Origin of the sequence: Kitasatospora sp. NPDC052868, assembly GCF_044547105.1 — a bacterium.
In the GTDB taxonomy this organism is placed as follows: domain Bacteria; phylum Actinomycetota; class Actinomycetes; order Streptomycetales; family Streptomycetaceae; genus Kitasatospora.
Genome location: NZ_JBITZW010000001.1, coordinates 57,297 through 113,269, shown reverse-complemented (window position 1 = coordinate 113,269; position 55,973 = coordinate 57,297). Strand labels below are relative to the sequence as shown.

Genomic DNA, 55,973 nt, shown 5'->3' with positions numbered 1-55,973 from the left:
GTTCGGCGGCCCTTTCGGGCAGGCGCCGGGGAGACCTGCGCGCCCATTCGTGTGCTGCGAAGTGACGCACCGCCTTCTGGCGGGTATCGTCCTCTCGCTGCCTCGCATCGTCGCGTCGTCGTCACGTCGTCCGTAACGCCGTCGATCACGTCCCGGCCCGGTGCTCGGCCAGCCACCCACGACGCATCTTGCCTTCACCTGGCCGCCTGCTTCCCTTCGCGCTCTCGTTTCCTCTTCGGCCATTTCGCGGACGCACACTGTCCCCTCGCTCATCCCGCCGGACCGGTCCGTGGACCCGTGTCCGTTCCGGCACCGCGTGCCCGCCTCCGGGCCGCCGCCCCCGCCCCGTGCACCGGACCTCCGGCCTGCACGGGTACCCGGCGGCGGAGTCCGGGCGGGGCGAACGTCCAGAGCCGCCCACGCCGCAACCCCGGCGCGGAAGGCATCCTCCGACCGCCGAAGGACCGAAGGTTCCGTGCCCGTACCTGTCATCCTCACCGGCCGCACCGTGCGGCTGGAGCCCCTCGCCGCGCACCACGCCGAGGCCCTTGCCGAGGCCGGCGCCGAGGACCGTACGACCTACGCCTTCACCCCCGTCCCGCACGGCCTGGAAGCGGCCCGCGACTACATCGCGCGCGCCCTTGCCGACCAGGCCGCGGGCCGGTCGCTGCCGTTCGCGACGGTGAGTGCCGCCGACGGCCGGGTGGTCGGCTCCACCCGGTTCCTGGAACTCGACTACTGGCAGGGTCCGGTGGTCTGGCCGCCGGTGCCCGGGGTGCCGTTCGGCGATCCGGCCACCGCGGTGCCGGACGCCGCCGAGATCGGCAACACCTGGCTCTCCCCGCGCGCCCAGGGCACCGGCATCAACACCGAGGCCAAGCTGCTGATGCTGCGGTACGCCTTCGAGGAGTGGGGGGTGCAGCGGATCTCGCTGCGCGCCGACGCCCGCAACCTGCGCTCCCGGGCCGCCATCGAGCGCCTCGGCGCGACCTCCGAGGGCGTCCGCCGGGCGCACTCGCGGGGCCTGGACGGGGTGGTGCGCTCCACCGCGTTCTACTCGATCCTCGACGCGGAGTGGCCCGCCGTGCGGGACATCATCGAGCTTCGGATCGCCGCCGCCACCTCGCCGAGCGCCCCGGACCGGGCGATCAACCAGGAGTGCCTTAGACACGGCGGCGGCCAGCTGATCACGGCCTGAGGGCCGCTCCCGCCCCACCGGTGGCGGCGGATCCCGGGGCCGTGGCGAGGTCGGGCGGAGGTCGGCCCCGGCCCGCCGCGCCTCCCGGCGACTCGTCAACATCCTTGTCGACCGTCCCCCGACGGGCGGTGTTTCGCATACATCCGACCCGGGTGGGCACTACCGGGACATGACCCGTCCCGCTCGTGCCGACCGGATCGACCCGCTGCTGCTGCTCGGCGCCGACCAGCAGCACATCACCACCCGCGCGCAGCTGCACCAGCTCGGTGTGCCGTCCGGCACGATCGCCCACCGGCTGCGACCGGGCGGGCCCTGGCAGCAGGTGCTGCCCCGGGTGATCCACCTGCAGAACGGCCGGCTGACCGCCCATCAGCGGCTGCGCGCGGCCCTGGCCTACGCGGCCCCCAAGGGCCGGGCGGCACGGGCCGGGGAGGTGCTGCTGACCGGGGTGGCGGTGCTGGCCGACGCCGGACTGCCGAGTGCGGGGCACCCGGCCGACCTGGCGGAGGTCGACGTGCTGATCCCCGGCGCCCGCCGGGTCGCCGACCGGGCCTTCGTCCGGATCCACCGGGCCGCCGGCCCGATGCCGGCCGGCTTCGAGCGGGACGACGGGCTGTGGAGCACCACGGTCGCCCGGGCGCTGGCCGACCTGGCGCCCCGGGGGAACGGGCAGCGCCGGTTCCGGGCGCTGTGCGCGGAGGCGGTACAGCGGCGGCACTGCGAACTCGGCGAGCTGATGGAGCAGTTGCTCGCCCGGCCGGGCGCCCTCGCACTGCCCCCGGTCGCCCGGGTGGTGGAGGAGCTGGCGGCCGGGGTGCGGTCGGTGGTCGAGGGCGAGGCCCGCGAGCTGGTGCGCGAGTCCGGCCTGCCCGAGCCGCTGTGGAACCCGGTCCTGCACCTGGACGGCCGCTTCCTCGCCGTCCCGGACGCCTACTGGCCGCACGCCTGCGTGGCGCTGGAGATCGACTCGCGGGCCTGGCACCTGCGCCCGGCCGACCACGAGAACGGCCTCGCCCGGGCCAACCGCCTCACCGCCGCCGGGCTCCCGGTGGTCCGCACCACCCCGACCCAGCTGCGCCGCGATCCGGCCCCCGTGCTGCACGAGCTGCGCACCCTCCTCGCCACCGGCCCGCACGGCCCGCACGCCCGCCTCACCTGGCGCCGCGCCCGGTGAGCGAGCGGGGCCGGGCGCGCGGGACCGGACTCTCAGCAGCGCGGGTCGATCTCCTGGAACGAGGCGTAGTGGTCGGCCGTCCAGTACTGCTCGCCGGAGGTGCCGGTGACCACGCGGCGGGTGCCGCGGTCGTTCGAGCCGGGGGTGACGACGGTGTACTCGTGGTAGTAGCCGGCGGCCTTGCGCGGGAGGCGGTTCTCGCGGTTCTCGAAGACGATGCCGTCCGAGCGGTACGGGTACGGGCCGCCCCTGGCGATCAGGCCGAGGGTGTCGAGGGCCTGGCCGGGCAGGCCGGTGCGGCAGACGTCGGCCAGCGCGGGGTCGGTGGGCACCCAGAGGGCGGCGCCGGTCGGCGGGGAGGGCTTCGGGGCACCGGACTTCGGGGCGCTGGGCTTCGGCACCGCGGAGCCGGCGGTGGCGGCGGAGCCGGCGGTGGCGGCGGAGGCCGTAGGAGCGGACGAGGCGGCGGCCCCGGGGTGGCTCGATCCGTTGTCGGAGAGCAGGTACCCGGCCGCCGCGGCGAGTGCGCAGAGCAGGACGGCCACAACGGCGTAGAGGCGGTTTCTGCTGGTCATGGGCCCAGCTTGGCAGCCGCCCGGGGTGCGGCCCGGCAACCGCGCGGGTGGTCGTCGCCACACCCGGCCGCGTGCGGACATGCGTCCGGGGCGGGGACGGACGCCATTGTCCGTCCCCGCCCCGGCTGCGTTACGTACGCCGGTTCTCCTGCGCCGAGCTCCGGTGTACGCCCTCCCGGTGGGAGGGGTGCGGTCAGCGATGGGACCGCGCTGGGGCGGGCCCTCCCGGCCGATGCCTGGCCGGGAGGGCTGCCGCCGTCAGCGCGAGTCGCTGCCCGCCGTCTCGATGGCGGCGCGGCCTGCCTCCAGGCGCGCCACCGGGATCCGGAAGGGGGAGCAGGAGACGTAGTCCAGCCCCACCTCGTGGAAGAAGTGCACCGACTCCGGGTCGCCGCCGTGCTCGCCGCAGACGCCGAGCTTGAGGTCGGGGCGGGTGGCCCGGCCGGCCTCGACGGCGTGCTTGACCAGCGCGCCGACGCCGTCCCGGTCGATGGTCTCGAACGGGGAGACCCCGAAGATGCCCTTCTCCAGGTAGGCCGTGAAGAAGGAGGCCTCCACGTCGTCCCGGGAGAAGCCCCAGACCGTCTGGGTGAGGTCGTTGGTGCCGAAGGAGAAGAACTCGGCGGCCTCGGCGATCTGGCCCGCCGTCACGGCGGCACGCGGCAGCTCGATCATGGTGCCGAGCTTGATGTCCAGCTGGACGCCGGTGGACTGGGCGACCTCGGCGAGCACCCGCTCGCACTCGTCGCGGACCAGCTCCAGCTCCTGGACGGTGCCGACCAGCGGGATCATCACCTCGGGGCGCGGGTCCCCGCCGGCCAGCCGGCGCTCGGCGGCGGCCTCGGCGATGGCGCGGACCTGCATGCCGAACAGGCCGGGGATGACCAGGCCGAGGCGCACCCCGCGCAGACCCAGCATCGGGTTCTGCTCGTGCAGCTTGTGCACGGCCTGGAGCAGCCGCAGGTCGTTCTCGTTCGGGTCCTTGCGGGCCTCGGCGAGGGCGACGCGCACCGACAGCTCGGTGATGTCGGGCAGGAACTCGTGCAGCGGCGGGTCGAGCAGGCGCACCGTCACCGGCAGCCCGTCCATCGCCTGGAAGAGCTCCAGGAAGTCGCCCTTCTGCAGCGGCAGCAGGGTGGACAGGGCGAGCTCCCGGTCCTTGTCGTTGTCCGCCAGGATGAGGTGCTCGACCTCCTTGCGGCGCTCCTCGCCGAGGAACATGTGCTCGGTGCGGCACAGGCCGATGCCCTGGGCGCCGTAGCGGCGGGCGCGCCCGCCGTCCTCGGCGTTGTCCGCGTTGGCGCGCACCGCGAGCCGGCGGCGGACGTCGGCGTGCGACATCAGCCGGTGCACGGCCTGGACCAGACCGCCCTGGACGTCGGCGCCCGCGTGCAGGGTGCCCTCGAAGTACTCGACCACCGGGGACGGCAGGACGGGTACCTCGCCCAGGTAGACCTTGCCGGTGGCGCCGTCGATCGAGACGACGTCGCCCTCCTCCAGCACCAGGCCGTCGGAGGTGGTCATCCGGCGGCGCTTGGTGTCGACCTCCAGCTCCTCGGCACCGCAGACACAGGTCTTGCCCATGCCGCGGGCGACCACGGCGGCGTGCGAGGTCTTGCCGCCGCGCGAGGTGAGGATGCCCTCGGCGGCGATCATGCCGTCCAGGTCGTCCGGGTTGGTCTCGCGGCGGACCAGGATGACCTTCTCGCCGGAGCGCGACCACTTCACCGCGGTGTAGGAGTCGAAGACGATCTTGCCGATCGCGGCGCCGGGCGAGGCCGCCAGGCCCCAGGCGATCTGCTTGGAGGTGGAGTCCGGGGCGAAGCGCGGGAACATCAGCTGCGAGAGCTGGCCGCCGGTGACCCGCATCAGGGCCTCGTCCAGGTCGATCAGACCCTGGTCGACCAGCTGCACGGCGATCCGGAAGGCGGCGGCGGCGGTGCGCTTGCCGATCCGGGTCTGGAGCATCCAGAGCTTGCCGCGCTCGATGGTGAACTCGATGTCGCAGAGGTCGCGGTAGTGGTTCTCGAGCTTCAGCATGATCGCCATCAGCTCGTCGTACGACTTCTTGTCGAGCTGCTCGAGGTCGGCGAGCTGCAGGGTGTTGCGGATGCCGGCGACGACGTCCTCGCCCTGGGCGTTGGACAGGTAGTCGCCGTAGACGCCGACGGCACCGGTGGAGGGGTCGCGGGTGAAGGCGACACCGGTGCCGGAGTCCTCGCCGAGGTTGCCGAACACCATGGTGCAGACGTTGACCGCCGTGCCCAGGTCGTTCGGGATGCGCTCCTGGCGGCGGTACAGGCGGGCCCGGTCGCCGTTCCAGGAGTGGAAGACGGCGTGGACGGCGAGGTCCATCTGCTCGCGCGGGTCCTGCGGGAAGTCCCGGCCGGTCTCGCGCTGGACGATGCCCTTGAACACCTCGACCAGTTCCCGGAGGTCGGAAGCGTCCAGGTCCAGGTCGTTGGTGGTGCCCTTGGCGTGCTTGGCCTCGTCCAGGGCCTCCTCGAACAGCTCGCCGTCGACGCCCAGCACGGTCTTGCCGAACATCTGGACCAGGCGGCGGTAGGAGTCCCAGGCGAAGCGCTCGTTGCCGGACTGGGCGACCAGACCGGTCACCGAGACGTCCGAGAGGCCGATGTTCAGGACGGTGTCCATCATGCCGGGCATGGAGAACTTGGCACCGGAGCGCACGGACACCAGGAGCGGGTTGTCCGCCTGGCCGAGCTTCTTGCCCATCTCCTGCTCAAGGGCTTCCAGGTGGGCGCTGATCTCCTTGTGCAGCGAGGCGGGCTCGCTACCGGTCTCCAGGAAGACCTTGCAGGCCTCGGTGGTGATGGTGAACCCCGGAGGGACGGGGAGGCCCAGGTTGGTCATCTCGGCCAGGTTCGCGCCCTTGCCGCCAAGAAGATCCTTGAGGTCCTTGTTTCCTTCGGTGAAGGAGTAAACAAACTTCTGCTGGGACGGCACGGGTCGGTCTCCTCGCACACGGTTGCCCTGACGCCGGAGAACATACCCATTTCGAAGGCACTTCCGCGCCGCCAATAGGGCGTACGCCCCCCGTACCCGGCGGTAACCCGACAGATCTAATGCACGTAAAGGCGTTCACCTCTGTTGGTGAAATCGTCCGGATGACGCTAGCTAGTGTTCAACTCTTGAACGCAGGGAAACTGGAAGATCACATAAGAGGGACGGAGGGTAGCGGTCGTGCGCCCGCCGTGTTGCCCCGGCTTGATTTCCTGCACCCGGACCGGCCGATCCGCACCGATCCCCTTCGGGAAGCGATTCACCGCCGACCTGTCCATTTCGTCCTCTGAACGGGCGTCAGTCGCCAGCGTATGTGGCAAGAGTCACCAGCGCATCCCAGCGGCTGAACGTAGGCCGTCTCGGCCAATCGTCGCACTGCGTCCAGAAATGTGCTCGTTCCGTGACATCTCCGCGCCGAAAAGGAGCCCTCTTGTCCAGATGGGACAAGAGGGCTGGGACGGGGTGGCAACCGACCCCGCGCGGGCATTTTTGCCGCTACGGACAGATCATCCGCCAGAGGTGTCCGATTCGGCGTCAGAGCTCGGCAGGGCGCAGTCATACGGATCGTCCAACCAGCCCTCGGGCAGAACCACCCGGTTGTTGCCCGCGGTCCGCCCGCGCGGGCCGTCCGCGCCCGCCGGCCAGAGCTGGGACTGCTCCACCAGGGACAGGGTTTCGGCCAGTTCGGCCAACGAGGAGGAGTTGGCCAGCCGGACCCGGAGCTCGGAGCCGACCGAGAAGCCCTTGGTGTACCAGGCGACGTGCTTGCGGAAGTCGACCACGCCGCGCACCTCGTCCCCCATCCACTCGCCGAGCAGCTGCGCGTGGCGCACCATCGCCCGGGCGACGTCGGCGAAGCTCGGGCGGGCGTGGTCGACCTCGCCCTCGAAGATCGCGACCAGGTCCTTGAACAGCCACGGCCGGCCCAGGCAGCCGCGACCGACCACCACGCCGTCGCAGCCGGTCTCGCGCATCATCCGCACGGCGTCCTCCGCCGACCAGATGTCACCGTTGCCGAGCACCGGGATGTGCGCCGGGACGGACTCGCGGAGCCGGGCGATCGCCGACCAGTCGGCGGTGCCGCCGTAGTGCTGGGCGGCGGTGCGGCCGTGCAGGGCGATCGCGGACACGCCCTCCTCGGCGCCGATCCGGCCGGCGTCCAGATAGGTGAGGTGGTCGTCGTCGATGCCCTTGCGCATCTTCATGGTGACCGGGAGGTCCCCCGCGTTGGCCACGGCCTCGCGCAGGATCTCGCGCAGCAGGTTGCGCTTGTACGGCAGCGCCGAGCCGCCGCCCTTGCGGGTCACCTTCGGGACGGGGCAGCCGAAGTTGAGGTCGATGTGGTCGGCCAGGCCCTCGTCCGCGATCATCCGGGCGGCTTTGCCGACGGTCACCGGGTCCACCCCGTACAGCTGGATCGAGCGGGGCTTCTCGCTCGGGTCGAACCTGATCAGCTGCATGGTCTTGGCGTTGCGCTCGACCAGGGCCCGGGTCGTGATCATCTCGCTCACGTACAGGCCCTTGCCGCCGCTCTGCTCGCGGCACAGGGTGCGGAAGGGCGCGTTGGTGATGCCGGCCATCGGTGCCAGCACGACGGGCGGCCACACCTGCATCGGGCCGATGTTCAGCGGCGCGAACCCGGCGCTGGACGCGGTGGTGGTCGCGGTGGTGGTCGCGGTGCCGGTCGCGGTGGTGGCGGGCGTGGCTGTCATGCGCGGCTGACCTCGGGAACGGGGGCGGGGGACTCTCCATTGTCCCCCACCCGGCGCAGGGCCCCGATCGCCCGGCCCGGCCGCACTGCCGCGGCCGCTCGGGCCCCGACCGCTCAGTCGTCCGCCGCGCTGACGACCACCGACCCGGAGCCGGCCGAGAGGCGGACGGTGTTCGCGCTGGTCGGGTCGACCAGGTCGGTGTCGATGTGGCGGTTGCCCGAGCCGTTGTCCCCGAAGAAGGAGCCGGCGGCCCCGGTGAAGTTGTACTTCGTCTGCGCGGGGAGGACGAGCGACAGCGCACCGGAGGTGACGCCGATGTCCACCGCCTTCGGCTGCTGCGCGAAGGTCAGCCGGACCTCGCCCGAGGTGGTGCCCACCTCCACCCGGGAGGAGGTCAGGCCCGCGCCCCGCACCTCTCCGGAGGTGGTGCGCACCGACACCTGCCCGGAGAGGTCGGCCAGCTCGACCGCCCCGGAGGTGGCCTCCAGCCGGACGTCACCGCTCAGGCCCCGGACGGCGACGCTGCCCGAGGAGCCCTTGCCCGTCACCGAGGCCGCCGCCGGCACCTCCAGGTCGAAGGACGCGCCGCAGCCGAAGTCCGCGACCGGCAGCACCTGGTTGCAGCGCATCCGGACGATCAGCAGGTCGCCCTCGAACACGGTCGAGACGACCGGCCTGCGCACCGTCCAGTCCAGGTCCTGGCGGACCAGCACCCGCCCGTCCCGGCCCGGCCTGATCCGGACCGCCGCGCTGCCGGTGTCCAGCTGCACCCTGGTCACCCCGACGTGGTACGTCCTCGAGGACACCGCCTTCTGCTGCACCACCACCGCCCAGGTCTGTACGGCGCCGAAGGACACCGCGACCACCAGGGCGAGCGTCCCGGTGATCCGCCACGCACGAGCCCCCCGCACCGCTACCCGACCTCCAGGAACCGCAGCACCGCCAGCACCCGGCGGTGGCTGTCGTCGGCCGGCGGCAGGTCGAGCTTGGTGAAGATGGAGTTGATGTGCTTGGCCACCGCGCTGTCGCTGACCACCAGGGCGGCGGCGATCGCGGCGTTGGAGCGGCCCTCGGCCATCAGGCCGAGCACGTCCCGCTCGCGCGGGGTCAGCTTCTCCAGCGGGTCCCGGTGGCGGCGGACCAGCAACTGGGCGACCACCTCCGGGTCCAGCGCGGTGCCGCCCTCGGCGACCCGCTGCAGGGCGTCCACGAAGTCGTCCACGTTGGCCACCCGCTGCTTGAGCAGGTAGCCGACGCCGCTGGTGTTGGTGGCCAGCAGGTCGGCGGCGTAGCGCTCCTCGACGTACTGGGAGAGCAGCAGCACCGCCACCTCCGGCCATTGCCGGCGGATCAGCAGCGCGGCCCGGACCCCCTCGTCGGTGTAGCCGGGCGGCATCCGGACGTCCGCGACCACGACCTTCGGCCGGTGCTCCTCGACGGCGGCGAGCAGCTCCTCGGCGTCGCCGACCGCGGCGACCACCTCGAAGCCCACCGCCTCCAGGACCTTGACCAGTCCTACCCTGAGCAGGACCGAGTCCTCGGCGATCACAGCGCGCACGGCAACTCCACGGTGATGGTGGTGGGCCCCCCGAGGGGGCTGAGAACGGACAGCGTGCCGTCGACCGAGGCGGCGCGCTTGCGCAGGCCGGTCAGCCCGGTGCCCCGGGCCGGGTCCGCGCCTCCCCTGCCGTCGTCGCTGATCACCAGGCTCAGCCGGCCGCCGGCCGTCCGCACCGAGAGGACGACCCGGGAGGCCCCGGCGTGCTTGGCGACGTTGGTCAGCGCCTCGGAGACGGTGAAGTAGGCGACCGCCTCGACGGTCGGGGCGATCGGCTCGACGAGATGGACGTCCAGGCGCACCGGCAGCGGGGAGCGGGCGGCGATCCCGGACAGCGCCGCGTCCAGGCCGCGGTCCTCCAGGACGGCCGGGTGCAGGCCGCGGACCAGGTCGCGCAGCTCGTCGATGGCGGCCTGGGCCTCCTCGTGCGCGTCCGCGATCACCTGCCGGGCCTCGGGCGAGAGGTCCTTGAGGGTGCGCCGGGCCAGGCCCAGGTTCATCGCGAGCGAGGTGAGCCGCTGCTGCGCGCCGTCGTGCAGGTCGCGCTCGATCCGGCGGCGCTCGGCGTCGACGGCGTCGACCAGGCCGGCCCGGCTCTCGGCGATCTCCTCGACCCGGCGCTCCAGGGCCTCCGTGCGGCCCGGGCCGAGCAGCCGGCGGGCCGCGCCCTCCTCCAGCCCGGCCAGCAGGGCCGCCGCCCAGGGTGCGGCGAACAGCAGCAGGGCGCCGACGAGGGTGAGCGGGATGTCCAGCACCAGCCACAGCTCACGCACCGGGCTGGAGTGCGGCATCGTCCAGGCCCAGCCGAACACGGTGGACATCACCAGGCCCGCGCCCCACGCGTAGAGCACCACCACCGCGCCGGCCGCGAGCAGCGGGGCGACCACCAGGTGGTAGGCGACCATCCGCCAGTTCACGCCCGTGCGCAGCCTGGTCAGCAGGCCGGCCGGGATGTCGGTGGACCGCAGCAGCGGCGGCACCTCGACCCCGCGCAGGGCGCGCAGCCGGCCGCGCTGGGCCATCGTCAGCAGGCGCAGGCCGAGCAGGACCAGGCCGAGCAGCGGGAGGAGGGCCTTGGAGGTGACGAGGGCCGTCCAGACCGGCAGGGCCATCGGGATGCCGGCGGCTATGAAGCGGGTGTCGCGCCAGGCGCCGGCCGACCACGGCGGCCGCTCGGCGCTCCTGGCGAGCGCGCGGCGCAGCGTGGTGGAGGGCATGACCGACAGCGTAGAGCGCGGTGATCGACCACCACCATGAAGGGGTGTGCAGGCCGGGGGTGTAGCTGGGTACACCCCCGAATCGGTGCGGCGCACTACCGACACCGGCCGCTCCGGACGGAAGTCTTGACGGTATGACGAGCACCGCATCGCACTCCGCCACCCCGCCGCCCGGCGGGCCCGGCTCGCCGCGGCTCCCCGCGAGCACGGGCGGCGACGACCTACTGCCGGTCGGCCCGTGCGGGCCGTGGTCGGTGCGCACCGTGCGGGCGGGCCGCAGCCGGGCGGCGATGGAGGTGTACGAGTACGGCGAACTGGTCGACGTCCTGGTCGCCGCCCGGCTGACCCCGCAGGTTCTGCGCGGCGCCCGGCGCGGTGCCGTCGGCGGCGGGCGGGCGCAGGCGTACGCGCTGGCCTGGGGCCGGCTGCCGCAGGACGGTCGGCCGCCGGTCGTGGGCTTCACCGCCGGGCGGTTGCGCCGGCTCGGCTGGTCGGCCGGCGCCACCGGGGCCGAAGTCCTCACGGTGGCCGGGGAGTTCTGGCTGGCCTGGGCGGAGGGCCCGTTCGACGGCGTCCGGGTGGAGCACCCGGGCGGGTGCGAGCGGCAGTCGCTCGGGCGGCTGCGGCGGCCGTCCGGCCGGGCGGTCGGGTCGGCCTCCGAGGTGCTGGGGGGCGCCGCGTGAGCACCGCCGTCCTCGCGGTCCGACCGGGCGCCTTCGCGCCGACCGCCCCCGCTCCTCTCGCCCGCCCCCTCACCCGCGCTCTCAGCCGCGCCCAGCGGGTGCCCGCGCTGGCCGCGCTGGCGCTGCTGCCCTGGCTGGCGGTGCTGGCCGTCTGCCACGAGACCGCCTGGGTCGTCCTGGACCTGTTCGAACTGGCCGCCCTGCTCTGGCTGGACGCGCTGCTGCGCCGCCGCAGCCCGGCCGTGCACCTCCCCGCCGCGGCGATCGCGCTGCTGCTGGCCGGCGACGCGCTGGCCGACATCGGCACCGCCGGCTCCGGCCTGCCGCTGCTCGCCGCCCTGGTGATGGCCCTGGGTGTGGAACTCCCGCTGGCCGTCCTGTGCCTGGCGCTCGCCCGCGGTACCCGGTCCGCTCAGAGCTGACCGGGCAGCCGTCCCATCAGCGCCCTGGTCTCCTCGTCCCGCGGGGTGTACGCGATCATCCGGGAGCCCTGCCGCGGGCCGAGCCAGAAGCTGGTGTAGTTGCAGCGCAGCACGCCGACGCCCGGGACGTGGAAGCGCTTGAGCCCGTTGCCCGGCCGCTGGACGTCGTGCCGCTGCCAGGCCGCCTCGAAGTCCGGCGACACCTTGCGCAGCCGGCCGAGCAGCGTCTTCCAGGCCGGTTCGGCGCTGTGGTCGGCCATCGCCGAACGGAACCTGGCGACCATCAGGTCGCGCTCGCTCTCGTGGTCCACCAGCACCTCGCGGAACCGCGAGGGCGTGAACGCCAGCCACATCATGTTGCGGTCCTCGAACGGCAGCGCGGCCAGGTCGCCGACGATCCCGGTGAACTGCGCGTTGTACGCCAGGACGTCGTAGCGGGTGTTGACCACCCCGGCCGGGTACGGGGACATCTGGTCCAGCACCAGCCGGACCGCCGGGGTGACCGTCGGGCACTCGACCACCGGGGCGGGGTCGTCCGCGCCGGCCAGGGTGAACAGGTGCGCCCGCTCGCTCGGGTCGAGCAGCAGGGCGCGGGCCACCGCGTCCAGCACCTGGGTGGAGACCTGGATGTCCCGCCCCTGTTCGAGCCAGGTGTACCAGGTGACCCCGACCGAGGCGAGCTGCGCCACCTCCTCGCGGCGCAGGCCCGGGGTGCGGCGGCGGCCGGTCGGCGGCAGGCCGACCTGCTCGGGTGCGATCCGCTCGCGGCGGCTGCGCAGGAAGGCGGCCAGCTCGTGCCGCCGGGCCTCGGCGGGGGCGACCGCGGGCTTCGCGGCGGGAGCGGCCGCGGGGTTCGCGGCGGGGGTGCGGACGGGGGCGGTGCCCGCGGCGGCGGTGGTCAGGCTCATCACCCCAGCATGGGGCACCCCGAACCCTGTTTCCAGGTACTTCTTATACCTGGATAACCACACTCTGGTACCCGGGTAGCGACGGCCCGATCGTAGGACCGTGACCCGACAACTCGCCGCCCCCAAGACCACCGTCGCCCTGGCCCCCCGTCCTGCCGGACCGGCCGCCGCCACCCCTGGCGCCGCTCCGCTCCCCGTCCCGCCCGGTGCCGTGTCGCCCGGTGCCACCTCGCCTGACACCGCTTCACCCGATGCCGCTTCGGCTGCCGCCGCTTCGCCCGGTGCGGCCGCGCTCAGCACCGCCGGGCTCGTCACCGTCCTGCTCGGGGCGTTCCTGCCGATGCTCGACTTCTTCATCGTCAACGTGGCGCTGCCGACCATCGACCACGACCTGGCCGCCGGTCCCGCCGTGCTGGAACTGGTCGCCGCCGGGTACGGCATCGCGTTCGCCGTCCTGCTGGTGCTGGGCGGCCGGCTCGGCGACAACTTCGGCCGGCGGCGGCTGTTCGTCGTCGGCGCCGCCGCCTTCGCGCTGACCTCGCTCGCCTGCGGGCTCGCCCCCGGCGCCTGGTCGCTGGTCGCCGCCCGGGCCGCCCAGGGCGCCTCGGCCGCCCTGCTGATCCCGCAGGTGCTCGGCACCATCACCGCCGCCACCCACGGCTCCCGGCGCGGCCGTGCGCTCAGCGTCTACGGCGCGGTCGGCGGCATCTCGGTGGTGATCGGCCAGGTCCTCGGCGGGATGCTGGTGGCCGCCGACCTGTTCGGCACCGGCTGGCGCTCGGTCTTCCTGCTGAACGTCCCGTTCGCGCTGCTCGCCCTGGTGCTCGCCGTCCGGTACGTGCCGGAGAGCCGCGCCCCGAAGGCCGCCCGGGTCGACGTGCCCGGCACCGTCCTGCTCACCGCCGCGCTGCTGTCCCTGCTGCTCCCGCTGATGGAGGGCCGCGCGGCCGGCTGGCCGCTCTGGTCCTGGCTGCTGCTGGCGCTGTTCCCCGTCTTCGCCACCGCCTTCGCGGTGGTCGAGTACCGCGCCGAGCGCCGGGGCGACACCCCGCTGGTGCCGCCGTCCCTGCTGCGGATCCCCGAGATGCGGCGCGGACTGGGCATCGCCCTGCCGTACTTCGGCGGCTTCGGCGGCTTCATGTTCGTGGTGGCGGTCGCCCTCCAGCAGGGCCTGCACCTGGGACCGGTGGCGGCCGGCTGGGCGCTCGTCCCGATGGCCGTCGGCTACTTCGCGGCCTCGCTGTCCGGTCCCCGCCTGATCGGCCGCTTCGGCAGCCGGGTGCTGACCGCCGGCGCCGTCGTCCAGGCCCTGGGCCTGACCACCCTGGCCCTCACCGTGCTCGCCGACTGGGCGCACTTCTCCCCGCTGCGGATGGCCCCCGGCGTCGCCCTCGCCGGCATCGGCCAGGGGCTGATCGGCACCCCGCTGTTCCGGGTGGTCCTCTCCAAGGTCCCCGCCGAGCGGGCGGGCGTCGGCAGCGGCGTCCTCGCCACCAGCCAGCAGTCCAGCCTCGCGCTGGGCGTCGCCACCCTGGGCACGCTCTACCTGGCGCTCGCCCCCACCCTGGGCATGGACCGGGCCCTCGCGCTCGTCCTGGGCATCCAGTTGCTGGGCTCGTTCACCATCTTCTACCTGACCACCCGGCTCCCCCGCTCCATCGGCTGACCCCGGAGAACCCGACGGGTCGCCTGCCACCCGCGGTCCCCCACCCACCGGTGGGGGCCGCGGGTCCGCCTCTTCCGGGGCGGCGGCGTGGCCGTGAGGCGGGTGTGCGGTCAGTCGACGACGGCGGCGACGGCCTCGATCTCGACCAGCTGGTCGGTGTAGCCGAGGACGGTGACGCCCATCAGGGTGCTCGGCACGTCGTGGTCGCCGAAGGCCGCGCGGACCACCTCCCAGGCGGCCACCAGGTCCTGCTGGCGGTTGGAGGCCACCAGGACGCGGGTGCTGACGACATCCTCCAGTTCGGCGCCGGCCGCCGCGAGGGCGGTGCGCAGGTTCTCGACGGCCTTGGCGGCCTGGCCGGGGTAGCTGCCGACGGCCGCCGTGGAGCCGTCCGCGTTCAGCGGGCAGGCACCGGCCAGGAAGATCAGCCGGGCCCCGGCGGGCGCGGTGGCCGCGTAGGCGTACTCGGCGACGTCGGACAGGGCGTCGGAGCGGATCAAGGTGATGGCGCGGGCCATGGTCGTCCCCTTCGGTGTCAGCACTCACATGGATCCGGCCATCCTCGCAACGGGCGCCGCCCACCCGCCTGCGATTTACGCGGGCGGGCGGCACCCCGCCCCTCGGCGGTCCAGACCGGTCCGGACCGCCCCGGGCGCCGTCAGGCGTCGAGGCCCGCCAGGTCGAGCCCGGCCAGCCGTTCGGGGTCGGTCAGCACGTCGATGGCGACGATCAGGCCGTCCAGCACGGTGAAGGCCATCACCGAGACCGGCCGACCCTCGACGACCACCACGACACCCGCCGCCCCGTTGACGAGCGCCGGGCGGACGAACGGGGCGAGGCTGCGGTAGGTGACCGCCTGACCGGCCACCGTCCGGGCGCCGTTGAGCACGACGGAACCGCGGGCCCGACCGGCCGCGCCGTCGGCGCGCAGCACCACGTCGGGGTCGAGCACGGCGACGAGCGCCTCGAAGTCGCCCTCGCGCGAGGCGGCGAAGAAGGCGTCGACCGCCGCCCGTTGGCGGGTCCGGTCCGGGTCGGGCGCCGGTGCCTGTCCCTGGACCCGTCGCCGGGCGCGGCTCGCCAGCTGCCGCGTCGCGGCGGTGGTCTTCTCGATCACCGGGGCGATCTCGTCGAAGGGCACCGCGAACATGTCGTGCAGGACGAAGGCGATCCGCTCGGCCGGGCTCAGCGACTCCATCACGACCAGCAGTGCGAGCCCGACCGAGTCCGCCAGCAGCACCTCCTGTTCGGGGTCGACCACGCCCTCGCGGCCGATCACCGGATCGGGCATCCGGATCTCCAGCGGGTCCTCCCGCCGCTGTTCACGCGCGCGCAGCTGGTTCAGGCACAGCCGGGTCACCACCGTGGTGAGCCAGCCTCCGAGGTTCTCGACGTCGCTGGTGTCGGTGCGCTCCATGCGCAACCAGGCCTCCTGGACGGCGTCCTCGGCCTCGCTGAGCGAGCCCAGCATCCGGTAGGAGACGGCGCGCAGGTGCGGCCGGTGCTCCTCGAAGCGTTCGGTCAGAAGCTTTTCGGCGTCCACGTGTCACATTCCTTCGCCGCTCGGGGTCATAGCTGCAGAACCACAACGGATACCACCGGAAGATCAACTCCCGCGAGCGAATCGGAGACGACCATGACCTCCCCCATCCTGGTGACCGGCGGTACCGGCACGCTCGGCGGCCACGTCGTGCCGCTGCTGCGGGCGGCCGGCCGCGAGGTACGGGTGCTCAGCCGGCACGGCCACGCCGCCGGGGACGGTGTCCGGTACGTGGTCGGCGACCTGCTCAAGGACGAGGGCGTCGAGGCCGCGGTGGACGGCGTCGGGACCGTGCTGCACCTCGCGGGCGGCGCCAAGGGCGACGACCGGGCGACCGCGCACCTGGTGCGGGCCGCCCGGCAGGCCGGGGTACGGCACCTGGTGTACATCTCGGTCATCGGTGCGGACCGGCTTCCGCTGGGCTACTTCCGCGCCAAGCACGGCGCCGAGCAGGCGGTGGCCGACTCCGGCATTCCGTGGACCACCCTGCGGGCCGCCCAGTTCCACGACCTCGCGCTGAAGACCGCCGCCGCGATGGCGCGAATGCCGGTCGTCCCCTCGCCGGGCGGACTGCGGTGGCAGCCGGTCGACTCGCGCGACGTGGCGGCCCGGCTGGTGGAGCTCGCCCTCGACCGGCCGGCCGGGCTGGTGCCCGACCTCGCCGGACCGAAGGTGTACGGGCTGGGCGAACTGGTCCGCGGCTACCTCCGGTCCCAGGGCAGGCGCCGCCCGCTGCTGCCGGTCCGCGTCCCCGGCAAGGTCGGCCGCGCCTACCGCGCCGGCGACAACCTGACGCTCCAGGGCGCCGAGGTGGGCCACCGCACCTGGGAGGCCTTCCTCGCCGAGCGGGCGGGTGCCTCCGCGCGGCCGTCCTCGGCGGCCTGACCGATCGGGTGAGCGGGAAAGGGAACGCCTCCCGAATCGGATTTCGCCCGGGGTCAGCAATCCTTCGTGCGATCGGATCAGGCCACCGGCCTCCCCGCCCTACCACGCCGGACCTGGGCGGCTACTCCCTTCCTGCTAGGGGTAGTTCGGGGCCACCGATAGGTATCCGATCATAGAAGTCACATCTTTTCGTGTACGGTTTATCAATTTCCCGGGTGGGGAGTTCTACGGTCGCCCCTGCATGTGAATTCCTTCCAGGAATGGAAATATGATGAACCACCTCAAGAAGCTGTCCCTCGTGCTCGCGACGGGAGCGCTGGCCCTCGGCGGCTCCCTGGCCGGAGCCACCGCGCACGCCGAGCCCACCGGCGCGGGCGCCAAGTCGGCGGCCCAGGCCTCCGACACCCGGGCGGTCATGCGTCCGCAGGCGGACGCGCACTTCTACCCGACGTCCACGATCCACCGCAACGAGGCCTGGACGTCCGGCAACGGCCGCGCCGTCCTGCGGGTCCAGGAGGACGGCAACTTCGTCCTCTACAAGGACAACCGCGCCGCCTGGCAGGCCCCGGGCGCCTGGCCGAACGGCGATCACGCCGTCATGCAGCAGGACGGCAACTTCGTCCTCTACGACCGCAACAACCGAGCCCTGTGGGCGTCCAACACCCAGAACCGGGGCGCCTACGTCGCCGTCCAGGACGACGGCAACGTCGTCGTCTACAACGGCAACAACCAGCCGCTGTGGGCCACCAACACCGGGGACTGACACCCCCTCACCGCTCCGGGGCCCGACCGGCCCCGGAGCACCCCGCCCTGGCGGCCGGGCGAATCCGCTGGCCCGCCCGGCCGCCTTTGGGTCAGAATGACGATATGACGAAGATGCAACCGGGGACCGTGCTGGAGGCCCGTGACCGGACGGCACTGACGGCGTTGGTGGAGTCCGGCGCGGAGCCCAAGTGGCTGCTGTTCTGGGGCCATCGGCCGCAGCCGGACGGCTCTCCCGGGCCCGGAACCCTGAGCCAGTGGTGGCCCGGGGTGTTCACGGTGGACGGCGTCGAGTACGCGACGGCCGAGCACTGGATGATGGCCGGGAAGGCCCGACTCTTCGGCGACGACGAGATCGTGCCGCGGATCCTCGCGGCGCGCACGCCGGCGGAGGCCAAGAAGCTCGGGCGGCTGGTCCAGGGCTTCGACGAACAGGTCTGGGCGGCCAAGCGGTTCGAGCTGGTGGTCGAGGGCAACGTGGCCAAGTTCGGGCAGGACCAGGCGCTGCGCGCGTACCTGCTGCGCACGGGCGGCCGGGTGCTGGTCGAGGCCAGCCCGCTGGACAAGGTCTGGGGCATCGGCCTGGCGGCGCACGACGAGCGGGCGCGGCGCCCCGGGCAGTGGCGCGGGGAGAACCTGCTGGGCTTCGCGCTCATGGAGGCCCGGACCCGGCTGGCCCGGTGAGCCCGGTCACCCCGCCCGCCGCGGTCACCGCCTGAGCGCTCAAGGACGCCAGTCGCAAACCACTGGACGCACTGCCGTAACGCAGTCGCCGTATCGCAACGCCAGGATGTCCCGCAGTCAGGGTCGAGATGACAGGGCGGGCGATCACCGTGCGGATCAGGCAGGCAGCACAACCGGCGCAACAGACAGCGGAGACGGAGCAGGACGCGCTCGAACTCAGGGCCGAGCTGGACGAGTTACTGCGGGCCAGGCAGTACGCGGGCCAGCGCGAACGGCGGCTCGCCGAGGCCCTCCGGACGGCGTCCGACCAGCAGCTCCCGGACGGCGAGGTGCTGCGCCAGCTCGCCCAGGCCCGGACGCTGCGCGAGGGCCTGGGCGAGCGCTGCATCGAACTGAGCGAGCAGCTCAAGGACTTGGAAATCCGGCTCAGGCAGCCGACGCCCCGCCGGGCGATCCCCCAGCAACCCACCGGAGCCCGCTTCGGGGGCGCGTACGGCGAGGCGCACGCCCCCTCAACGCCTCCAGCTCCCCCAGCCTCCCCGGCGCCCCCTCCCCCGGCACCGCAGCCGACGGCACCGGCCACCGGGGCCCGCTTCGGCCCGGCGCGCCCACCCGCCGCCGAGCCCGACGGACCGGCCCCCACCGGGGCCCGCACGGGGTCGCCCAAAGCCCGGTCGTCCAAAGCCCGGACACCGCAGGCGCCGCCGCCACCGCCGCCCGCACCCGAGCCGCCCCGGCGCCGCTCCCCCGCCGAACTCCTCGCCCTCGCCGAGCGGATCACCACCCTGCACCGCCAGGGCGCCACCCGCGAGCCGACCGCCCTGATCGAGCAGGCCGCCGTCCTGCTGGCCCCGCCGGACACCGCCCGGCTGGCCGCCCTGCTCGCCCGGAGCGGACCGGTCGGCACCTCCGTCCAGCTGGCCCGGGCCGTCGCCCAGGGCTCCCCGGAGCGGGCCGCCGCCACCCTCGCCGAGCTGCGCCAGGCCGGGTCCGCCGAAGAGGCCGCCGAACTGTTCCACACCCTCTGGTCCTACCCGGCCGCCGCCCTGCCCGGGCTGCTCGCCGCCCTGGAACGGACCGGGCAGCACGCCGACGGCGCCACCCTGCTCTGGGAGTGGGGCTCCGCGCCCACCGCCGAACTCGCCGACCTGGCCGCCGCGCTCCAGCGGGCCGACCGGGCCGCCGACGCCCGGACGCTGCTGCGCCAGGCCGCGGGCCGGCCCACCGCCGACCTCACCGCGCTGGCGACCACCCTGGCCCCGCCGCTGCCCGCCGTCCTGCTGCACGAGCTCGCGGCGCTCCGCCCGGCCGCCGAACTGGTCCGGCTCGCCGCCGCACTGGACGGCCGGCCGGAGCTCTACGACGAGCTGCTGACCGCGCTCACCGCCGACGAGGGCCGCCACCGCACCACCCTCGCCGCCCTGCGCACGGCCGGACTGCCCACCACCCCGACCACCCCGGCGCGCTCCCGCTGGGGCCGCCGGTAGGGCCTGTCCGGCAAGATCGGCCGGACAGGCCCCAGCACGGCAGGAGCCCCCGCCCGCCCGAAGGCGAACGGGGGCTCCCTGACGGCCGACCGAGGTCAGCAGCCGATCAGACGCGCCGCCAGGTAGGACTTCACCTGGTCCAGCGAGACGCGCTCCTGCGACATGGTGTCGCGGTCACGCACCGTCACGGCGTTGTCCTCAAGGGTGTCGAAGTCGACGGTGACGCAGAACGGCGTGCCGATCTCGTCCTGGCGACGGTAGCGCTTGCCGATCGCACCGGCGTCGTCGAACTCGACGTTCCACGCGGTGCGCAGGTCGGCGGCGAGGCCGCGGGCCTTCGGCGAGAGGTCGGCGTTGCGCGACAGCGGCAGCACCGCGACCTTGACCGGGGCCAGGCGCGGGTCGAGCCGCATGCCGACGCGCTTCTCCATGACGCCCTTGGCGTTCGGGGCCTCGTCCTCGAAGTAGGCGTCGATCAGGAAGGCCAGCATGGCGCGGTTGAGGCCCGCCGCCGGCTCGATGACGAACGGGAAGTACCGCTCGCCGGACTCCTGGTCGAAGTACTTGAGGTCCTGGCCGGAGGCCTCGCTGTGCACCGTCAGGTCGTAGTCGGTGCGGTTGGCGACGCCCTCCAGCTCCGAGAACTCCTGGCCGCCGAAGTTGAAGCGGTACTCGATGTCCACGGTGCGCTTGGCGTAGTGGGAGAGCTTCTCCTTCGGGTGCTCGAAGAAGCGCATGTTCTCGGTCCGCAGGCCGAGGTCGACGTACCAGTCCCAGCGCTGCTGGAGCCAGTAGTCGTGCCACTGCTCGTCCTCGCCCGGCTTGACGAAGAACTCCATCTCCATCTGCTCGAACTCGCGGGTCCGGAAGATGAAGTTGCCGGGGGTGATCTCGTTGCGGAAGCTCTTGCCGGTCTGGGCGATGCCGAACGGCGGCTTCTTGCGCGAGGTCGTCTGCACGGCCTTGAAGTTGGTGAAGATGCCCTGGGCCGTCTCCGGGCGCAGGTACGCCAGGCCGCCGGCCTCCTCGGTGACACCGAGGTGGGTCTTCAGCATGCCCGAGAACTCCTTGGGCTCGGTGAAGGAGCCCTTGGTGCCGCAGTCGGGGCAGTTGACGTCCTTGAGGCCGTTGGCCGGCGGGTAGCCGTGCTTGGCCTCGTACTTCTCCTCCAGGTGGTCGGCCCGGTGGCGCTTGTGACAGGAGAGGCACTCGGTCAGCGGGTCGTTGAAGGTCGCGACGTGGCCGGAGGCCTCCCAGACCTCGCGGGCCAGGATCACCGACGAGTCGAGCCCGACGACGTCCTCCCGAGCCTGGACCATCGCGCGCCACCACTGGCGCTTGATGTTCTCCTTGAGCTCGACACCCAGTGGCCCGTAGTCCCAGGCGGCACGGGTGCCGCCATAGATCTCGCTGCAGGGGTAGACGAAGCCACGGCGCTTGCTCAGGCTGACGATCGTGTCGATCTTGTCGGCGGCCACAGTGCTCTCTTCAGTACGACGGCACGGTCAGGGCACGGCTGGTTGCGCGTACCCGAATACCTCAGGTTACCGGCCAGACGGGTACGAGGTTCAAATCGGTATCGCTCACCCGTCCACCCATCCCTCCGCTCACCCGTCCGAGTGATTTGACAATCATTTCCATCTAACCTGAGAATGGTTGTCATGATGATCCGACGACCCGCCCGCACCGCCATAGCCCTGACCGCGACCGCCGCAGCCGCCGCCCTCCTCACCGCCTGCGGCGGGGACAGCAGCGCCCAGGGCACGGACGGCAAGCTGGACGTCGTCGCCTCCTTCTACCCGATGGAGTACCTCGCCTCGCAGATCGGCGGCGAGCACGTCAAGATCGTCGACCTGACCGCCGCCGGCGTCGAGCCGCACGACCTGGAGCTCACCGCCAAGCAGGTCGCGAGCCTCCACAAGGCCGACGCCGTCCTCTACCTCAAGGGCCTGCAGCCCACCGTGGACAAGGCGGTCGCCGACTCCGGCGCCAAGCACGTGGTCGACGCCACCGCCGCCAGCCCGCTGGTCGACCACCACCTCGCCGAGAGCGCCGAGGAGGGCGACGGCCACCAGCACGAGGGCCCCGCCGGCGACCCGCACATCTGGCTCGACCCGACCCGCTACGCGGCGGTCGCCAAGAGCGTCGGCGCCGAGTTCGCCAAGGCCGACCCGGAGCACGCGGACGACTACCGGAAGAACACCGACGAGCTGGTCGGCAAGCTCACCGGCCTGGACCAGGAGTTCCGGGACGGCCTGAAGAACGCCACGACCAGGACCTTCGTCACCAGCCACGCCGCCTTCGGCTACCTCGCCGAGCACTACGGCCTCACCCAGGTCGCCATCAACGGCGTCGACCCGGAGTCCGAGCCCACCCCGGCCCGGCTGGCCGAGGTACAGAAGGCCGCCAAGGAGAACGGCGCCACCACCGTCTTCTTCGAGACCCTGGTCAGCCCCAAGCTCGCCGACACCGTGGCGAAGGACCTCGGCCTCAAGACCGCCGTCCTGGACCCGCTGGAGGGCGTCAAGGAGCCGGCCAGGAACGACTACCTGACGATCATGAAGCAGAACCTGGCCAACCTGCAGGCCGCGCTCGGCGCCACCAGCTGACGGGACGACAGCACCGATGACCTCTCCGATACCCCCGGCCGTCCGCCTCGGCAACGCCGTCGCCTCCCGCGGCGGCCGGCCGGTGCTGCGCGGCGTCGACCTCACCGTCCAGCCCGGAGAGGTGGTGGCCCTGCTCGGCGCCAACGGCTCCGGCAAGTCCACCACCGTCAAGGCCGTGATCGGCACCGTTCCGCTGGAACGCGGGAGCCTGGAGCTGTTCGGCACGCCGTTCGCCAGGTTCCGCGCCTGGCACCGGATCGGGTACGTGCCGCAGCGCACCACCGCCGCCTCCGGCGTCCCGGCCACCGTCCGCGAGGTGGTCTCCACCGGGCGCCTGCCGCAGCACGGGCTGCTGCCGTTCCGCCGCAAGGACCGCACGGCGGTGGACCGGGCCCTGGCCGCCGTCGGCATGCTGGACCGGGCCGGCGACGGCGTCGCCGACCTCTCCGGCGGACAGCAGCAGCGGGTGCTGATCGCCCGCGCCCTGGTCGGCTCCCCCGACCTGCTGATCATGGACGAGCCGATGGCCGGCGTGGACTCCGCCAGCCAGCAGGTGCTCGCCGACACCCTGCGCACCGAGGTGGCCCGCGGCGCCGCCGTCCTGCTGGTCCTGCACGAACTCGGGCCGCTGGAGCCGCTGATCGACCGCGCGGTGGTGCTGCGCGACGGCTGCGTCGCCCACGACGGCCCGCCCGTCCCGGGCGCCGGCCTGCACGCCCTGCCCGGCCACGACCACGTCCACCCGCACGCCGACCACACCCCGCCGAGGCTGCTCGCATGACCGAGATGCTCTCCTACGACTTCATGCAGCGCGCCCTGCTCGCCGCCGTGCTGGTCGGCATCACCGCACCCGCCGTCGGCATCTACCTGGTGCAGCGGCGCCAGGCGCTGATGGGCGACGGCATGGGCCACATCGCGATGACCGGCGTCGGCCTCGGCTTCATCTTCCAGACCAGCCCGGTCTGGATGGCCGTAGTGGTCTGCGTGCTCGGCGCCATCACCATGGAGCTGGTCCGCTCGCGCGGCAACCAGCGCGGCGACATCGCCCTCGCGATGCTCTTCTACGGCGGCATGGCCTGCGGCAAGCTGCTGGTCTCGAAGTCCGCCCAGGCCGGCGCCGGCTCCCTGGAGAGCTACCTCTGGGGCTCCATCCTGACCGTCTCCCCCGGCGACCTCGCCACCATCGCGGCACTCGGCGCGGTCGTCATCGCCGTCACCGTGGGCCTGCGCCGCCAGCTCTTCGCGATCTGCCAGGACGAGGACTTCGCCCGCGTCACCGGCCTGCCGGTCCGCCTGCTCAACCTGCTGCTCGCCGTGATGGCCGCCGTCACCGTCACCGTCGCCATGCGGGTGGTCGGACTGCTGCTGGTCAGCGCCCTGATGGTGGTGCCGGTGGTGGCCGCCCAGCAGCTCACCCGCTCCTTCGCCGCCACCCAGGCCGGCGCCATCGCGCTCGGCGTGGTGGTCTCGCTGGCCGGCGTGGCCGGCTCCTACCAGACGGACGTCCCCTCCGGCCCGGCCATCGTGCTGCTCGCCATCGCCGTGTTCGCGGTGTTCAGCGTGATCGCCGCCCCGCTGGCCCGCCGCCGGCACCGGCGGACGGCCGACGCCGGACCGGTGGTCTGCGACGTCCAACTGCCCGCGCCCGGTACCTCCGACGAGACCGACCCGGGCCGGAGGGCGGGGCTGGCACAATGAGGTGCGAGACGCCCACACCCCCAGGAGGACCCACGGTGACCACCGCAGGCCCGTCGCCGCGCGCCCGCTCGACCCGGCAGCGTGCCGCCGTCTCGGCGGCCCTGGACGAGATCGAGGACTTCCGCAGCGCGCAGGAGCTCCACGACATGCTCAAGCACCGGGGTGACTCGGTCGGCCTGACAACGGTCTACCGCACTCTGCAGTCGCTCGCCGACGCCGGCGAGGTCGACGTGCTGCGCACCGCCGACGGCGAGGCCGTCTACCGCCGGTGCAGCAGCGGGCACCACCACCACCTGGTCTGCCGGCTCTGCGGTGCCACCGTCGAGGTCGAGGGTCCGGCCGTGGAGCGGTGGGCCAACTCGGTCGCCGCCGAGCACGGGTTCACCGACATCGCGCACACCCTGGAGATCTTCGGCACCTGCTCGGAGTGCGCCGCCAAGGCCTGACGCCGGTACGCCGAGGGGCCCGTGGGATCGTCTCCCACGGGCCCCTCGGCGTCTGGCAGTACCGGCCTCAGCGCTGGGCGGGCAGCTCGGTGGCCAGCGGCACCTCGTTCGGGATCGCCCCGCCGAAGCGCCGGTCACGCATCGCGTACTGCTCGCAGGCGCGCCACAGGTCCCGGCGGTCGAAGTCCGGCCAGAGCACATCCTGGAACACGAACTCGGCGTACGCGGACTGCCAGAGCAGGAAGTTGGAGGTGCGCTGCTCGCCGCTGGGACGCAGGAAGAGGTCCACGTCCGGCATGTCCGGGTGGTACAGGTACTTGGCGATGGTCTTCTCGTTGACCTTCTTCGGGTCCAGCCGGCCGGCCGCCACATCGGCCGCCATCGCCGCCATGGCGTCCGCGATCTCGGCCCGGCCGCCGTAGTTGACGCACATGTAGAGCGTGACGGCGTCGTTGTCCTTGGTCTGCTCCTCGGCGACCTGGAGCTCCTGGACGACGCTCTTCCACAGCTTGGGCATCCGGCCGGCCCAGCGGATCCGCACGCCCATCGCGTCCATCTCGTCGCGGCGGCGGCGGATGACGTCCCGGTTGAAGTTCATCAGGAACTTCACCTCGTCGGGCGAGCGCTTCCAGTTCTCGGTGGAGAACGCGTACAGCGAGATGTTCTTCACGCCGAGCTCGATCGCGCCCTTGAGGACGTCCAGCACCACGGACTCGCCGACCTTGTGGCCCTCGGTACGCGGCAGACCGCGCTCCTTGGCCCAGCGGCCGTTGCCGTCCATGACGATCGCCACGTGCTCGGGGACGAGCTCGCCGGGGAGCTTCGGCGGCGTGGCACCGCTGGGGTGCGGGGTCGGGGGGAGGTACTCCCTTTGCTTGCCGCCGCCGAAGAGCCGTCGCGCTGCCATGTGCTCACTTCTCCACGTATCTCATCGAGCGGATGCCCCGCTCAAGGTGCCACTGCAGATAGGCCGCGACCAGGCCGCTGCCCTCCCGCCAGTACCTCGGCTCGCAGCTGTCGGCCGTCTGCCAGTCCCCTGACAGCAGCGCGCCGAGCAGTACCAGTGTCTCAGGGGAGGGTACGGCACAACCGGGTACCCGGCAGTCCCCGCACAGCACCCCGCCCGCCTGGAGCGAGAAGAACCGGTTCGGGCCGTCCAGCCCGCACTTGGCGCAGTCGGTGAAGCTCGCGCCGTAGCCGTTGACGGCCAGCGAGCGCAGCAGGAAGGCGTCCAGCACGAGGTGCGACTCGTGCACGCCGGCGGCCAGCGTGCGCAGGCCGCCGACCAGCAGCAGGTACTGCTGGACGGCGGGTTCGCCCTCGTTCTCGGCGAACCGTTCCGCCGTCTCCAGCATGGCCGTCCCGGCGGTGTACCGGCCGTAGTCGGTGACGATCGAGCCGCCGTAGGGGGCGATCGTCTCCACCTGGGTGCAGAGCGGCAACCCGCGGCCGATCAGGTCACTCCCCCGGCTGAAGAACTGCACGTCCACGTGGGAGAACGGCTCCAGCCGGGCGCCGAACTTGGACTTGGTCTTGCGCACGCCGCGCGCCACCGCGCGCACCTTGCCGTGCTGGCGGGTGAGCAGGGTGATGATCCGGTCGGCCTCGCCGAGCTTCTGTGCCCGGAGCACCACGCCGTCGTCCCGGAACAGGCTCATGCCGCGGCCCCGCGGCCGTCGAACAGTGTGGACATCCCACCATTGTCCCCCAGGACCTCGTGGCCGGCGGCAGCCGTGTGCCCGCACCGGGGCCGAGGGGGGACGACCGGTCGGTGCGGGTCACGGCGGGCCCAGGTGGGGGCACCTCCCGGCCGAGGGCTGAGGTGGGGGAGGGTCGGGCCCGGTATGTGGGGGTCTGCGGGATCGGACCAGCGCGGCGGGAGCCTGCGGGAGCCTGATAGCGGTGAGCGGTGAGCCGGGCGGCGGGGTCAGCGCGAGGCGCGGGTGGCCGCCTCCAGCAGCGCCCCGACCCGCGCCTGCGGCAGGTCCAGACAGCGCCCGACGGCGACCAGCGCCTCGCGCTCCTGCGGGAGGTAGCGGCCGTCGGCCAGGGCGATCGCGGCCCCCTGCAGCAGCAGCCGCTCCCGGCCCTGGTGAGCCAGGTGCGGGGCGAGCGGTTCGAGCACCGCGTGCAGCTCCACGGCCAGGCCGCCAGCCATCCCGTGGGCGTCGTAGAGCTCCCCGCCGAGGCCGGAGAGTGCGGCGAGCGCGGCCAGCACCTGGGCCTCGCCGCAGTCCTCGAAGCCGGCGTCCCGGACGGAGCCGCAGGCCGCCTCGCGGGCCGCCCGGTGCGCGGTGCCGCCGGCCGCCAGCAGGGCGAGGGCGATGGTGTACTGGGCGTCGCGCAGCATTCCGGCCAGGCGGACGCAGGTCGGCTGCTCCAGGCTCTCCACGCCGTAGCGGCCGCGGCAGGAAGTGCACTGCACGCTCCCGATGACCGGGCCGAGCGGGAGGACCGGGGTGCCGAGAAGCCGCAGCCACCGCCGGCCGTGCTGCCGACGGTAGTTGCGGTCTCCGCCACAGCCTGGGCAGAAGAAGTCGCCGAGAACGTCAGTCCGCCACCGCGGGCGAACACCCCACAACCCTGTCACGGCGCCACTCCCCAGACATGGCAGGCGGCCTGCACAACAATGGGCAGGTCACGCGACCGGACTCCGCGGCCGTCCCACCGACCCGGTTTTCCGGTGGATCGATGTTGCCACGGTTACCGGCACGTGTCAGTACCCCCAACGGCTTCCGATCCGAAAAAATGTGGCGCAGGACACAGCGGCCCGCCGCCGGCCGCCGGAAACGGCGGCGGGCCGCCCCCAGGGGACGGCCCGCCGACACTCACCCGTACGAACTACCCGCGCTGCGAGCGGTTGACGGCGCTGATCATCGCCTTCAGCGAGGCCAGCACGGTGTTGCCGTCGATGCCCACGCCCCACAGCACCTTGCCGTCCACGGCGCACTCGACGTACGCGGCGGCCTGGGCGTCGCCGCCCTCGCTCAGCGCGTGCTCGGCGTAGTCCAGCACCCGTACGTCCACGCCGATCTGCGCCAGCGCGTCGGCGAAGGCGGACACCGGGCCGTTGCCGGAGCCGGTCAGGACGACGGGCGCACCGTCGACCAGCGCCTCGGCGGTCAGCGCGTCCCGGCCGTCCTCGGTGGTCAGGCTGCGCGAGCCGCTCAGCGCGATCCGGCCCCACGGGTTGTCGGTGGTCGGCAGGTACTCGTCCTGGAACACCGCCCAGATGGCGGCCGGGGTGACCTCGCCGCCCTCGGCGTCGGTCTTGGCCTGGATGATCCGGGAGAACTCGATCTGCATCCGGCGCGGCAGGTCCAGCTTGTGGTCGTTCTTCAGGACGTACGCGACGCCGCCCTTGCCGGACTGGCTGTTGACCCGGATGACCGCCTCGTAGCTGCGGCCGACGTCCTTCGGGTCGATCGGCAGGTACGGCACGCCCCAGACGTGCTCCCCGACCGGCACGCCGGCCGCCGCCGCGTCCGCCTCCAGGGCGTCGAAGCCCTTCTTGATGGCGTCCTGGTGCGAACCGGAGAAGGAGGTGTACACCAGGTCGCCGGCGTACGGGTGGCGCGGGTGCACCTCCATCTGGTTGCAGTACTCGGCGGTGCGGCGGACCTCGTCGATGTCGGAGAAGTCGATCTGCGGGTCGACGCCCTGCGAGAACAGGTTCATGCCCAGGGTGACCAGGTCGACGTTGCCGGTCCGCTCGCCCTGCCCGAACAGGCAGCCCTCGATGCGGTCCGCGCCCGCCAGGTAGGCCAGCTCGGCGGAGGCGACGGCGGTGCCGCGGTCGTTGTGCGGGTGCACCGACAGGCAGACGTGCTCGCGGCGCGACAGGTTGCGCGACATCCACTCGAACTGGTCGGCCTGGACGTTCGGGGTGGCCCGCTCGATGGTGGCCGGCAGGTTCAGGATGATCTCGCGGCCCTCGCCGGGCTGCCAGACGTCCATGACCGCCTCGCAGACCTCCAGGGCGAAGTCCAGCTCGGTGTCGACGAAGATCTCCGGCGAGTACTGGTAGCCGAAGACGGTGTCGTCGCCCAGCAGCTTGTCGGCGTACTCCATCACCAGCCGGGTGCCGTCGGTGGCGATCGCCTTGGTGGCCGCCTTGTCGTTGCGGAACACCACCCGGCGGAACAGCGGCGCGGTCGCGTTGTACAGGTGCACGGTCGCGCGCGGGGCGCCGACCAGCGACTCGACGGTCTTCTCGATCAGCTCCTCGCGGGCCTGCGTCAGCACCGAGATGGTGACGTCCTCGGGGATCGCCCCCTCCTCGATCAGCGAGCGGACGAAGGCGTGGTCGGTGGCGCCGGAGGACGGGAAGCCGACCTCGATCTCCTTGTAGCCCATCGCGACCAGCAGGTCGAACATCTTGCGCTTGCGGGCCGGCGACATCGGGTCGATCAGCGCCTGGTTGCCGTCCCGCAGGTCGGTCGAGAGCCAGCGCGGCGCCTTGGTGATCACCTTCGACGGCCAGGTGCGGTCCGGCAGGTCGACGGTGCCGAACGGCAGGTAGCGGCCGTGGCGCATGCCCGAGGGCTGCTGGCGCACGGTGGCGGCGGTGATCGGGGTCGCGCGGTCGACGAAGGCGCGACCGGCGGGGATGGACGCGGCGGAGCTCTGCTCGGTCATGGGAGGTGACTCTCGGCTTCCTGTGGTGCGGGGCTGGTCGGGGGGAGGTGGACACCCGACTGGCCGGCCTGCTGCCGCTCGCGACCCCTCATTGGATCGCCCGTTCCTACGCGCACAGCACAGTCCCCGCGGCGAGGGAGCCGGCCCTGGTGGACTACAGGCCCTCGACGCGGCAGCTAAGAAGGAGCAGCCCGTTGCGCATGATGTTCACAAGCGTAACCCAGCCTCGCGCGCCCCCGAAGTGAGCCCGGCGACATTTCCACCCCTTGAGACGGCGGGCACTTCCGTCCGCGCCGGTGACAACACGTCATCGAGGCCTCACCCTTGGCCACATGACAGCAGACCTGCCGCTCTGCGCGATCGTTCCGCCGTTCATCCTGGACCGCCTCGCCGAGGACGGTCACACCCCCGCCGCCCGCTCACTCGCCCTGGACGCCGTGCACCGCGCGGCCCGCCTGGCGCCCGCCCCTCCCCCGCCCGGACCGGCCCGGCTGGAGCGGGTGATCGCGGACGCCGGGCACGCCGAGCGGCTGCCCGGCCGCGTCGTGCGCCGCGAGGGCCAGAACCCCGGCACCGACGACTCGGTCAACCATGCCTACGACGGCCTCGGTGCGACCTTCGCCCTGTTCTCCGAGGCGTACGGGCGCCGCTCGATCGACGACCAGGGCCTACGGCTGGACGCCACCGTCCACTACGGCCGGCACTACGACAACGCCTTCTGGGACGGCCGGCGGATGGTCTTCGGCGACGGGGACGGCGTGATCTTCGGCGACTTCACCGCCTGCGTGGACGTCATCGGCCACGAACTCTCCCACGGCGTGACCCAGTTCACCGCCGGCCTGGAGTACCAGGGCCAGCCCGGCGCGCTCAACGAGTCCGTCTCCGACGTGTTCGGCTCACTGGTCAAGCAGTACGCGCTGCGGCAGGACGCCGCCGACGCGGACTGGCTGATCGGCGCCGGGCTGCTCGCCCCGGGCGTCCAGGGGGTGGCGCTGCGCTCGATGAAGGAGCCCGGCACCGCGTACGACGACCCCCGGCTCGGGAAGGACCCGCAGCCCGCCCATCTGCGCGACTACGTGCACACCGCCTCGGACAACGGCGGCGTGCACATCAACTCCGGCATCCCGAACCACGCCTTCTACCTGCTCGCCACCGCCCTCGGCGGCCCGGCCTGGGAGTGCGCGGGGCAGATCTGGTACGACGCGCTGACCGGTCGGCGGCTGCCCGCGGACGCGGACTTCGCCGCCTTCGCCCGGGCCACCGTCGCGGCCGCCCGGGACCGCTACCCCGAACCCTCCGTCGCCGACACCGTCACGGCGGCCTGGGCCCGGGTCGGCATCAGCCCGGGTTGAGGCGGGCTTAGGGCGAACCTTAGGTCAAGGTCCGGGAAAACGTCGGCAAACGCCATCCCTGCGTAGCACCATGGACACCATGCGTATCCAGGTGACCCGGACCGGCGGCCTCGCGGGACACGTCCGCCGCGCGGCGCTCGACACCGCCGAGCGTATCGACGCCCCGCACGTCCACGCACTCGCCCGCGAGGCCGTCGCGGGCGGGCTGCGCGCACCCTCCTACGGGGTGCCGGACGGCTTCCACTACGAGATCACCGTCGACGGCCGGACGGTCCACTGCGCCGACCCCAAGCTGACCGACTCGCAGCGGGAGCTGGTCTCGCTGGTCCTGCGCGAGGGCGCCTGAGCGCCCCCGCGCGGCCGGGCGCGGGCCACCCCGCCGGCCGGCCTCAGATCCAGCCGTCGAGCGAGGCCATGAAGCCCTCGTGGTCGTCCCGGTGGATGGTGTGGCCGCTGTCCTCGACGGTGCGCACCTCGTAGCCGAGGCCGCGCAGCTCCTCGGCGTCCTCGGGGGTGATCAGGAAGCTCCGCCCGGGCAGCTGGACCAGCGAGGGGACGGCGGGCGCACCCGGCAGCCCGGTCGGCTCCTGGTGGCCGGCCAGGGCGAGCGCGCTGTCCGCGTCCCAGGCCGCGACGGTGGCCAGCTCGACGTCCACGTCGACCTCCTCCCAGCGCGGGCTGAGCAGCTTGATCTGCTCCCGGGAGGCCCGCTTGAACAGGGTGAAGGCGGACGGCGTGAACAGGCCGGGCTGGGCGAACTTCCAGGCCGGGTCGGAGTAGACGGCCCGGGCGGGCTTCAGCCGGTCGACGGCGTCCAGCAGGGCGAGCCCGCCCAGCGAGTGGCCGATGGCGAGGTCCGCGCCGACCGGCAGGGTGTCGACCAGGTCCTGGGCGAACAGCTCGGGGCCGTACCGGTCCACCGGGGTGGCGCCCTCGCCGCGCGGGCTCGCACCGTGCCCGCGCAGGTCCACGGCCACCACCCGGTAGCCGCGCTCGGCGAGCGCCGGGCCGACCCTGCGCCAGGTGCGGTGGTCGGACATGATGCCGTGCACCAGGAGGGCGATCCGGTCGCCGGAGCCCCACTCGTGGGTGTTCAGCCTCATTCTGGTGGAACCTCTCTGCTCTGCCGTCACGGTCCGGTCCGCCGTCACGGTCTGGTCTGCCGTCACCGTCTGCGCCGACGTCGGTCCGCCGTTTCCGGGCGGGGGTCGACGAGGGCCACGGCTCAGCGAACACCCCGGACGGGTCCGAGGGCCAGCGCCGCCGTCCGAGACGACCGTCACTGCGGCCGTCACCGCGGGCCGCGACGCGCGAGGGCCCGCCCGGACGCGGTGGTCCGGACGGGCCCTCCCCGGCCCTGTGCCGCCGGGGTCCTGCAGAGTCCTGCCGAAGGTGCGCGGGGCTCAGAAGCCCAGCTTGCGCAGCTGCTTCGGGTCGCGCTGCCAGTCCTTGGCCACCTTGACGTGCAGGTCCAGGTAGACCGGGGTGCCGAGCAGCGCCTCGATGTGCTTGCGGGCGGTGGTGCCGACGTGCTTGAGCCGCGCGCCCTTGGCACCGATCACGATGGCCTTCTGGCTCTGCCGCTCGATGTAGACGTTGGCGTGGATGTCCAGCAGCGGGCGGTCCGCCGGGCGGCCCTCGCGCGGGATCATCTCCTCGACGACCACGGCCAGCGAGTGCGGCAGCTCGTCCCGGACGCCCTCCAGTGCGGCCTCCCGGATCAGCTCGGCCACCATGATCTGCTCGGGCTCGTCGGTGAGGTCGCCGTCCGGGTAGAGCGGCATGCCCTCCGGGAGCAGCTTGGTGATCAGGTCGGCGACCAGTTCGACCTGCTTGTCGCCGACCGCCGAGACCGGGATGATCTCGGCCCACTCGATGCCCAGCTCCGCGCCGAGCTGGTGGACGGCGATCAGCTGCTCGGCCAGCCGCTTGGAGTCGACCAGGTCGGTCTTGGTGACGATGGCCACCTTGGGGGTCTTCTTGATGTCGGCGAGTTCCTTGACGATGAACTTGTCGCCGGGGCCGAGCTTCTGGTCGGCGGGCAGGCAGAAGCCGATCACGTCGACCTCGGCCCAGGTGCTGCGGACCAGGTCGTTGAGCCGCTCGCCGAGCAGGGTGCGCGGCTTGTGCAGGCCGGGCGTGTCGACGAGGACGAGCTGGGCGTCCGGGCGGTGCACGATGCCGCGCACGGTGTGCCGGGTGGTCTGCGGACGGTCGGAGGTGATCGCGACCTTCGTCCCCACCAGGGCGTTGGTCAGGGTCGACTTGCCCGCGTTGGGCCGGCCGACGAAGCACGCGAAGCCGGAGCGGTACGAGGAGGAAGGGGCACTCATGCGCCCCATTCTCCCTGATCACCGGGAGCGCGACGGACCAGCCTGCCGACGGCGTGCCCGTTCAGCCCTTTCCACCCCCTCCGAGCGAGGCGATTCCCATGATCAGGACGAGCAGGAGGAACGCCACCGAGCCCCAGAGCCAGAACGGCGAACCGGTCTCCTGCCACTTGCCCATCCCCATCACGCCCAGCAGCAGCCCCGCGAAGAACGCGAACGTCCCCATCTCCCCAGCCCCCTCAGCACGTCCCACTCCCGGTGAGATTATCTGCCGTATTCGGGGCTGGATGGCCGGGGCCCCAGGGTGCGCGAGGCGGGTGCGGGGCGCCCGGACCCTCGACCCGGGCGCCCCGCGGACACGGCTCAGCGGGCCTCGGCCGCCACCTTCAGCGCGCCGTCCGGTCCGGCCAGCAGGACCGGCGTCCCGGCGCCGCCGAGGTCCCGCACCGCGGCCAGGTCGGCCTCGGCGGGCTCCCCGGCCTCGCTCACCACGGCCGCCGCCTCCAGCGACTTCGCGCCGCTGGCCACCGCCATCGCCACCGCCGTCTGCAGCGCGCTGAGCCGCAGCGACTCCAGCGCGACCGTCCCGGCCACGTACGTCCGGCCGGTCTCGTCGCGCACCGCGGCCCCCTCCGCGACGCCGTTGCGGGCGCGGGCGGAGCGGGCCAGGGTGATGATCTTCTTGTCTTCGGGGTCGAGTTCGACGATGTCACTCATGCCCAGGAGCATAGGCCCGGGGCCTGACCCCCGGCCGGGCCGGGCTCGGCGGGCCGGGCTCGGCGGGCCGGGCTCGGCGGGCCGGGCTCGGCGGCCGACCCGAAGCCCGGCTCAGTGGCCGATCGGGTTCGGCGGCCCGGGCCGCAGCACCTTGACGAGCGTCTTGGGCCCGGAGGGCATCGGCTCCTCGTCCTCCGACCGCTGCCGCCAGTACGGGTTGTCGTGCGGCAGGTGGCTGCTGACCCGGCCGTACATGCCGAAGGTCACCACGACCACGCCGAAGACGAACGCGAAGATGATGTTGGACATCCGGAAGTTGAGGATGTTGGCGTCCGGCCGGCCGAGCACCGTCAGACCGTAGAACCCGGAGAGCACGAAGAGCGCGCCGACCGCCATGTTCACGTTGGAGGCGACGTTTCCCCCGATCACCGCTCCGGCGACCAGGACGGCGCCCACGACGATCGAGAGGATGCTCAGCGCCCCGTTGGTCGAGAGCCCGGCGATGTGGTCGCCACGGGTGGACAGGAAGCCCGGATGGTCCAGCAGTCCGAGGATCCCGAACACGATCAGGAAGACCCCGCCGAGTCCCGCCCCGATCCGCCAGACCGTGACGAGCTTGTGGTCGACGGGCAGTTCGTCTTGCAGCTTCATGGTGGCCTCCACCATGGGACGTCGGACGGCCTGGGCCCGCGCTGCCCCGCGCACGGAGGAGCGCGGCCGGGCCGATCAGCTGTAGGGGTGGCTCCCCTGCATGTGGGGCACCTCGTGCATGTACAGCGAACCGCACTGCTGGCAGCAGCGCAGCCCGGTGCCCCAGTCCTCCTCCGGCCGGTTCTCGGCGTCGGTGTCCATGGTGCGGCCGCACAGGGCCGTCGCGGGTTCGGCGGCCCGGACGACGTGCCAGGACTTCGCCCCGGCCGGCCGACCCTGCGGGCCGTACTCCGCACGCAGTAGATGACTCATGTACCCATGGTCGATCGCCGGGGCCCCGGACGCTACTCGCCGGTCTCCGCGGCCGCCCCGGACGCCACCCGGACCGGGGCGGCGACCACCGAGCCGATCCGGTTGCGGCGGCCCGCCGAGCTCTCGGCGGTGAGCCGGATCGCGGTCAGGTCGGTGGCGGCGTCCTCCGGCAGCGGGATCTCGCAGGACGACCCCGGGATCGGCACCCGGCCGAGGTGCTTGGCGAGCAGGCCGCCGACGGTCTCGACGTCCTCGTCCTCCAGCTCGATGCCGAACAGCTCGCCCAGGTCCTCGACCAGCAGCCGGGCGGTGATCCGGTACGAGCCGTCCCCGAGGTCCTCGACCGGCGCGATCTCCCGGTCGTACTCGTCGGTGATCTCGCCGACGATCTCCTCCAGGATGTCCTCGATGGTGACCAGCCCGGCGGTGCCGCCGTACTCGTCGATCACGATCGCCACGTGCGAGCGCATCTGCTGCATCTCGCGCAGCAGGTCGGTGGCCGGCTTGCTGTCCGGGACGAAGACGGCCGGCCGCATCACCGTGCCGACCTCGTCGGACTCTGAGTCCCGGTTGATGTGGGTGCGGCGCACCAGGTCCTTGAGGTAGACGATGCCGACCACGTCGTCCTCGTTGTCGCCGACCACCGGGATCCGCGAGAAGCCGGAGCGCAGCGCCAGGGTGAGCGCCTGCCGGACGGTCTTGTGCCGCTCGATCATCACCAGGTCGGTGCGCGGGACCATCACCTCGCGCACGATGGTGTCGCCGAGCTCGAAGACGGAGTGCACCATCCGGCGCTCCTCGTCCTCGATCAGGTCGTCCTTCTCGGCGAGGTCCACCAGGGCGCGCAGCTCGGCCTCGGAGGCGAACGGCCCCTCGCGGTAGCCCTTGCCCGGGGTGAGCGCGTTGCCGAGCAGGATCAGCAGGCGCGGGATCGGGCCGAGGACGCTTGCCAGCGGCAGCAGCACGAAGGAGGCCGCGGTGACGGTGGTCAGCGGGTGCTGGCGGCCGATCGTGCGCGGCGAGACGCCGACCGCGACGAAGGACACCAGCACCATCACGCCGAACGCCAGCAGCACGGCCTGCCAGGTGGAGTCCAGGTTCCGGACACACACCACGGTGACCAGGACGGCCGCGGCCATCTCGCTGGCCACCCGGATCAGGGTCGCCAGGTTCAGGTAGCGGATCGGGTCGGAGGCCAGGGTCAGCAGTCGCGTCGCCCCCCGCCGCCCGGCTCGGACGGCCTCCTCGGCGCGGAACCGGGAGACCCTGGAGATGCCCGCCTCGGCGCACGCGGCCAGCCAGCCGAGGACGACGAGCAGGACGGCACCCAGGATGAAGCTCGTACTCTCACCACTCACAGGGGTTCGGGCTCCGCGCTCAGTGGGTGGTGGGGGCCGGGGAGATCCCGCCGAGGCCGCGGCCCGCCCGCCAGTCGTCCAGGATCCGCTTCTGGAGGGCGAACATCTCCTCCTCCTCGTCGGGCTCCTCGTGGTCGTAGCCGAGGACGTGCAGCACCCCGTGGACGGTGAGCAGCTGCAGCTCCTCGTCCATCGAGTGCTTCGACGGGGCCGCCTTGCCCTGCTGCTCGGCGACCTCGGGGCAGAGCACGATGTCGCCGAGCAGGCCCTGCGGGAGCTCCTCGCCCTCCTTGCCGGGGCGCAGCTCGTCCATCGGGAAGGACATCACGTCGGTGGGCCCCGGGAGGTCCATCCACTGGATGTGCAGCTCCTCCATCGCCGCACCGTCCACCAGGATCACGGACAGTTCGGACTGCGGGTGGATCCGCATCTTGTCCAGTGCGTAGCGGGCGACGTCGAGGATGGACTCCTCGTCGGCGTCCCAACCGGACTCATTGGCGATGTCGATCGACATGACGGGCTGGTTACTCAGCTTTCGGTGCGATGGGACTGTCGGGGTGCGCGCGAGCCGCGCCGCTGGGTGGGCTTGCGGGCGGCCGGCGGAGTGCCCTCCTCGGCCTCCTGCCGGGCGTCCCAGCGTTCGTACGCGTCCACGATCCGGCCGACCAGCTTGTGGCGGACCACGTCGGTGCTGGTGAGGACGGAGAAGTGGATGTCGGGCACGTCGACCAGGATGTCCTGGACGACCTTGAGGCCGCTGCGGGTGCCGCCCGGGAGGTCGATCTGGCTGGTGTCGCCGGTGACGACCACCCGGGAGTTGAACCCGAGGCGGGTGAGGAACATCTTCATCTGCTCGGGCGAGGTGTTCTGGGCCTCGTCCAGGATGATGAAGGCGTCGTTGAGGGTGCGGCCGCGCATGTAGGCGAGCGGGGCGACCTCGATGGTGCCCGCGGCCATCAGCCGGGGGATGGAGTCCGGGTCCATCATGTCGTGCAGCGCGTCGTACAGCGGGCGCAGGTACGGGTCGATCTTCTCGTAGAGGGTGCCGGGCAGGAAGCCCAGCCGCTCCCCCGCCTCGACGGCCGGACGGGTCAGGATGATCCGGTTGACCTCCTTGGCCTGGAGGGCCTGGACGGCCTTGGCCATCGCGAGGTAGGTCTTGCCGGTACCGGCCGGGCCGAGGCCGAAGACGATGGTGTGCTTGTCGATCGCCTCGACGTAGCGCTGCTGGTTGAGGGTCTTGGGTCGGATCGTGCGGCCCCGGTTGGACAGGATGTTCGCGGTGAACACCTTGGACGGCGCCGGGCTGTCCGGGTCGTCCACGGCGCTGCGGAGCATGGCGATGGAGCGCTCCACGGAGTCCTCCGTCAGGGGCTGGCCGGTGCGCAGCACCAGCATCATCTCGTTGAAGAGCTGCTGGACGAGGGTGACCTCGGCGCGCTCTCCGGTGGCGGTCACCTCGTTGCCGCGGACGTGGATGTCGGCGGCGGGGAAGCCCCGCTCGATCACGCGCAGCAGCGAGTCCGCGGTGCCGAGCAGGGTGACCATCGGGTGCTTCTCGGGGATGACGATCCGGGCGCTGGTACGGCCCTCGTCGGCCGGTTCCGGGCGCGGGCGTCCGTTCGTACGGGTCTGCGATGTGTCACTCATAGGTCGGCGCTGGGGCCTGCCTCATCCCAATCCGTGGTCTCGTGGTGCCGCTCGGTCTCTCCGGGGTCACCAGGGTACGCCGCGAGCGTGATCGTTGCGGCGGGCGGCGGGGCCGCTTCCGTTGATGCTGGGGCAGATCGGAGCCCGGCGCGAACGGTTTTCCGCCCGTCCGGGGGCGCACCGCCGGGGTCCGCACTACCGGCGCGGGGGGACCGGGACCCGGGTGAGGTCCTCGGCGAGCACGATGGTGCCCTCGAAGTGCTTGCGGGCGTCGGCCAGGTGCTGGGCGAGGTCGGGGTAGCGCTGGGAGAAGTGGGTCAGCACCAGGGTGCGGGCCCCGGCCTCGGCCGCGACCTTGGCGGCCTGGCCCGCGGTCAGGTGGCCGTGGTCCTCGGCGAGCCGGAGGTCGGCGTCGGTGAAGGTGGCCTCGACGACCAGCAGGTCGGCGCCCTCGGCGAGTTCGTGGACGCCCTCGCAGAGCCGGGTGTCCATCACGAAGGCGAAGCGCTGCCCGGGCCGGGGCTCGCTGACCTCGTCCAGGGTGATCCGGCGCCCGCCGGCCTCGATCACGCCCTGGTGCTGGAGCCGGCCGACGTCCGGGCCGGCCAGGCCGAGGGCGGCGAGGCGCTCGGGCACCAGCCGGCGGCCGTCGGGCTCGGAGAGCCGGTAGCCGAAGGACTCCACGGGGTGCGACAGCCGGACGGCGTCCAGCGCGAAGCGGGCGCCGGGCGCGGGCAGCGGTCCGGGCTCCTCGATCGGGCGGGGGCGCAGCACGGCGGTCTCGTGGTAGGCGGTGGCGTACCGCAGCCGTTCGAAGTACACCTCGCCGGAGGCCGGGAAGTAGACGTCGACCGGGTGCGGAACGCGGTCCAGGTTGATCCGCTGGATCACCCCGGCCAGGCCCAGGCTGTGGTCGCCGTGGAAGTGCGTGACGGCGATCCGGGTGATCTGGGTGGCCGAGACCCCGGCGTGCACCATCTGGCGCTGGGTGCCCTCGCCGGGGTCGAACAGCAGCCCCTCGCCGTCCCAGCGCAGCAGGTAGCCGTTGTGGTTGCGGTGCCGGGTCGGCACCTGGCTGGCGGTGCCGAGGACGACGAACTCGCGCTGTGACACCTCGGTCAGACCATGCGCTCGGTCATCGGGGCGCCGCCGAGCACGTGGACGTGGGCGTGGAAGACGGTCTGGCCGGCGCCGGCGCCGGTGTTGAAGATCAGCCGGTAGTCCTCGATGCCCTCGTCCCGGGCGACCGCGCCGGCCTCGGCGAGCAGCTCGCCGGCGATCTCCGGCTCGGCGGCGGCCAGCGCGGCGGCGTTCGGGTAGTGGACGTGCGGGATCACCAGCACGTGGGTCGGGGCCTTCGGGGCGATGTCCCGGAAGGCGAGGGTGCGCTCGGTCTTGCGCACGACGGTGGCCGGGATGTCGCCGGCCACGATCTTGCAGAACAGGCAGTCGGGCTGCGGCTCGCCGGCCATCGGGGTCTCCTCGCGGTGTCGCACGGTGTCGGTCGGGGCGTACGGCCGCATGCTAGCCGAGCCGTGCCCTCGCCTGCTGGTACTCGCGCAGGTGCTTCCAGCGGACGACCCGGACCCCGACGGCGGTGCCCTCCGACTCCGGATCCTCCGTCAGCAGGCCGACCACGACGATGACGTAGCCGAGCAGCCAGCGCTTGGTGAGCCGCCAGGTGTGCGGGCGGCTGCCGTCCTTCCTGCGGACCACCCGGGTGGCCAGGACGCCCTTGCCCAGGCTGAAGCCGAAGAGGCGGGCGAGCAGCACCTGGTTGGCGAAGGACGCGGCGAGGAAGACGCCCAGGAGCGTCCCGAAGTAGACGCCGACCGGGCCGTCCGGGCCGCTGGCCGCCTTGGCGGCGGCGAAGCCGGCGGTGACGGCGACCAGGCAGTCGAGCGTCGCGGCGAGGAACCGCCGGATCCCGCCGGCCTCCCTGGGCCGCGGCACCCGGGCGGCGGCCTGCTGCTGCGGGTACGGCTGCCCGGGGTGGGGGTGGCCCGGGTACGGCTGTCCGTGGGCCTGCGGCGGGTACGGCTGCGGCGGGTACGGCTGCTGGGCGTACGGGCCCTGCGGGTAAGGCTGTTGTCCGTACGGCTGCTGGCCGTACTGCTGCTGCCCGTACTGCGGCGGCGGATAGCCCTGTGCCATGTGCTCCCCCGTGAGCTGTCGATCGCCTGTCGATCATGAACAGCCCCGCATCCTACCCACGGCCCGTGGGAGGAGGACGGACCGGCCGCCCTCCCCCCACGGCGGGTGGACGCTACTCCCAGGGAAGCGGCGGCGGGGTCTTCGCCGGGGTCTCGGCCAGGGCGGCCAGGGCGATCCGGACGCCCTCGGCGAGCTGCGGGTCCTCGCCCGCGCCCCACTGGTGCGGGGCGATCGGCACCTCGACGTCCGGGTCGACGCCGTGGTTCTCCACGCCCCAGCCGTAACCCTCCAGCCAGAAGGCGTACTTGGGCTGGGTCACCAGGGTGCCGTCGACCAGGCTGTACCGGCTGTCGATGCCGATCACCCCGCCCCACGTCCGGGTGCCGACCACCGGTCCGAGCTTCAGCGCCTGGATGGCGGCGTTGACGATGTCGCCGTCCGAGCCGGAGAACTCGTTGGCCAGCGCCACGATCGGCCCGCGCGGCGCGTCGCCGGGGTAGGGCACCGGGCTGGCGATGTCCCGGGCGACGTCCCAGCCGATGATCCGCCGGGCCAGCTTCTCGATCACCAGCTGCGAGGTGTGGCCGCCGCGGTTCTCCCGGATGTCGACGATCACCCCCTCCTTGATCATCTCCGACCGCAGGTCGCGGTGGATCTGGGCCCAGCCGGTGGTCTGCATGTCGGGGATGTGCAGGTAGCCGAGCCGCCCGCCGGACAGCTCGCGGACGGCGGCCCGCCGCCCGACCACCCAGTCGTGGTAGCGCAGCGGCTCCTCGTCGGCGAGCGGGACGACGACCGGGTGGCGCTGGTCGGTGCCGTCCTTGCCGGCCACGGTCAGTTCCACCGGCTGCCCGGCGGTGCCCGCCAGCAGCGGCGCCGGGCCGGTGACCGGGTCCACCGGGCGGCCGTTGACGGCGAGGACGGCGTCCCCCGGGCGGACGGCGGCGCCCGGCGCGGCCAGCGGGGAGCGGGCCCGCGGGTCGGAGGACTCCCCGGGCAGGATGCGGGCGATCCGCCAGACCTCGCCCTCCTTGACCAGGTCGGCGCCGAGCTGGCCCTGCCGCCGGGCGGCCTCGGCATGGACGCCGTGCGGGATCACGTAGGCGTGCGAGGTGCCGAGCTCGCCGTGCACCTCCCAGAGCAGGTCCACCAGGTCGTCGTGCGAGCCGACCCGGTCCACCAGCGGCCGGTAACGGTCCAGCACACCGGTCCAGTCCACGCCGGCGAGGTCCGGGCGCCAGAAGTTGTCGCGCATCAGGCGGCCGTTCTCGGCGTACATCTGCCGCCACTCGGCCGCCGGGTCGACCGTCACCCGGAGCCGGGAGAGGTCGACCTCGATCTCGTCGTCGTCGCCGACCGCCTTGTGGTCGGCGGGGACGATCCGCAGCTCGCCCTCGTCCAGGACGGCCAGCCGGGTGCCGTCGGCGCTGACCGCGAACGCGTCCAGGCCGTCCACCAGCTGCTCGGCGCGGCGCTTGCGGAAGTCGAACCGCTCCAGCGTGGGCCGCGGCCGCTCGTCCTCCAGCGAGGCCGCCTCGTCGCCGAGTTCGCCGACCAGCGGGATCCTGGTCCAGAGCACACCGTCCTTGGCGGCCTTCAGCGCCCCGAAGCGGCCGCCCTCGACCGGGAACGGGATGATCCGGTCGGCGATGCCGTCCAGGTCGACCCGGGTGGCGGGCGGTGCGTCGGCCGAGGCCTCCTCGCCGTCCGCCTTGCGGCCCTTGGGCTCGTCCTCGTCCCCGCCGACCGCGCGCCCGGCCCGCTGCGGCCCGAACGGGGACGGCGTGTCGGCGGCCAGCGTGACCAGGTAGGGGCGGCAGCCGTTGGGGAACGACAGGTCGAAGACGTGCGAGTCGTAGACCGGGTCGAAGTTGCGCACCGAGAGGAACGCCAGGTGCCGTCCGTCGGCGGTGAAGACCGGCGAGGTGTCGATGAACCGCTGCGGGGTGACCTCCCCGACCGTCCGGGTGGCCAGGTTGGCCAGCACGATGTGGCGCAGCGACCAGGCGCCGAGGCCGGCCGCCGGCTGCGACCAGGCCAGCCAGGCCGAGTCCGGGCTGAACGCCAGACCGCTGACCTCGCCGTCCGTGCTGCGGGCCAGCTCGTGCACGGTGCCGTCGGCGAGCGCGACCAGCAGCACCCGCCCGTCGTGCGAGCCGACCGCCGCCTGCTTGCCGTCCGGCGACACCACCAGGGAGAGCACCCGGCCGAGCGCGCCGGCCGCCAGCCGGCGGCGCTCGGCGCCCAGCACGGCGGGGGCGTACTCGATCGCGTCCTCGCCCTCGGCGTCCGTCACCCAGAGCACGCCCTGCGCGCCGTCCTCACCGGGCACCACGCGGGCCTGGCGGCCGCGCACCCCCGGCGTCTCGTCCAGCACCCGGGCCGGGCCCTCGCGGTGGGTCAGCCAGTGCACGCTGCCGCGCACCACGACGGCCCCGGCCCGGCCGGTGCGGTCGGGGGCGACGCTCTCCAGCCAGTGCGCGGCCGCCACCGGGCGGGGGCGGCGGCCGGCCCGCGGACCGGCCAGCAGGATGTCCGGGCGGCGCGGCTCGGCGCCGTCGAGGTCGTCCAGCAGCCAGAGGTCGCCGGCGCTGTGCCAGATCACCCGGGTGCCGTCGGTGGTGGCGCCGCGGGCGTAGAAGCCATCCGGGGAGGTGGTGTGCCGGCGCAGGTCGGTGCCGTCCGGGAGGCTCGAGTACAGCTCGCCGACGCCCTCGTGGTCGGAGAGGAAGGCGATTCTGGAGGCGTCGGGCCCGCCCACCCAGAGCGGGGAGTCCAGCTGCCCGTCGAGGTCCGCGTGGACCCGGACGAACTCGTCCCGGCCGATCCAGAGCTTGCCGGCCTGGCCACCGCGGTAGCGCTTCCACCAGGCGGGCTCCCGGTTGCCCGCCGAGGCCAGCAGCACGCTGTCCCCGCCCGGCTCGAACGCCAGGCCGCCGATCGGCCCGTACGGCAGCCGGACGGGCTCGCCGCCGTCCAGCGGCACGGCGTGCGCCCAGGTGCGCCGCAGGGTGGCCTGTCCGGCGGTGGTGGTGGCGATCGGGCGGCCGTCGGCCGTCCAGCCCTGCAGCTGGGTCTGCGCGCTGCCCCAGTACGTCAGCCGGCGGGACGGGCCGCCGTCCACCGGGGCGACGTGCACCTCGGGCGCGCCGTCCCGGGTGGAGGTGAAGGCGATGTGCCGCCCGTCCGGCGAGAACCGCGGCCGGCGGACCGGGACGTGATCGGCCGTCAGTCGCCAGGCCCGGCCGCCCTCCAGCGGGGCGAGCCAGACGTCGTTCTCGGCGGCGAAGGTGATCAGGTCGCCGTGCAGATGAGGGTGGCGCAGATAGGCGCCCGCTGAGGTGCTCCGAGGTTCGCTCACGCCGTCAGCCTAGGCACGTGCGCACACGACGCGCCCCGGTTTTCGTGGACTGCGAACCCCTACGGAGGACACCCGCGGCGGGCGGCGCGCCCCTGCGGTCAGCCCCAGCGGCCGGTACGGCCCAGCAGCAGGGCGCCGGCGGCCACGCCCGCGGTGGAGGTGCGCAGCACCGACGGGCCGAGCCGGTACGGCCTGGCGCCGGACTCGGCGAAGGCGGCCAGCTCCTCCGGGGAGACCCCGCCCTCCGGTCCGACCACCAGCACGATGTCCCCGGCGGCGGGCAGCGCGGCGGCGGCCAGCGGCTCGGCGCCCTCCTCGTGCAGCACGGCGGCGAGCGCGGCGCCGGCCAGCACCGGGGCCAGCTGCCGGGTGGTCACCGGCTCGCGGACCTCGGGGAAGCGCAGCCGGCGGGCCTGCTTGCCGGCCTCCCGGGCGGTGGCCCGCCACTTGGCGAGCGCCTTGGCGCCGCGCTCGCCCTTCCACTGGGTGATGCAGCGCGAGGCGGCCCAGGGGATCACCACGTCCACGCCGACCTCGGTCATGGTCTCGACCGCCAGCTCGCCCCGGTCGCCCTTGGGCAGCGCCTGGACGACCACGATCCGCGGGCCCGGCTCGGGCTCGCGACGCACCGCCGCCACGGTCACCTCGATCGCGTCCTTGCCGTGCACGGCCGTCACGGTGCCGTCCACGCCGAGGCCCAGGCCGTCGGCGAGGGTCACCGCCTCGCCGGGCTCCAGCCGCTTCACGGCGGCGGCGTGCCGCCCCTCCGGCCCGTCCAGCCGGACCACCGCGCCCGGGGCGGCGGGGGCGAGCTGCGCGGTCTCGACGACGAACACGGGCGCGGTCATGAGGTCCTCTGGGGGTGCGAGGTCGGTGCGGTGGAACGACGGCGCCCGGCGACCCGTCCGGGTCGCCGGGCCCAGGGGCGGTGCCCCGGCGCTGTCAGCGGCCGTTGAAGGCGTCCTTCAGCCGGGAGAACAGCCCCTGCTGGCCGGGCGCGAACTGCCCGGAGGGCCGCTCCTCGCCGCGCAGCACCGCGAGGCGGCGCAGCAGGTCCTCCTGCTCGGGGTCGAGCTTGGTGGGCGTCTGCACCTCGACATGCACTATCAGGTCGCCCCGGCCGCCCCCGCGCAGGTGGGTGATGCCGCGGGCGTGCAGCGGGATCGACTGGCCGGACTGGGTGCCGGGCCGGATGTCGACCTCCTCCAGGCCGTCCAGGGTCTGCAGCGGCACCTGGGTGCCGAGCGAGGCCGCCGTCATCGGGATGGTGACGGTGCAGTGCAGGTCGTCCCCGCGCCGCTGGAAGGTCGGGTGGGTGGTCTCGGCGATCTCGACGTAGAGGTCGCCGGCCGGGCCGCCGCCGGGGCCGACCTCGCCCTCGCCGGCCAGCTGGATCCGGGTGCCGTTGTCGACACCGGCCGGGATCTTGACGGTCAGGGTGCGGCGGGCCCGGACGCGGCCGTCGCCGGCGCACTCGGGGCACGGGGTCGGCACGACGGTGCCGAAGCCCTGGCACTGCGGGCAGGGGCGGGAGGTCATGACCTGGCCCAGGAAGGACCGGGTGACCTGGGAGACCTCGCCCTTGCCGCGGCACATGTCGCAGGTCTGCGCGGAGGTGCCGGGGGCGGCGCCCTCACCGCTGCAGGTGGTGCAGGTGACGGCGGTGTCGACCTGGAGTTCCTTGGTGGTGCCGAAGGCGGCCTCCTCCAGGGTGATCTCCAGCCGGATCATGGCGTCCTGGCCGCGCCTGGTCCGCGAGCGCGGGCCGCGCTGGCCGGAGGCCGCGCCGAAGAAGGCGTCCATGATGTCGGAGAAGCCGAAGCCCGCCGCGCCCGCGCCGAAGCCGCCCGCGCCGCCGCCGTTGGGCGACAGCGGGTCGCCGCCGAGGTCGTAGACCTGGCGCTTCTGCGGGTCCGAGAGCACCTCGTAAGCGGCGTTGATCTCCTTGAACCGCTCCTGCGTCTTCGGGTCCGGGTTGACGTCCGGGTGCAGTTCGCGTGCCAGGCGCCGGAACGCCTTCTTGATCTCGTCCTGCCCCGCATCCCGTCGGACGCCGAGTACCGCGTAGTAGTCCGTGGCCACCAAATGCTCCGCTTGTTCCGCCTGTAGAAGTGCTTGCGACTGGTGCCACCGCCGGATTTCCGACGGCGGCCGTTCCTACGACTCGGCCAGGATCTGACCCACGTACCGTGCCACCGCTCGCACCGCCCCCATTGTGCCCGGATAGTCCATCCGGGTCGGACCGATCACACCCAGTTTGGCCACGCTCTCGTCGCCCGAACCGTAACCGACGGAGACGACCGAGGTGGAATTGAGCCCCTCGTAGGCGTTCTCCCGCCCGATCCGGACCGTCACCCCCGCGTCCGCGGTCTCACCCAGGAGGCGGAGCAGGATGACCTGCTCCTCCAGGGCCTCCAGCACCGGCTGGATGGTGAGCGGGAAGTCGTGGCCGAAGCGGGTCAGGTTGGCCGTGCCGGCCAGCATGATCCGCTCCTCGTTCTGCTCGGCGAGCGCCTCGAAGAGCGTCGCCAGGACGATCGTGACGGCCGGCCGGTCGGCCGCCTCGAAGGCCGCCGGGAGTTCCTCCAGCAGCCCCGGCACCTCGGGCAGCCGCTGTCCGACGGCCCGGGTGTTGATCTTGGCGCGGAGGTCCGCGAGGACCACCTCGCCGACCGCGCCCGGGCAGTCGACCATCCGCTGCTCGACCCGGCCGGTGTTGGTGATCAGGACCAGCATCACCTTGGTCGGAGCGAGGGCGACGAGTTCGATGTGCCGCACCGTCGACCGGGAGAGCGAGGGGTACTGGACAACCGCGACCTGCCTGGTGAGCTGGGCGAGCAGCCGGACCGTCCGGGCGACCACGTCGTCCAGGTCGACCGCGCCGTCCAGGAAGTGCCGGATCGCCCGCCGCTCGGGCGCGCTCATCGGCTTGACCTCGGCCAGCCGGTCGACGAACAGGCGGTACCCCTTGTCGGTGGGGATCCGCCCGGCGCTGGTGTGCGGCTGGTGGATGTAGCCGTCCTCCTCCAGCGCGGCCATGTCGTTGCGGACGGTGGCCGGGGAGACCCCGAGGCTGTGCCGCTCCACCAGGGCCTTGGAGCCGACCGGCTCCTCCGTCCCCACGTAGTCCTGGACGATGGCGCGCAGCACGGCGAGCTTGCGCTCGTCGAGCTGTCGGACCTCACCGGCCATGGGGCACGCACCTCCGTCTTCGCACGTTGTCCGTTGTGGCATGTGTCCGCTTTGGCATGCTGCGAGCCGCTCTGGGAGGGCCCCGGCTCTGGCACTCTGAACACACGAGTGCCAGGACCGTACCTGCCAGTGTAAGGCCCGGGTCCGACGGCAGGAACGGCCTGTCGGGGGTGATCCTGCCCGCACTGTCCGGTGCGCGGGTGATGCCGTGGGCCCGACCGGGTGGCAGCATCGATAGCGAACGGCGAACGGAGGAGCAGCGATGTCGAGCTCGGGCCAGCACACCCGCTTCGCCCCGGACCGCGGTCTGACCGGCCGGATGGTCGGGACGATGTTCGTGATCGGGCTGTTGTACGTCGGTTTCACCGGCCTGCTGATCGTGCTGCTGCGCGGGGCCTGGCCACTGATCGTGCTGCTCTCGGGCGGCCTGTTCGTGGCCCAGTTCTGGTTCAGCGACAAGATCACCGAACGGGCGATGGGCGCCCACCGGGTGACCCCGGAGCAGTACCCGCAGCTGCACGGCACCATCGACCGGCTCTGCGCGCTCGCCGACATGCCCAAACCCCGGGTGGCGGTCGCCGACAACGACATGCCGAACGCCTTCGCCACCGGGCGCAACCCGCAGAACGCCGTGGTCTGCGTGACCACCGGGCTGCTGCGGCGGCTGGAGCCGGAGGAGCTGGAGGGCGTGCTGGCGCACGAGCTGTCGCACGTCGCCCACCGGGACGTCGCGGTGATGACCATCGCCGGCTTCCTCGGCGTGCTGGCCGGGGCGATGACCCGGATCGCGATGTACGGCGGGTTCATGGGCGGCGGCCGGAACAGCAACGACTCCAACGCGGCCATCGCCGCGCTGGTCATCCCGCTGGTCTCGATCGTGGTGTACGCGATCAGCTTCCTGCTGACCAGGCTGCTCTCCCGCTACCGGGAGCTGGCCGCCGACCGGGCCGCCGCCCAGCTCACCGGCCGGCCCAGCGCGCTGGCCTCGGCGCTGACCAAGGTGACCGGCCAGATCGCCGCGATCCCGACCAGGGACCTGCGCCAGGCCCAGCCGTACAACGCCTTCTACTTCGCCCCGGCGCTGAGCGCCCGGGAGGCCGCCTCGCAGCTGTTCTCCACCCACCCCTCGCTGGAGAAGCGGCTGGAGCAGCTGGCGAGCATCTCGGCCCAGCTCGGCCGCTGAGCCGGGCACCGGGCGAACCCCCGAGCCGATGTGCCGGGCCGACCGCCGACCCCGCCCGAAACACCTCCGGAAGGGACCACCGTGGGATTCCTGGACGCCCTGTTCGGCCGCACCAAGCCGGTCAAACCCGACCTCGACCAGCTGTTCGGGATCCCCTCGGCCGCGCTGACCCTGGAGGCGGCCGCGGGCTTCCTGCCGACCGGTCTCGGGTCGGTCTGCTTCGCGGCCGTCGAGGGCGGGGCCTTCGGCGAGGTGGAGCGGCAGGTCCGGGCGCTGCTGGACGCCGACACCGAGCGCGGCGGCGTCCCGGTGGAGGCCTCCAAGGACGCGTACGGCTACTCCTGGCTGCTCGCCCGGCACACCCCGCAGGAGCTGCCGGAGCTGGTCAACGACCTGCACGCGGTCAACAGCGAGCTGGAGGCGAACGGCTTCGGGCCGCAGCTGCTCTGCTCGCTGGTCGCCTTCCGCAACGCCGAGGGGCAGTCGCTGGCACTGGTCTACCTGTTCAAGCGCGGCACCGTCTACCCGTTCGCGCCGATGCCGGGCGGCGGGGAGCGGCGCAACAGCCCGCTGGAGCTCCAGGTGAACGCCATGCTCGGGAACGACCTGCGGCTGGAGAAGGACCTCGGCCGCTGGTTCCCGGTCTGGGGCGCACCGGGGCTGTGAGGTCCGCCGCGGCGGCGCGGCCGACAGGTCGACCGGCTGAGGGACTGACGGGCCGACGGACCCTAGACTCCGGGGAATGCGCAGCCGCGAGTACGGACCCGATCTGACCCCGCCGTGGAAGCGGCAGCAGCCCGCCCCGGAGGTGCCCGCCGAGCGGGACCTGGTGGTCGAGGAGGCGGCGAGCGGCTTCTGCGGCGCGGTGGTGCGCTGTGAGAAGACGGCGGAGGGCTTCACCGTCACCCTGGAGGACCGCTTCGGCAGCCACCGGGTGTTCCCGCTGGTGCCCCGCGGCTTCCTACTGGAGGGCCGGACGGTCACCCTGGTCCGCCCCGCCGCGGCCGCACCGGTGCCCTCCCGGGCACCCGGCCGGACCGCCTCCGGGTCGGTGGCCGTGCCCGGCGCCCGCGCACGGGTGGCCCGGGAGTCCCGGATCTACGTCGAGGGCCGGCACGACGCCGAGCTGGTCGAGCGGGTCTGGGGCGACGACCTGCGGATCGAGGGCGTGGTCGTCGAGTACCTGGAGGGCGTCGACGACCTGGCCGCGATCGTCGCCGGGTTCGCCCCCGGCCCGGGCCGCCGCCTCGGCGTGCTGGTCGACCACCTGCTCCCGGGCACCAAGGAGCACCGGATCGCCGCCCGGGTGACCGGCGACGCCGTCCTGGTCGTCGGCCACCCGTACATCGACATCTGGCAGGCCGTGAAGCCGTCCAGTGTCGGCATTCCCGGCTGGCCCGACGTGCCGTACGAGGAGGAGTGGAAGGAGGGCGTCTGCCGCCGCCTCGGCTGGCCGGTGGACACCCCCGCCGCCTGGAAGCGCATCCTCTCGAAGGTCGACTCCTACAAGGACCTGGAGCCGGCCCTGCTGGGGAAGGTCGAGGAGCTGATCGACTTCGTGACGTCGGACGACTGAGCGCCGGTCAGGAATACCGCTGGAACTCCGTCGTGTCCCCCCCGGGGATCGTCAGGTCCTGAGTGGTCAGCGGACGCCACCGGCCGTACGGAACCTGGTGCTGAATGGCCAGGACGATGAGGTTGTGGACCATGTCCGGCCCGGCCGTCATCACGATTTCCCCCCTGATGAGCTCGGCCTTGAAGCCTTCCGGGACCTCCAGGTTCTCGAAGATCCCTATCACCCGATCATCGATGGCGGTCATCGCACGCTCCCTCCGACGGCTGGCACCACGTTAATGAATGTCAGTCCACCAGGTCACGCACGACCGCGTCGGCCAGCAGGCGGCCCTGGAGGGTCAGGACGGCGCGGCCCGCCCCGTACGGCTCCGGGGCGAGGAGGCCGTCGGCGAGGTGGCGGCCGGCGGCCTCCAGGCCGGTCTCGGTCAGGAGGGTGAGCGGGATGCCCTCGGCGAGGCGCAGTTCGAGCAGGATGCGCTCGACGCGGCGGTCCTCGTCCGCGAGCAGCTCGCGGCCCTGGGCCGGGGTGCGGCCCTCGGCGAGGGCCTGCGCGTAGGCGGCGGGGTGCTTGGCGTTCCACCAGCGGACGCCGCCGACGTGGCTGTGCGCACCCGGCCCGGCGCCCCACCAGTCGGCGCCGGTCCAGTAGAGCTCGTTGTGCCGGCAGCGGCACTCGGGGGTGGTGGACCAGTTGGAGACCTCGTACCAGGAGTAGCCGGCGGCGCTCAGCGCCTGCTCGGCGATCAGGTAGCGGTCGGCGTGCACGTCGTCGTCGATCATCGGCAGCTCGCCGCGCTTGACCCGGGCGGCCAGCTTCGTGCCCTCCTCGACGATCAGCGAGTACGCCGAGACGTGGTCGGGGCCCGCGCCGATCGCGGCGTCCAGGGAGGCCCGCCAGTCGTCGTCGGACTCACCGGGGGTCCCGTAGATGAGGTCCAGGTTGACGTGCTCGAACCCGGCCTCGCGGGCCTCGGCCACGCAGGCCTCGGGGCGGCCCGGGGTGTGGTGGCGGTCGAGCAGCCGAAGCACGTGCGGCCGGGCGCTCTGCATGCCGAAGGAGACCCGGTTGTAGCCGCCCTCGCGCAGTTCGGCGAGGTAGGCCGGGTCGACCGACTCCGGGTTGGCCTCGGTGGTCACCTCGGCGCCGGGGGCGATCCCGAACTCCTCGCGGATCGCGGCGAGCATCTTCACCAGGTCCCGGGCGGGCAGCAGGGTCGGGGTGCCGCCGCCGAGGAAGACGGTCTGCACCGGCAGCTCGGCGTCCCCCAGCACCCGCCGGGCCAGGCGGATCTCGGAGACCACGTTGTCCGCGTACGTCTCCTGGGAGGCGACGGCGCCCGAGGAGCGCAGCTCGGTGGCGGTGTAGGTGTTGAAGTCGCAGTAGCCGCAGCGGCTCGCGCAGTACGGGACGTGCAGGTAGAAGCCGAACGGCCGCGAGCCCAGCCCGGTGAGGGCGTGCGCGGGCAGGGAACCGTCGGACGGCACGGGTTCGCCGTCGGGGAGTGCGGAGGGCATGAGCCCATTGTCCCGTACGGCCGCGGTGATCCTTCAGGCCGTACGGGACAGCGGGTGGGTCAGGCCTCGTTGGCCCCCGCGTACATCTCGGTGACGGCGTCCGCGTACGTCCGCTCGACCACCGGGCGCTTGATCTTCAGGCTCGGGGTGAGCTCGCCATGCTCGATGTCCAGGTCGCGCGGGAGCAGGGTGAACCTCTTGATCGTCTGCCAGCGCTGGAGGTCGGTGTTGACCCGCTTGACGAAGCCCTCGATCAGCTCGTGCACCTGCGGGGCGGCGGCGACCTCGGCGTAGGACTTGCCGGCCAGGCCGTGCTCGGCGGCCCACGGCATGATCACCGACTCGTCCAGGCCGATCAGCGCGGTGCAGAAGTTGCGGCCGTTGCCGATCACCAGGATGTTGCTGACGAACGGGCAGACCGCCTTGAACTTGCCCTCCACCTCGCTCGGCGCGACGTACTTGCCGCCGGAGGTCTTGAACATGTCCTTCTTGCGGTCGGTGATCCGCAGGAAGCCGTCCTGGCCGAGCTCGCCGATGTCCTCGGTGTGGAACCAGCCGTCCGGCTCCAGCACCTCGGCGGTCTTCTCCGGCAGGTTGTGGTAGCCGCGCATCACGCCGGGGCCGCGCAGCAGGATCTCGCCGTCCTCGGCGATCCGGACCTCGCTGCCCGGCAGCACGTTGCCGATGGTGCCGACCCGGACGTCCTCGGCCCGGTTGACGCAGATGCCGGCCGAGGTCTCGGTCAGGCCGTAGCCCTCCAGCACCGGCACGCCGACACCGGCGAAGAAGTAGCCGATCTCGGGCGCCAGCGCGGCGCTTCCGGAGACCGAACCGCGCATCCGCCCGCCGAAGGCGTCCCGGATCTTGGTGTACACCAGCTTGTCGGCGATCGCGTGCTGGACCCGCAGGCCCAGCGGGGCGCTGTCGCGGCCGGTGGCGATCCGGTTCGCCTGGGTGACCCGGGCGTACTCGCGGGCGGTGCGGGCCGCCCACATGAAGATCTTGTACTTGGCGCCGCCCTCGGCCCGGGCCTTGCCGGCGATGCCGTTGTAGACCTTCTCGAAGATGCGCGGCGCGGAGGCCATCATGGTCGGACGGACGACCGGCAGGTTGTGGATGATCCGGTCGACCCGGCCGTCCACGGCCATCACGTGGCCGGTGGCGATCTGGCCGCAGATCAGGCTCTTGCCGAACACGTGCGACAGCGGCAGCCACATGAACTGCACGTCCTCCGCGCGCAGCAGCCCGCTCTGCTCCTGGGAGCGGCCCTGGTACGCCCAGCAGTCGTGCACCAGGCGCACGCCCTTGGGGCGGCCGGTGGTGCCGGAGGTGTAGATCAGGGTGGCCAGCTGCTCCTTGTCGAGCGCGGCGACGGCCTTCTCCACGGCGTCCGGGTGCTGCTCCAGGTACTCGGTACCGAGCTGCTCCAGGTCCGCCAGGGTGAGCACGTTCAGTCCGCCGGTCTCCGCCGGGGCGGCGCCGTCGAACAGGATCGCGGTGCGCAGCTCGGGCAGCTGCTCCAGCTCGCCGACCACCTTGGCGAGCTGGGCCCCGTTCTCGACGAACAGTGCTCTGGAGCCCGAGTCGGAGAGGATGTACGCCGTCTCGTCGGCGTTGGTGCTGGGGTAGATCGCGGTGGTGGCGGCCCCCGCGCACATGTTGCCGAGGTCGGCGACGATCCACTCCAGCCGGGTGGAGGACATCAGCGCGACGCGGTCCTCCGGCTGGATGCCCAGCGACAACAGGCCGGCGGCCACCGCGTAGACCCGGGTCGCGGTCTGTGCCCAGGTCACCGAGCGCCACTGCTCGGCGCCGGGGGTGCTGTCCGCCGCGTGCTCGTCGACCGGCACGGGGAAGCGGTAGGCCTCACCGCCCGGAGTGGCGGCGACCCGCTCCAGGAACAGGTGGGCGACGGAGGCGGGACGCCCGGCGACGATGTCGGCACTGCCGGAGTCGATCAGGGACTGCGCGGAACTCAACGAGGACCTCCGGAGGGCGGGTGGCCGTGTGAGGGGTTGTCTCGGCGCCCGTGGGGGGCGGTCGCCGGGCCCCGGTCGACCGGCTGGGTACCGGTGAGTAACAAGGGGGCATTCAGCAGCCTATTGGGAAACCGGCCATTCCGTAAGGGGGTCGGGCAGGCTGGCACGGCGGCACCGGGCCAGTGCAGCATGTGACAGGGCCGCCGCACCACCCCGCAACGCCCCGCCGGGGCGTTGGGCAAAGGACTGGACAAACATCCGGCTCGCAGCACCGGAATCACCTGTGCGAGTCCACCAAAGAACGAGAATCGGGGTGCGAACCCCACCGCCGACGACAAGAGTGTGCCAGTGCTGATCAGACTGCTCAGGGCGTACCTGCGCCCCTACTCCCGCCCGATCACCGTGCTGGTACTGCTCCAGCTCGTGTCCACCCTCGCAGCGCTCTACCTGCCCACACTCAACGCCGACATCATCGACGACGGCGTGACCAAGGGAGACACCGGCTACATCCTGCGCGTGGGCGGGGTGATGATCGCAGTCACCCTGGTCCAGGCGCTCTGCTCGGTCGGCGCCGTCTACTACGGCGCGCGGACCGCCATGGCGTTCGGCCGGGACCTCCGGGCCGCCGTCTTCGGCCGGGTGCAGAGCTTCTCCGCCCGCGAGGTCGGCCAGTTCGGCGCCCCCTCGCTGATCACCCGGACCACCAACGACGTCCAGCAGGTCCAGATGCTGGCCCTGATGAGCTTCACCCTGATGGTCGCCGCGCCGATCATGTGCGTCGGCGGCATCATCATGGCGCTCAACCAGGACGTGCCGCTGTCCGGCCTGCTGCTGGCCGTGATCCCGGTCCTGGGCACCGTCGTCGCCCTGCTGGTCCGGGCGCTGCGCCCGAGCTTCCGCAGCATGCAGGAGCGGATCGACACGGTGAACCGGGTCCTGCGCGAGCAGATCACCGGCATCCGGGTCATCCGCGCCTTCGTCAAGGACGACCACGAGCAGGCCCGCTTCGCCGGGGCCAACGGCGACCTGACCGACGTCTCGCTGCGGGTCGGCCGGCTGATGGCCTTCATGTTCCCCACCGTGATGCTGGTGGTGAACGTCTCCAGCGTCGCGGTGCTCTGGTTCGGCGCCCACCGGATCGACAGTGGCGGGATGCAGATCGGCGCGCTGACCGCCTTCCTCTCCTACCTGATGCAGATCCTGATGAGCGTCATGATGGCCACCTTCATGTTCATGATGGTGCCGCGCGCCGAGGTCTGCGCCGAGCGGATCCAGGAGGTGCTGGACACCCGCTCCAGCGTCGTCCCGCCGTCCGCGCCCGTCACCGAGGTGCTGCGCCGCGGCAACCTGGAGCTGCGCGACGTCGAGTTCCGCTACCCGGGCGCCGAGGCCCCGGTGCTGCGCGGCATCGACATCACCGCCCGCCCCGGCGAGACCACCGCCGTGATCGGCTCCACCGGCAGCGGCAAGTCCACCCTGCTCGGGCTCGTCCCGCGGCTGTTCGACGCCACCGGGGGCAAGGTCCTGCTGGACGGCGTGGACGTGCGCGACCTCGCCCCCGAGACGATCGCCGAGACCGTCGGCCTCGTCCCGCAGAAGCCCTACCTGTTCTCCGGCACGGTCGCCAGCAACCTCCGCTACGGCCGGCCCGAGGCCACCGACGAGGAGCTCTGGCACGCCCTGGAGGTCGCCCAGGCCAAGGAGTTCGTCGAGCGCCTCCCCGAAGGCCTGGACGCGCCCATCGCCCAGGGCGGCGGCAACGTCTCCGGCGGCCAGCGCCAGCGCCTGGCGATCGCCCGCGCACTGGTCCGCAGGCCCGGTGTCTACCTCTTCGACGACTCCTTCTCCGCGCTCGACTACGCCACCGACGCCAGGCTGCGCAAGGCGCTCGCCCGGGAGACCTCCGACGCCACCGTCCTGATCGTCGCCCAGCGCGTCTCCACCATCCGCGACGCCCACCGGATCATCGTCCTGGACGAGGGCGCGGTGGTCGGCAGCGGCACCCACACCGAGCTGATGGCCGGCAACCCGACCTACCGGGAGATCGTCCTGTCCCAGCTCACCGAACAGGAGGCGGCGTGAGCACGCCGAAGAAGGCACCCGGGAAGGCCGCGGCCGACGAGGTGCCCAGCGACTCGCAGGCCGCCGCCGCCCGGCGCGGCCCGGCCGGCCCCGGCCGGTTCATGGGCGGCCAGGGCACCGAGAAGTCGATGGACTTCAAGGGCTCCGGCAAGCGGGTGCTCAAGCTTCTGCGCCCGGAACGCGCCCTGATCTCCGCCGTGCTGGCGCTCGGCGTGCTCAGCATCGGCGCCGCCGTGGTCGGCCCCAAGGTGCTCGGCGACGCCACCGACCTGATCTTCGCCGGCGTGGTCGGCGACCAGTTCGAGCCCGGCACCTCCAAGCAGCAGGCCGTCGAGGGGCTGCGCGCGCACGGCGACGGCGGCACCGCCGACCTGCTCAACTCGATCGACTTCACCCCCGGCGTGGGCATGGACTTCAACGCCATCGGCACCGTGCTGCTCTGGGTCCTGGCGATCTACGTCGCCTCCGCCGTGCTCGGCATCGTCCAGGGCCGGCTCGCCACCACGGCGATCCAGCGGGCCGGCTACCGGCTGCGCCGGGACGTCGAGGCCAAGCTCGCCCGGCTGCCGCTCAGCTACTTCGACAAGCAGCCGCGCGGCGAGGTGCTCAGCCGGGTCACCAACGACATCGACAACATCGGCCAGTCCATGCAGCAGACCATGGGCCAGGTGGTGAACTCGCTGCTCACCGTGGTCGGCGTGCTCGCGATGATGTTCTGGATCTCACCGCTGCTGGCGCTGATCGCCCTGGTCTCGGTGCCGCTGTCGGTGGTCGTGGCGACCAGGGTCGGCAAGCGGGCGCAGCCCCAGTTCGTCCAGCAGTGGAAGTCCACCGGGCAGCTCAACGCCCACATCGAGGAGATGTACACCGGCCACAACCTGGTGAAGGTCTTCGGCCGGCAGAAGGAGGCCGCGGCGGTCTTCGCCGAGCACAACGAGGCGCTGTTCACCGCCAGCTTCCGGGCCCAGTTCATCTCCGGGATCATCCAGCCCGCGATGATGCTGATCGGCAACCTGCAGTACGTGCTGGTCGCCGTGGTCGGCGGCCTGCGGGTGGCGAGCGGCGCACTGTCGATCGGCGACGTGCAGGCGTTCATCCAGTACTCGCGGCAGTTCAGCCAGCCGCTCACCCAGGTCGCCAGCATGGCCAACCTGGTGCAGTCCGGCGTCGCCTCCGCCGAGCGCGTCTTCGAGCTGCTGGACGCGCCCGAGCAGACCCCCGAGCCGGCCATGCCCGAGCGCCCGGACACCATCCGCGGCCGGGTCGCCTTCCAGGACGTGGCCTTCCGCTACGACCCGGGGACGCCGCTGATCGAGGACCTCTCGCTGAAGGTCGAACCCGGGCAGACCGTCGCCATCGTCGGCCCGACCGGCGCCGGCAAGACCACCATGGTCAACCTGCTGATGCGGTTCTACGAGGTCAGCAGCGGGCGGATCACCCTGGACGGGGTGGACGTGGCCGCGATGTCCCGCGAGGATCTGCGCTCCGGCATCGGCATGGTCCTCCAGGACACCTGGCTGTTCGGCGGCTCCATCGCCGACAACATCGCGTACGGCGCCGAGGGCGCCACCCGCGAGCAGGTGGTCGAGGCGGCCAAGGCCGCGCACGTGGACCGCTTCGTGCGGACCCTGCCGGACGGCTACGACACCAGGATCGACGACGAGGGCGCCGGCGTC

At 72.8% G+C, this 55,973-nt stretch carries 53 protein-coding genes (1 of these 53 only partly in view); 20 read left to right on the top strand and 33 right to left on the bottom strand.

Annotated features, from left to right (window positions below; genetic code table 11):
* Positions 1-475 precede the first annotated feature (475 nt).
* Positions 476-1,198: a GNAT family N-acetyltransferase gene (locus tag ACIGZJ_RS00510; RefSeq protein ID WP_396455235.1), complete on the top strand. Its 723-nt coding sequence runs from the start codon at positions 476-478 to the stop codon at positions 1,196-1,198.
* Positions 1,199-1,367: 169 nt separating this feature from the next.
* Positions 1,368-2,372, top strand: coding sequence for a hypothetical protein (locus ACIGZJ_RS00505; protein WP_396455234.1), 1,005 nt, complete (start codon positions 1,368-1,370; stop codon positions 2,370-2,372).
* Positions 2,373-2,404: 32 nt separating this feature from the next.
* Here the strand turns inward: ACIGZJ_RS00505 and ACIGZJ_RS00500 are convergent, their stop codons facing one another.
* The 6 genes from ACIGZJ_RS00500 to ACIGZJ_RS00475 form a co-directional block, all read right to left on the bottom strand.
* Positions 2,405-2,947, bottom strand: coding sequence for a ribonuclease domain-containing protein (locus tag ACIGZJ_RS00500; RefSeq protein ID WP_396455233.1), 543 nt, complete (start codon positions 2,945-2,947; stop codon positions 2,405-2,407).
* A gap of 258 nt (positions 2,948-3,205) precedes the next feature.
* Positions 3,206-5,914, bottom strand: coding sequence for a pyruvate, phosphate dikinase (gene ppdK, locus ACIGZJ_RS00495; protein ID WP_396455232.1), 2,709 nt, complete (start codon positions 5,912-5,914; stop codon positions 3,206-3,208).
* A 563-nt stretch (positions 5,915-6,477) separates the two neighbouring features.
* A complete protein-coding gene (gene dusB / locus ACIGZJ_RS00490) occupies positions 6,478-7,584 on the bottom strand; it encodes a tRNA dihydrouridine synthase DusB (protein WP_396455733.1) in 1,107 nt (368 codons plus the stop codon).
* Between the two features lie 212 nt (positions 7,585-7,796).
* On the bottom strand, positions 7,797-8,594 hold the full coding sequence (locus ACIGZJ_RS00485) for a DUF4097 family beta strand repeat-containing protein (protein WP_396455231.1): 798 nt from the start codon (positions 8,592-8,594) through the stop codon (positions 7,797-7,799).
* A 2-nt stretch (positions 8,595-8,596) separates the two neighbouring features.
* Entirely contained in the window at positions 8,597-9,241 is a 645-nt protein-coding gene (locus ACIGZJ_RS00480) for a response regulator (RefSeq protein ID WP_396455230.1), read from the bottom strand.
* A complete protein-coding gene (locus ACIGZJ_RS00475) occupies positions 9,229-10,458 on the bottom strand; it encodes a histidine kinase (protein ID WP_396455229.1) in 1,230 nt (409 codons plus the stop codon). Before ACIGZJ_RS00475 ends, ACIGZJ_RS00480 begins: the two co-directional genes overlap by 13 nt.
* A 134-nt stretch (positions 10,459-10,592) precedes the next feature.
* On the opposite strand from ACIGZJ_RS00475, the gene ACIGZJ_RS00470 reads away from it, so the two are divergent.
* Positions 10,593-11,141 carry a hypothetical protein gene (locus ACIGZJ_RS00470; RefSeq protein ID WP_396455228.1) on the top strand — a complete coding sequence of 183 codons (549 nt, stop codon included), beginning with the start codon at positions 10,593-10,595 and terminating at the stop codon, positions 11,139-11,141.
* A complete protein-coding gene (locus ACIGZJ_RS00465; protein ID WP_396455227.1) occupies positions 11,138-11,563 on the top strand; it encodes a hypothetical protein in 426 nt (141 codons plus the stop codon). Before ACIGZJ_RS00470 ends, ACIGZJ_RS00465 begins: the two co-directional genes overlap by 4 nt.
* Here ACIGZJ_RS00465 and ACIGZJ_RS00460 read toward each other — a convergent pair.
* Positions 11,554-12,471 carry a helix-turn-helix transcriptional regulator gene (locus ACIGZJ_RS00460; protein WP_396455226.1) on the bottom strand — a complete coding sequence of 306 codons (918 nt, stop codon included), beginning with the start codon at positions 12,469-12,471 and terminating at the stop codon, positions 11,554-11,556. The two genes, ACIGZJ_RS00465 and ACIGZJ_RS00460, sit on opposite strands and share 10 nt — an antisense overlap.
* Before the next feature lie 211 nt (positions 12,472-12,682).
* Here ACIGZJ_RS00460 and ACIGZJ_RS00455 point away from each other — a divergent pair, with 211 nt between their 5' ends.
* Positions 12,683-14,137 (top strand): MFS transporter, encoded by a 1,455-nt coding sequence (locus ACIGZJ_RS00455; RefSeq protein ID WP_396455732.1) that lies wholly within the window; start codon positions 12,683-12,685, stop codon positions 14,135-14,137.
* 110 nt (positions 14,138-14,247) lie between these two features.
* On the opposite strand, the gene ACIGZJ_RS00450 is transcribed toward ACIGZJ_RS00455, so the two are convergent.
* Both ACIGZJ_RS00450 and sigJ read right to left on the bottom strand, forming a co-directional pair.
* Entirely contained in the window at positions 14,248-14,655 is a 408-nt protein-coding gene (locus ACIGZJ_RS00450) for a RidA family protein (RefSeq protein WP_396455225.1), read from the bottom strand.
* A 140-nt stretch (positions 14,656-14,795) separates the two neighbouring features.
* Positions 14,796-15,680 carry an RNA polymerase sigma factor SigJ gene (sigJ, locus tag ACIGZJ_RS00445; protein WP_396455224.1) on the bottom strand — a complete coding sequence of 295 codons (885 nt, stop codon included), beginning with the start codon at positions 15,678-15,680 and terminating at the stop codon, positions 14,796-14,798.
* Positions 15,681-15,773: 93 nt separating this feature from the next.
* Here sigJ and ACIGZJ_RS00440 point away from each other — a divergent pair, with 93 nt between their 5' ends.
* The 4 genes from ACIGZJ_RS00440 (at position 15,774) to ACIGZJ_RS00425 (ending at position 19,495) form a co-directional block, all read left to right on the top strand.
* Positions 15,774-16,562: an SDR family oxidoreductase gene (locus tag ACIGZJ_RS00440; protein WP_396455223.1), complete on the top strand. Its 789-nt coding sequence runs from the start codon at positions 15,774-15,776 to the stop codon at positions 16,560-16,562.
* A 268-nt stretch (positions 16,563-16,830) separates the two neighbouring features.
* Complete coding sequence (locus ACIGZJ_RS00435) at positions 16,831-17,325, top strand: hypothetical protein (RefSeq protein WP_396455222.1); 495 nt, start codon at positions 16,831-16,833, stop codon at positions 17,323-17,325.
* 104 nt (positions 17,326-17,429) lie between these two features.
* The gene (locus ACIGZJ_RS00430; RefSeq protein WP_396455221.1) at positions 17,430-18,008 is read left to right on the top strand and encodes an NADAR family protein; all 579 of its coding nucleotides are present in this window, start codon (positions 17,430-17,432) and stop codon (positions 18,006-18,008) included.
* A gap of 128 nt (positions 18,009-18,136) precedes the next feature.
* Entirely contained in the window at positions 18,137-19,495 is a 1,359-nt protein-coding gene (locus ACIGZJ_RS00425; RefSeq protein WP_396455220.1) for a hypothetical protein, read from the top strand.
* A gap of 95 nt (positions 19,496-19,590) precedes the next feature.
* Here ACIGZJ_RS00425 and ACIGZJ_RS00420 read toward each other — a convergent pair whose 3' ends face one another.
* The gene (locus tag ACIGZJ_RS00420) at positions 19,591-20,973 is read right to left on the bottom strand and encodes a glycine--tRNA ligase (RefSeq protein ID WP_392927136.1); all 1,383 of its coding nucleotides are present in this window, start codon (positions 20,971-20,973) and stop codon (positions 19,591-19,593) included.
* A gap of 183 nt (positions 20,974-21,156) precedes the next feature.
* Between ACIGZJ_RS00420 and ACIGZJ_RS00415 the strand changes: the two genes are divergently transcribed.
* The 4 genes from ACIGZJ_RS00415 to ACIGZJ_RS00400 are packed head-to-tail and all read left to right on the top strand — an operon-like array spanning position 21,157 to position 24,248.
* Positions 21,157-22,104, top strand: coding sequence for a metal ABC transporter substrate-binding protein (locus tag ACIGZJ_RS00415; RefSeq protein WP_396455219.1), 948 nt, complete (start codon positions 21,157-21,159; stop codon positions 22,102-22,104).
* 16 nt (positions 22,105-22,120) lie between these two features.
* Positions 22,121-22,885, top strand: coding sequence for a metal ABC transporter ATP-binding protein (locus ACIGZJ_RS00410; RefSeq protein ID WP_396455218.1), 765 nt, complete (start codon positions 22,121-22,123; stop codon positions 22,883-22,885).
* Complete coding sequence (locus tag ACIGZJ_RS00405) at positions 22,882-23,802, top strand: metal ABC transporter permease (RefSeq protein WP_396455216.1); 921 nt, start codon at positions 22,882-22,884, stop codon at positions 23,800-23,802. The genes ACIGZJ_RS00410 and ACIGZJ_RS00405 overlap by 4 nt, the downstream gene beginning before the upstream one ends.
* 35 nt (positions 23,803-23,837) lie before the next feature.
* Complete coding sequence (locus tag ACIGZJ_RS00400) at positions 23,838-24,248, top strand: Fur family transcriptional regulator (protein WP_392927124.1); 411 nt, start codon at positions 23,838-23,840, stop codon at positions 24,246-24,248.
* Positions 24,249-24,315: 67 nt separating this feature from the next.
* Here the strand turns inward: ACIGZJ_RS00400 and ACIGZJ_RS00395 are convergent, their stop codons facing one another.
* The 4 genes from ACIGZJ_RS00395 to leuA form a co-directional block, all read right to left on the bottom strand.
* Entirely contained in the window at positions 24,316-25,155 is an 840-nt protein-coding gene (locus tag ACIGZJ_RS00395) for an isoprenyl transferase (RefSeq protein ID WP_392927121.1), read from the bottom strand.
* 4 nt (positions 25,156-25,159) lie between these two features.
* On the bottom strand, positions 25,160-25,906 hold the full coding sequence (gene recO / locus ACIGZJ_RS00390) for a DNA repair protein RecO (RefSeq protein WP_392927118.1): 747 nt from the start codon (positions 25,904-25,906) through the stop codon (positions 25,160-25,162).
* A 269-nt stretch (positions 25,907-26,175) separates the two neighbouring features.
* Entirely contained in the window at positions 26,176-26,673 is a 498-nt protein-coding gene (locus tag ACIGZJ_RS00385; protein WP_396455213.1) for a TerB family tellurite resistance protein, read from the bottom strand.
* Positions 26,674-27,089: 416 nt separating this feature from the next.
* Positions 27,090-28,886 carry a 2-isopropylmalate synthase gene (leuA, locus tag ACIGZJ_RS00380; RefSeq protein WP_396455211.1) on the bottom strand — a complete coding sequence of 599 codons (1,797 nt, stop codon included), beginning with the start codon at positions 28,884-28,886 and terminating at the stop codon, positions 27,090-27,092.
* A 332-nt stretch (positions 28,887-29,218) separates the two neighbouring features.
* On the opposite strand from leuA, the gene ACIGZJ_RS00375 reads away from it, so the two are divergent.
* Both ACIGZJ_RS00375 and ACIGZJ_RS00370 read left to right on the top strand, forming a co-directional pair.
* Positions 29,219-30,238: a M4 family metallopeptidase gene (locus tag ACIGZJ_RS00375; RefSeq protein WP_396455209.1), complete on the top strand. Its 1,020-nt coding sequence runs from the start codon at positions 29,219-29,221 to the stop codon at positions 30,236-30,238.
* 79 nt (positions 30,239-30,317) lie between these two features.
* Complete coding sequence (locus tag ACIGZJ_RS00370; RefSeq protein ID WP_392927107.1) at positions 30,318-30,584, top strand: protealysin inhibitor emfourin; 267 nt, start codon at positions 30,318-30,320, stop codon at positions 30,582-30,584.
* Between the two features lie 43 nt (positions 30,585-30,627).
* Here the strand turns inward: ACIGZJ_RS00370 and ACIGZJ_RS00365 are convergent, their stop codons facing one another.
* The 16 genes from ACIGZJ_RS00365 to hrcA all read right to left on the bottom strand — a co-directional run bounded on the left by ACIGZJ_RS00365 (position 30,628) and on the right by hrcA (position 45,963).
* Complete coding sequence (locus ACIGZJ_RS00365; RefSeq protein ID WP_392927105.1) at positions 30,628-31,341, bottom strand: alpha/beta fold hydrolase; 714 nt, start codon at positions 31,339-31,341, stop codon at positions 30,628-30,630.
* Positions 31,342-31,641: 300 nt separating this feature from the next.
* Positions 31,642-32,571, bottom strand: coding sequence for a GTPase Era (gene era / locus ACIGZJ_RS00360; protein WP_387939814.1), 930 nt, complete (start codon positions 32,569-32,571; stop codon positions 31,642-31,644).
* 61 nt (positions 32,572-32,632) lie between these two features.
* Positions 32,633-32,794, bottom strand: coding sequence for a hypothetical protein (locus ACIGZJ_RS00355; RefSeq protein ID WP_396455206.1), 162 nt, complete (start codon positions 32,792-32,794; stop codon positions 32,633-32,635).
* A gap of 137 nt (positions 32,795-32,931) precedes the next feature.
* Positions 32,932-33,285, bottom strand: a complete 354-nt coding sequence (locus ACIGZJ_RS00350) for a cytidine deaminase (RefSeq protein ID WP_392927100.1) — start codon at positions 33,283-33,285, stop codon at positions 32,932-32,934.
* 111 nt (positions 33,286-33,396) lie between these two features.
* Entirely contained in the window at positions 33,397-33,936 is a 540-nt protein-coding gene (locus ACIGZJ_RS00345; RefSeq protein ID WP_396455204.1) for a DUF4383 domain-containing protein, read from the bottom strand.
* A 75-nt stretch (positions 33,937-34,011) separates the two neighbouring features.
* Positions 34,012-34,248: a hypothetical protein gene (locus ACIGZJ_RS00340; protein WP_396455202.1), complete on the bottom strand. Its 237-nt coding sequence runs from the start codon at positions 34,246-34,248 to the stop codon at positions 34,012-34,014.
* A gap of 32 nt (positions 34,249-34,280) precedes the next feature.
* A complete protein-coding gene (locus tag ACIGZJ_RS00335; protein ID WP_396455200.1) occupies positions 34,281-35,606 on the bottom strand; it encodes a hemolysin family protein in 1,326 nt (441 codons plus the stop codon).
* A gap of 19 nt (positions 35,607-35,625) precedes the next feature.
* Complete coding sequence (gene ybeY, locus ACIGZJ_RS00330; RefSeq protein WP_387939802.1) at positions 35,626-36,120, bottom strand: rRNA maturation RNase YbeY; 495 nt, start codon at positions 36,118-36,120, stop codon at positions 35,626-35,628.
* A gap of 14 nt (positions 36,121-36,134) precedes the next feature.
* Positions 36,135-37,256, bottom strand: a complete 1,122-nt coding sequence (locus tag ACIGZJ_RS00325; protein WP_392927092.1) for a PhoH family protein — start codon at positions 37,254-37,256, stop codon at positions 36,135-36,137.
* A 195-nt stretch (positions 37,257-37,451) separates the two neighbouring features.
* Positions 37,452-38,369: a ribonuclease Z gene (locus ACIGZJ_RS00320; protein ID WP_396455197.1), complete on the bottom strand. Its 918-nt coding sequence runs from the start codon at positions 38,367-38,369 to the stop codon at positions 37,452-37,454.
* Positions 38,370-38,374: 5 nt separating this feature from the next.
* Positions 38,375-38,728 carry a histidine triad nucleotide-binding protein gene (locus ACIGZJ_RS00315; RefSeq protein ID WP_396455195.1) on the bottom strand — a complete coding sequence of 118 codons (354 nt, stop codon included), beginning with the start codon at positions 38,726-38,728 and terminating at the stop codon, positions 38,375-38,377.
* Between the two features lie 52 nt (positions 38,729-38,780).
* Entirely contained in the window at positions 38,781-39,410 is a 630-nt protein-coding gene (locus tag ACIGZJ_RS00310) for an RDD family protein (RefSeq protein ID WP_396455193.1), read from the bottom strand.
* 112 nt (positions 39,411-39,522) lie between these two features.
* A complete protein-coding gene (locus tag ACIGZJ_RS00305; protein WP_396455191.1) occupies positions 39,523-42,771 on the bottom strand; it encodes a PDZ domain-containing protein in 3,249 nt (1,082 codons plus the stop codon).
* Positions 42,772-42,869: 98 nt separating this feature from the next.
* On the bottom strand, positions 42,870-43,619 hold the full coding sequence (locus tag ACIGZJ_RS00300; protein WP_392927078.1) for a 16S rRNA (uracil(1498)-N(3))-methyltransferase: 750 nt from the start codon (positions 43,617-43,619) through the stop codon (positions 42,870-42,872).
* A gap of 94 nt (positions 43,620-43,713) precedes the next feature.
* A complete protein-coding gene (gene dnaJ, locus ACIGZJ_RS00295) occupies positions 43,714-44,853 on the bottom strand; it encodes a molecular chaperone DnaJ (protein WP_392927075.1) in 1,140 nt (379 codons plus the stop codon).
* Positions 44,854-44,928: 75 nt separating this feature from the next.
* A complete protein-coding gene (hrcA, locus tag ACIGZJ_RS00290; RefSeq protein ID WP_396455188.1) occupies positions 44,929-45,963 on the bottom strand; it encodes a heat-inducible transcriptional repressor HrcA in 1,035 nt (344 codons plus the stop codon).
* A 262-nt stretch (positions 45,964-46,225) separates the two neighbouring features.
* On the opposite strand from hrcA, the gene htpX reads away from it, so the two are divergent.
* The 3 genes from htpX to ACIGZJ_RS00275 all read left to right on the top strand — a co-directional run bounded on the left by htpX (position 46,226) and on the right by ACIGZJ_RS00275 (position 48,722).
* On the top strand, positions 46,226-47,146 hold the full coding sequence (htpX, locus tag ACIGZJ_RS00285) for a zinc metalloprotease HtpX (RefSeq protein ID WP_396455186.1): 921 nt from the start codon (positions 46,226-46,228) through the stop codon (positions 47,144-47,146).
* An 81-nt stretch (positions 47,147-47,227) separates the two neighbouring features.
* Complete coding sequence (locus ACIGZJ_RS00280; RefSeq protein ID WP_396455184.1) at positions 47,228-47,812, top strand: hypothetical protein; 585 nt, start codon at positions 47,228-47,230, stop codon at positions 47,810-47,812.
* 76 nt (positions 47,813-47,888) lie between these two features.
* The gene (locus tag ACIGZJ_RS00275; protein WP_396455182.1) at positions 47,889-48,722 is read left to right on the top strand and encodes a DUF3097 domain-containing protein; all 834 of its coding nucleotides are present in this window, start codon (positions 47,889-47,891) and stop codon (positions 48,720-48,722) included.
* A 7-nt stretch (positions 48,723-48,729) separates the two neighbouring features.
* Here ACIGZJ_RS00275 and ACIGZJ_RS00270 read toward each other — a convergent pair whose 3' ends face one another.
* The 3 genes from ACIGZJ_RS00270 to ACIGZJ_RS00260 are packed head-to-tail and all read right to left on the bottom strand — an operon-like array spanning position 48,730 to position 52,215.
* A complete protein-coding gene (locus tag ACIGZJ_RS00270; RefSeq protein ID WP_396455180.1) occupies positions 48,730-48,966 on the bottom strand; it encodes a hypothetical protein in 237 nt (78 codons plus the stop codon).
* Positions 48,967-49,006: 40 nt separating this feature from the next.
* Positions 49,007-50,236, bottom strand: a complete 1,230-nt coding sequence (gene hemW / locus ACIGZJ_RS00265) for a radical SAM family heme chaperone HemW (protein WP_396455178.1) — start codon at positions 50,234-50,236, stop codon at positions 49,007-49,009.
* Between the two features lie 59 nt (positions 50,237-50,295).
* Positions 50,296-52,215 carry an AMP-dependent synthetase/ligase gene (locus ACIGZJ_RS00260; protein WP_396455176.1) on the bottom strand — a complete coding sequence of 640 codons (1,920 nt, stop codon included), beginning with the start codon at positions 52,213-52,215 and terminating at the stop codon, positions 50,296-50,298.
* Between the two features lie 348 nt (positions 52,216-52,563).
* Between ACIGZJ_RS00260 and ACIGZJ_RS00255 the strand changes: the two genes are divergently transcribed.
* Positions 52,564-54,297: an ABC transporter ATP-binding protein gene (locus ACIGZJ_RS00255; protein ID WP_396455174.1), complete on the top strand. Its 1,734-nt coding sequence runs from the start codon at positions 52,564-52,566 to the stop codon at positions 54,295-54,297.
* Positions 54,298-54,398: 101 nt separating this feature from the next.
* Positions 54,399-55,973: the 5' portion of an ABC transporter ATP-binding protein gene (locus ACIGZJ_RS00250; protein ID WP_396455731.1), read on the top strand. 324 nt of this gene lie beyond the right edge of the window; only the first 1,575 of its 1,899 coding nucleotides appear in the window; it begins with the start codon at positions 54,399-54,401; its stop codon lies beyond the right edge, outside the window.

Bases quoted from the DNA above. Each gene is read 5' to 3' on its own strand.
- ACIGZJ_RS00310 (WP_396455193.1), bottom strand. From the start codon at position 39,410: ATGGCACAGGGCTATCCGCCGCCGCAGTACGGGCAGCAGCAGTACGGC.
- ACIGZJ_RS00470 (WP_396455228.1), top strand. From the start codon at position 10,593: ATGACGAGCACCGCATCGCACTCCGCCACCCCGCCGCCCGGCGGGCCC.
- ACIGZJ_RS00315 (WP_396455195.1), bottom strand. From the start codon at position 38,728: ATGGCCGGCGAGCCGCAGCCCGACTGCCTGTTCTGCAAGATCGTGGCC.
- ACIGZJ_RS00500 (WP_396455233.1), bottom strand. From the start codon at position 2,947: ATGACCAGCAGAAACCGCCTCTACGCCGTTGTGGCCGTCCTGCTCTGC.
- hrcA (WP_396455188.1), bottom strand. From the start codon at position 45,963: ATGGCCGGTGAGGTCCGACAGCTCGACGAGCGCAAGCTCGCCGTGCTG.
- htpX (WP_396455186.1), top strand. From the start codon at position 46,226: ATGTCGAGCTCGGGCCAGCACACCCGCTTCGCCCCGGACCGCGGTCTG.
- ACIGZJ_RS00345 (WP_396455204.1), bottom strand. From the start codon at position 33,936: ATGAAGCTGCAAGACGAACTGCCCGTCGACCACAAGCTCGTCACGGTC.
- ACIGZJ_RS00365 (WP_392927105.1), bottom strand. From the start codon at position 31,341: ATGAGGCTGAACACCCACGAGTGGGGCTCCGGCGACCGGATCGCCCTC.
- ACIGZJ_RS00435 (WP_396455222.1), top strand. From the start codon at position 16,831: ATGATGAACCACCTCAAGAAGCTGTCCCTCGTGCTCGCGACGGGAGCG.
- ACIGZJ_RS00440 (WP_396455223.1), top strand. From the start codon at position 15,774: ATGACCTCCCCCATCCTGGTGACCGGCGGTACCGGCACGCTCGGCGGC.
- ACIGZJ_RS00460 (WP_396455226.1), bottom strand. From the start codon at position 12,471: ATGAGCCTGACCACCGCCGCCGCGGGCACCGCCCCCGTCCGCACCCCC.
- leuA (WP_396455211.1), bottom strand. From the start codon at position 28,886: ATGACCGAGCAGAGCTCCGCCGCGTCCATCCCCGCCGGTCGCGCCTTC.
- ACIGZJ_RS00340 (WP_396455202.1), bottom strand. From the start codon at position 34,248: ATGAGTCATCTACTGCGTGCGGAGTACGGCCCGCAGGGTCGGCCGGCC.
- ACIGZJ_RS00325 (WP_392927092.1), bottom strand. From the start codon at position 37,256: ATGAGTGACACATCGCAGACCCGTACGAACGGACGCCCGCGCCCGGAA.
- ACIGZJ_RS00405 (WP_396455216.1), top strand. From the start codon at position 22,882: ATGACCGAGATGCTCTCCTACGACTTCATGCAGCGCGCCCTGCTCGCC.
- ACIGZJ_RS00430 (WP_396455221.1), top strand. From the start codon at position 17,430: ATGACGAAGATGCAACCGGGGACCGTGCTGGAGGCCCGTGACCGGACG.
- ACIGZJ_RS00355 (WP_396455206.1), bottom strand. From the start codon at position 32,794: ATGGGGACGTTCGCGTTCTTCGCGGGGCTGCTGCTGGGCGTGATGGGG.
- ACIGZJ_RS00415 (WP_396455219.1), top strand. From the start codon at position 21,157: ATGATGATCCGACGACCCGCCCGCACCGCCATAGCCCTGACCGCGACC.
- ACIGZJ_RS00425 (WP_396455220.1), top strand. From the start codon at position 18,137: ATGACAGGGCGGGCGATCACCGTGCGGATCAGGCAGGCAGCACAACCG.
- dusB (WP_396455733.1), bottom strand. From the start codon at position 7,584: ATGCAGGTGTGGCCGCCCGTCGTGCTGGCACCGATGGCCGGCATCACC.
- ACIGZJ_RS00275 (WP_396455182.1), top strand. From the start codon at position 47,889: ATGCGCAGCCGCGAGTACGGACCCGATCTGACCCCGCCGTGGAAGCGG.
- ACIGZJ_RS00505 (WP_396455234.1), top strand. From the start codon at position 1,368: ATGACCCGTCCCGCTCGTGCCGACCGGATCGACCCGCTGCTGCTGCTC.
- recO (WP_392927118.1), bottom strand. From the start codon at position 25,906: ATGAGCCTGTTCCGGGACGACGGCGTGGTGCTCCGGGCACAGAAGCTC.
- ACIGZJ_RS00395 (WP_392927121.1), bottom strand. From the start codon at position 25,155: ATGGCAGCGCGACGGCTCTTCGGCGGCGGCAAGCAAAGGGAGTACCTC.
- ACIGZJ_RS00300 (WP_392927078.1), bottom strand. From the start codon at position 43,619: ATGACCGCGCCCGTGTTCGTCGTCGAGACCGCGCAGCTCGCCCCCGCC.
- ACIGZJ_RS00370 (WP_392927107.1), top strand. From the start codon at position 30,318: ATGCGTATCCAGGTGACCCGGACCGGCGGCCTCGCGGGACACGTCCGC.
- ACIGZJ_RS00350 (WP_392927100.1), bottom strand. From the start codon at position 33,285: ATGAGTGACATCGTCGAACTCGACCCCGAAGACAAGAAGATCATCACC.
- ACIGZJ_RS00375 (WP_396455209.1), top strand. From the start codon at position 29,219: ATGACAGCAGACCTGCCGCTCTGCGCGATCGTTCCGCCGTTCATCCTG.
- ACIGZJ_RS00450 (WP_396455225.1), bottom strand. From the start codon at position 14,655: ATGGCCCGCGCCATCACCTTGATCCGCTCCGACGCCCTGTCCGACGTC.
- ACIGZJ_RS00270 (WP_396455180.1), bottom strand. From the start codon at position 48,966: ATGACCGCCATCGATGATCGGGTGATAGGGATCTTCGAGAACCTGGAG.
- era (WP_387939814.1), bottom strand. From the start codon at position 32,571: ATGAGTGCCCCTTCCTCCTCGTACCGCTCCGGCTTCGCGTGCTTCGTC.
- ACIGZJ_RS00410 (WP_396455218.1), top strand. From the start codon at position 22,121: ATGACCTCTCCGATACCCCCGGCCGTCCGCCTCGGCAACGCCGTCGCC.
- ACIGZJ_RS00475 (WP_396455229.1), bottom strand. From the start codon at position 10,458: ATGCCCTCCACCACGCTGCGCCGCGCGCTCGCCAGGAGCGCCGAGCGG.
- hemW (WP_396455178.1), bottom strand. From the start codon at position 50,236: ATGCCCTCCGCACTCCCCGACGGCGAACCCGTGCCGTCCGACGGTTCC.
- ybeY (WP_387939802.1), bottom strand. From the start codon at position 36,120: ATGTCGATCGACATCGCCAATGAGTCCGGTTGGGACGCCGACGAGGAG.